Origin of the sequence: Maricaulis salignorans (assembly GCF_900103475.1) — a bacterium.
In the GTDB taxonomy this organism is placed as follows: domain Bacteria; phylum Pseudomonadota; class Alphaproteobacteria; order Caulobacterales; family Maricaulaceae; genus Maricaulis; species Maricaulis salignorans.
In genome coordinates this window covers 1-55537 of the sequence record NZ_FNHG01000009.1, presented here as the reverse complement: position 1 = coordinate 55537, position 55537 = coordinate 1, and the positions used below count along the sequence as shown (strand labels likewise).

The following is a 55537-nucleotide window of genomic DNA, read 5'->3' as shown; positions in this document are numbered from 1 at the left end:
GATCAGGGTGTCGGCGGCGCCGTCGCCGATGCAGTCGGCCGGCGGCTGAAACGCCTGGCAAAAACCGGCCAGACCCTCGTGGTCACCCACAGTCCGCAAGTTGCTGCCCTGGCTGATCATCACTGGAAGATCGTCAAGGAAGATGATGGCAAGAACGGTGTCCGCACCGTCCTGATCCAGCTCGATGGCGATGCCCGCCGCGAGGAGATCGCCCGCATGCTCTCCGGTGCCGAAGTCACCGATGCGGCCCGGGCCCAGGCGGACCAGCTGATGGCGGTCGAGGCCTGAGGGGCTGACTGCAAAGCGGTGTGAGCGCGCGCTCGACCTCGCGGACAAACGCTCCACAATGCGCCCGGAACCGGCTAGATTCGGCCCGATAGCCCAGCACGCGAGCAAATCATGAGCGCTTTGAAAGATGTCGGCATGTTGAGCGAGGCCGAGGCGCGCGCCGAGCATGCGCGGCTGGCCCGCGAAATCAGCCGCCATGACAAGGCCTATTACCAAAATGATGCGCCCAAGGTCTCCGACGCGGTCTATGACGCCCTGCGCCAGCGGCTCGAGGCCATCGAGGCGCGCTTTCCGCAACTGGTTGATCTGTTCAGCCCGACTCAGCGCGTTGGTGCGGCACCCTCGGGCAAGTTTGGCGAGATCACCCATGCGGTGCCGATGCTCTCGCTGGGCAATGCCTTCAATGATGAAGATGTCGCCGATTTCGTCGGCCGCGTGCGCCGTTTTCTCGGCCTCACCGAAGTCGAGCCGGTCGCCATCACCGCCGAGCCCAAGATTGACGGGCTCTCAGCCAGCCTGCGCTATGTAAAGGGCGAGCTGGTCTCCGCCGCGACGCGCGGCGATGGCACGACCGGCGAGGACGTCACCGCCAATATCCGTACCCTCAAGGACATCCCGCAGAGCCTGTCCGGGTCTGATTGGCCCGAAATCGTCGAGGTGCGCGGCGAGGTCTATATGAGCCATGCTGATTTCGCGGCGCTCAACGAGCGCCAGGAAGCGGCCGGCAAGCCCGCCTACAAAAATCCGCGCAATGCGGCTGCCGGTTCCCTGCGTCAGATCGATCCGATGATGACGGCGCAGCGGCCGCTCAAATTCTTCGCCTATGCCTGGGGCGAGCTCAGTGAGCCCCTGGCATCGACCCAGATGGAGGCCGTGCAACGCTTCAGGGGCTTGGGCTTCACCATCAATGAGCTGATGCAGCGCTGTGACAGCGTTGAGGCGATGATCGCCGTCTATCGCGATATCGAGGCCAAACGCGCCAGCCTGGGCTATGATATCGACGGCGTCGTCTACAAGGTCGACCGGCTCGACTGGCAGGCCCGCCTCGGCCAGGTCGCGCGCGCACCGCGCTGGGCCATCGCCCATAAATTCCCCGCCGAACAGGCGACCACGGTGCTTGAGGGTATCGATATCCAGGTTGGCCGCACCGGCTCGCTCACCCCGGTGGCACGGCTGAAACCGGTCACGGTTGGCGGTGTCGTCGTCTCCAATGCGACCCTGCACAATGAGGACGAGATCGCGCGCAAGGATGTCCGCATCGGCGATACCGTCGTGATCCAGCGCGCCGGTGACGTCATCCCCCAGATCGTGCGCGCCGTTGATGCCGATCGGCCCGAGCGCGGTGAGCCCTTCGATTTCCCGCATGAATGCCCGGTCTGCGGCAGCCAGGCCGTGCGCGAGCATGACGAGAAGACCGGCAAGCTTGATGTCGTGCGTCGTTGTACCGGCGGGCTGATCTGCGGCGCCCAGATCAAGGAGCGTCTGCGCCACTTCGTCAGCCGCAAGGCCTTCGATATCGAGGGGCTGGGCGCCAGGCAGATCGAGGCCTTCCACGAAGAGGGCCTGATCACCGAGCCGTCGCATATCTTCACGCTCAGGGCGCGCAATGCGGCCGGCGAGATTGTCCCGCCGATCCAGGAGCGCGAAGGCTGGGGCGAGACCAGCGCCAATAATCTCTTCGCGGCTATAGAGAGCCGCCGCAAGATCGCCCTGTCCCGTCTCCTGAATGCGCTTGGCATCCGGCATGTCGGTGAGAATACCTCGACCCTGCTAGCACGGACCTATGGCAGCTGGGATGCTTTCAGCGCTGCTGCGCAGAACCTGTCCGACGAGACCGTCCGCGCGGAAATGCTCGGTATTGATGGCATCGGGGAAACCGTCGTCGAGGCGCTCGACCAGTACTTCTCCGAGCCGCATAATCGCCATCTGCTCGCCCGCCTGGTCGCGCAGCTCACCATTGAGGATGCCGCGGCCGTCGCCAGTGACAGCCCCGTGGCCGGCAAGACCGTGGTCTTCACCGGCGCGCTCGAACGCATGACCCGCGACGAAGCGAAAGCCAAGGCACAATCGCTCGGCGCCAAGGTGGCGGGAAGCGTCTCGGCCAAGACGGATCTGGTGGTCGCCGGTCCCGGTGCCGGCTCCAAGGCGAAGAAGGCGGCGGAGCTGGGCTTGGAGATGATCAGCGAAGACGAGTGGTTCACCCTGATCGGGGAGGGGTGAGCGATCCTGTCCTTTACCCCCGCCGCTTCGCGCCAGCCCGGCGTTACGCCGCAGCAGCGCGGCGGCGTCGCCGTCGGCGGCGCCACGCCAGGCTTGCGGCAAAGATGATCGTGATGAGGACTATAACGAGGGCACCGGCCAGGATCGTCAGAATCATGTTTTCAGCGATACCCGTGAAGCTCAGGACATCGAGCTCGTGGCTTTGCCAAAACACCCACTCTCCGGCGATCCGGGTGGCGAGAGAACGGTTTCCGCTTTCCAGCACGACAATACCGTCGCCACTTGCCGGATCGTAACGAACGGCGGAATTGATCGCGGGGTCATTGCTGCCGTCATGTCCGGCGATGAAATCCCCCTGGCCGTTTGGTGCGTAGAGAATGGTGCCGAGACCCCAGATTTCGAGTCCGAATTGCGAGGCTTCCGGTTGGCGCATCAGGGCAAGGGTCTGGGGTTGCAGAATGTGGGGCCGGGCCATGCCGCCGGCCGTGTTTGCCAAATTTGACTGGAGGAAACGCACCATATCGGCGGTCGAGCTGTTGAGTGCGGTCGGGGCCAGCCCGGCGAAGCGGTAGCGGATCGCCTCCGTACCATCGACATCGTAGAGGGCCGCCCGATTGCCGTTATCGCTGACCTCATCGATATAGGTCGAGTTCTCCATGCCCAGGGGCTGGAAGACTGTGCGCTGCATATAGGTTTCGAACGGCTCGCCAGTAACGTCCTCGATCAGTAATTGCAGCAGGGAATAGCCACCGCCGGAATATTCGAACTGTGTGCCGGGCTCGAGACCGACGCGGACCCGGCCATCAGCGCCAGGAGAGGCGTCAGAAGCATGTGTCAGCGACTCGGTCAGCGGCTGAATGTCCTGCCCCGGCGCAAACCCGCCATAACCCAGACCGTCAGTCAAACCAGCGGTATGGCTGAGCAGGCGGCGCACTGTGACGCCGTCATTGTCGAACTCGCCTTGGGGCAATTGCCAGCTGTGCAGATAGGATGAGATTGGTGTGTCCAGATCAATGGTCCCGTCCTCGACCAGCGCCATGATGCCGACCGCCGAAATCCATTTGCTCAAGGATGCCACCTGAAAACTGGTGTCGCGGTCAATCGGCGCGCCAACGGAGACATAATATTCTCCGGCGATTTCACCATTTTCCAGCATAGCAAATCCAAGATTGCCATGATGGTCGGTGTCGATCATTTCGGTGGCGGCCTGCAGAAAGCCGCTCACATCGCCCGGCTCGGCGAGGGCGGTGCGGGTCCAGCCATTCACGGTCCCGGTGAAAATGAGTGCAGCCCAGGCCGCAATTGCGGCGAGGGCGGACACAACAAGCAAAAGATAGCTACGCATAGGCACAGTTCCTGTAGAGCCCCGAGCACAGGTGGGATCGGGTCGGTGGATGTTCGTTCTCGCGGTGGTGGTGCGATGTGTGGACGCCACGCCACACAGAGCAAGTGATGCCATTCATGGTCACAAAACCTCGTCCAGATGCCATTGCCCATGCGACCAGGCAAGCACCCGGTCGACGCGCCGCCTTCAGATCTCTGACGCCAACATCGGGCTTCCTGTGACATGACGCGGGAAGGCACCTATCGTTGCAGGCAGCATGGGTTTCACTCCTGATTCTGGCTGGTTGGTGCGCCGCTAATGCCCCTGCCGCCTTGCCAGCGATAGCAAAAAATGACGAACTGCTCGCATGGATGATGAACAACTCATTGCGAAAAAGCTCTTTGAGAGACTCGTTGAGGTTTGCATCGTTCTGCTGGTTGCGATCGGGATTCTCGCCCTGACCGGACAGTCCGTCACCCCGCGCGTCATCGACTCCGCCGAGACAGTTGAGTTCCGCGCGACGGCTCCGCTGGATTCAGATTCTGCTTGGGGAGAGGCCGAAACCCTCGATTTTGCCGATCTGCCAGATCCGCAAACAGATGCCTGGCTGCGGTGGTCGCCGGCCCGAGAGCTCCCGCGTGATCGTCCATTGGCGATCCAGATGGGCGGCCCATTTTCGGCCGATGTCTATTTCAACGGCGTGCTGATCGGTTCGAAAGGTGTCCCGGGATACGCGCCGCACGACGAGCAGGCCGGGCAAATTGACGGCCTGTTTGCGATTCCGTCCGGCTTGATTGGCGATGAGGGCAATCGGGTCATGCTGCACTATTCGAGTCATCACGCGGGGTACCAGCCCGCGATACTCTTCCAGACGCTCTCCATTTTGCCGTATCGCGACGATGCGCGGCGCCCTCTGCGATACTATGGACCCATCATCCTTGTGGCGGGCGCCTTGGCCGGCCTGACCTTGTTGGCGGCTCATCTCTCCCGCGCCCGAAAATACCCGCCGGGCCAATGGTTGATCATAGCATTGACGGGGTTGTTGATCGCGGGTGGCGCAGAAATATCCCGCGCGCTCATCAACTATCCCTATGACTGGCATCAGCCACGACAGGCCATCCAGCTCACAGGTTTCTTTGTCTTTGGCGCCAGCCTGTTGCGCTATGGGCTTTTGCGATGGTCGGCTCCACCGCGATGGCTGCGCCTTGTTTTCTGGGGCGCCGTCCTGTTGGCCGCCACAGGGGTGTTGGCGTCCAGCGGGTACGATGCACGCTCCGCCATAGCCATTGGCCTTTTGGCCGGAGCAGCCGGGCTCTGGTCAGTCTGGACAGGTTTTCGCACGGACCAGTCAGCGGTCTTGCTCGCAATCCCGCTTGTGGCCATCGCGGTCTACAGCCAGGTAGCGCCAGGGGATTTGCTCGACCGGGGCGCCTATTTGCTGGCGACCATCCTGTTTGGTCACGCTCTTCTGCGACATGATTTTGTGCTTGTCCCTCTGCCGGTGGAGGTCGCAAAGCCCAAAACCCTCGCCGTGACGGAAACCGGGCGGACGCGCTTTTTGCCGATCGAGGCGATCCTGTTTTTGAAAGCCGCGGGCAATTATACCGAAATTCACTCTCTCAATAATGCCGTGACCCTGGACGGGCGTGGCCTCAGCCAGGTTTTGAACCATTTGCCCGAAACCTTTCAGCGTGTGCACCGATCCTGGGCGGTCAATCTGGATGTTGTGGACGCGCTCCACACCTATGAGGGCAGCCGTTATGAGCTTAGCCTGACCGTTGGCAGGCAAATTCCGGTCGGACGGAAACATGTCCAGACCTTACGGGCACTGCTGTAGCAGTGCTGTTCGACGGTGAGGGCGGAAATCGAAGCTCATGCTTCGCAGACCCCAACACCCCTTTGACGCAGCAGGCTCAATCCGCCTCGACCAGCCGGTAAACGCCGTCAATGCGTGGCTCACCCACGGCCTCGAGATAGCTCAGCATGATCCCGCTGAGCCGGTCCCAGTCATTGACGCGGCAATAGCCCGCTTCGCCCTCGGTCTGGGTGACGTCGTAATCATCGAGGACGGACTGCGCCAGCTCCGCGCAGGACGGTTGGTGATAGGTGATGATGCCGTTGGGATAGACCCAGGCCAGTCCATAGACCCAGTTGTCGTCATCGGGCTTCATCGCCACATATATCCCGCGCGAGAGTTCGCGCAGGCGGACATTTTCGTGCGGGAAATCCACCACTTCCGAATAATAGCTGACGCCGCGCCGGCGAATCTCACCGCGCCACATCGGCTGGTCGAACGGGGTGCCGTCGGTCAGATAGGGCGTGTGGGTGTAAAACCCGTCAGCGATCGGAAACTCGGCCGCGCGGCGGGTGATCAGCGGCCGTTCCGAATAGAAACAGCCGCTCAGGATCAGTGCCGCAAGGACGATACCAAAGCGCGCCACTAGGGGGTGGCGCCTGCGAGCGGCTCGGTCGCGCTGTACAGCCAGGCTGCGACCTCGCCATCGACCAGCGGAGCGATGCGTTGGCGCACTTCGGCGTGGTAGGCGTCAAGCCATTCAAGCTCGGCCGGGGTCAGTGAGGGGACATCGATCAGCTCGCGATGGATCGGCGCCATGGTCAGGCTTTCAAAGCCGAGCATCGGCCGGTCGCCGCCATCGATCAGTTCGGCCTCGGTGACGACCTGAAGGTTCTCGATCCGGATGCCATAGCCGCCTTCCTTGTAATAGCCCGGCTCATTGGACAGGATCATGCCCGGCTCCAGCGCGACGGCATTGGGCGATTTGGCGATGCGTTGCGGGCCTTCATGCACGCCAAGGAAGGCGCCGACGCCGTGGCCGGTGCCGTGATCATAATCGAAGCCGGCTTCCCACAGGGGCAGGCGGGCCAGGATGTCGAGCTGGGTGCCGGTCGTGCCCTTGGGAAAGCGCACGCGCGACAGGGCGATATGGCCCTTGAGGACGCGGGTGAACTGGGTGCGCATTTCCGCCGTCGGCTGGCCGATCGGCACGGTGCGGGTGATGTCTGTGGTGCCATCGGGATATTGGCCGCCACTATCAACCAGATAGAGCGAACCGGGCACGAGTTTCAGATTGCTCGCCTCGGAGACGCGGTAATGCGCGAAGGCGCCATTGGCCTGGGCACCGGAGATGGTGTCGAAGGACAGATCTCTGAGTTCGGGCAAGGTCTTGCGGATCGATTCCAGCTTGCGTGCGGCGATGATTTCATCGACTTCGCCGGTCTGGGCGATTGTGTCGAGCCAGTGCAGGAATTTGACGATGGCGCCGCCATCTCGGATATGCGCCTGGCGTGAGCCTTCGATCTCGGCGGCGTTCTTGACCGCCTTCGGGCGCATCACCGGATCTTCCAGTTTCTGCACGCGTGCACCGCCGGCACCGAGGCGTTCGAGCACCCAGGCCGAGGCCGTGGCCGGATCGACGCGGACGGTCTTGCCCTCGAGCTCGGACAGGCCGGCCTCGAATTCGCTTTCCGGACGCAGGGCGATCTGGTTTCCCAGATGGCTGCGGGTTTCGTCGGTGATCTTTTCCGGAGCGACGAAAAGGGTGGCGGTGCCGTCCTTGTTGATGATCGCGGAGGAGAGCGGCAGGGGCGAGCGCGAGACATCGCCGCCACGGATATTGAACAGCCAGGCGATCGAGGGCGGCGCCGTGATGACGGCGGCATCCGCGCCGCCGCGCTCGACGGCAATGCCGATGCGCTGGCGTTTGGAGCTATGGTCTTCGCCCGCAAATTCAATCGGTTGAGGGTTGATCTGCGCCATTGGCGCCGCCGGACGGTCGGTCCAGGCCAGATCGATCGGATTGGTCTCGACCGCGACCAGTTCGACCTTGGCCCGCATCGCGGCGGTCTGGAGCAAGTCGAGGGCGGCCGGGCTGTGCAGACGGGCATCATAGCCGATCTTCTCGCCGGGCTTGCCGTATTCCTCGATCCAGCCATACATGCCCTGATTGACCAGGTCGCAATAATCGAAGATTTCCGGCGCGGCCTGGTGCTTGACCTGGGCGGTATAGCGTCCGTCGACGAAAATCGCGGCGCGGTCGCTCATCACAATGGCGGCGCCAGCGGAACCGGAGAAGCCGGCGATCCACAGCAAACGCTCATTACAATCAGGCAGATACTCATTATCATACTCATCCTCATGCGGGACGAGAAAGCCATCGAGGCCGAGCTTTTCCAGCTCTGCGCGCAGCTTGGGGACATTGTCGCGGCCAAAGTGAAAGCCGCCTTTTACGTCGAAAGTCTGGGAGATCATTTGGGTCATGGCGGGAAGTTATGCCCCTGCGGGCCGGGTTTCAATGCCTGTCGGCTCCTGCATGCATTTGCGCAGGCCGGACCTGCAGCAAAGGGCCTCCACACCCGGAGCAAAGCATTGCAAAGGCAGGGCGAACCCCGATTGCGGCCACACCGCACAGACGAAAGATTTCGACATGTACTCGATGGATGAATTCCTGCACCTCAATGGCTCGGACAGTTTCACCCGGACCCTGGATCGCTCGCGCGAACGCGCCGGCGTGCGGCTGCGCGGCGGTGGTCATGACGTCAACAGCTTCCTGTCGGCCTGTGGTCTGAAAGCCAGGCGCAAATAGCCTGTCGGCCTGCTGCCAATATGGCGCAAGCCTACCGCTTGCTTGCTACCAGACACTCCCAGCCCTCAAGCGGCGGCTGGCGGTGGACGTCGAGCCCGGCCGATTCATAGGCGGCGCGCACCCAGGCTTCCTGTTCGGTCAACAGACCGGACAGGATGACCCGTCCGCCCGGCGCCAGGGCGTTGGCAATGCCCGGCGCGAGATCGACCAGCGGGCCGGCGAGAATATTGGCGAAGATCAGCTCGAATTCGCGGCCCGCCAGCTTGCCATGATCGAGCCCTTCGGCGACGAAGCAATCAATTCCCGGCGTACCATTCTTGGTGCAATTCTCGGCGCTCTCCTCGACCGCTTCCGGATCGATGTCCGAGGCCATCACTTCGGCGTCGGGCAGGACCTTGGCGGCGGCGATCGCCAGCGCGGCCGTGCCGCAGCCCAGATCAAACACGGTGTTCGGCTCAAAGCCGGCATTGAGCATGTCGTCAAAGGCGATCAGGCAGCCGCGCGTGGTGCCGTGATGACCGGTGCCGAAAGCCGGTCCGGCCTCGATCTCGATCCCGATCTGCCCGGCCGTGATGGCGTCGCGATCATGCGCGCCGTACAGGACGAACCGCCCGGCATCGACCGGCTTCAACCCTTCCAGCGAGATCCGCACCCAGTCCTCATCGGGCATCGCCTCGACGCTGATCGCGATATCACCGGTCAGGCCTGAAGCCTCCCGGAAGGCCGCCTCATCGGGGCGTGCTTCAAACAGGACATCCATCCGCGCTGCCGCGCCGTCCTCGAACAACAGCCAGGACAGGGCAATCGGTGGATAGACCTCGTCCAGCCGCTCGACGGCATCGGCCAGCGGTTTGAAATCGGCAAAAGCGGTGAGGCGCCAGATCGTGCTCATGCGGTTATTCCCTGATGGTTCAGGGGTGGTTTGGACGTTTGTTGAGCGCCTTTCAACTGACTTGTCATCTAGCCCGCGGCGATGCGCCCCGGGGCATTGCGGACGATCCTTCGGGAGGTCTGCATTGATGTGTCGGTGAATGTGTCCCGGGGGACCGTCCACAACCCGGCGAAGCCCGGCCCTTTGGGGGGCAATTAAGGGCGGCCTGATCAAGACCAGCCCGGCGCCACCCGTCCGCCCTTTCCTGTGCACCGGTCGGGGCGGAATGTGGGGGTATTATGGGCGCCGCTCTCGGGGGTGGGGATAAGGGGAGGGGAAAGGCGTTGTTGTGGCATGGGATTTTGAGAAGTCGGGCGGGGATAGGCGTCTTGGAGGGCCGCTCCTACACCCCCAAAAAACATCTACCCCTCATCCGTCAGGGATGCCAAGGGTTTGGTTTTTGGAAAAAAATAGAGCCCCCCTTACGGCAGCTCCCGCACAAAGCTCTCCACCACCTTCTTCACCCCGGCCTTGTCGAACGCCACGGTGAGTTTCGAGCCGTCAGCCGTCTTGATGCGTCCATAGCCGAACTTGTCATGGAATACCCGGTCGCCGGTTTTCCATTTGCCGCTGCCGCCGCCGACGGGGCCGCTTTCGATCAGATTGGCCTTGGCGTCGATGGTGAGCGGGGTTGTGCGGCGGTTTTCCTGGGCTGAGGCCTGGTAGCGTTTCCAGCCGGGGCTGGAATAGCTCGATGCCATCGGGTCGGCGGTCTGGCGGACATTTTCGAAACCGGGGCCGCCGCCTTCATAATAGCCGGTCTCGGAGCGCGCCTCGACATGGTCGTGGGGGAGTTCATCGATGAATCTGGACGGCAGGACGGATTGCCAGCGGCCATAGATCATGCGGTTGGCGGTGAAGGTGATGGTGGCGCGTTCGCGGGCGCGCGTGATGCCGACATAGGCGAGGCGGCGTTCTTCCTCGAGGGATTTGGTGCCGCCTTCATCGAGTGAGCGCTGCGAGGGGAAGACCGTTTCTTCCCAGCCGGGCAGGAAGACGTGGGGGAATTCCAGACCCTTGGCGCCGTGCAGCGTCATCAGGGAGACCTCGTCTTCGCTGACGGCACGGTCAGCATCGGTGACCAGGGCGACATGTTCGAGATAGGCTTCCAGCGTGTCCCATTCGGCCATGGAGCTGACGAGCTCCTTGAGGTTTTCCAGCCGGCCGGCGGCCTGGGGCGTCTTGTCCTCGCGCCACATGGCGGTATAGCCGCTTTCATCGAGGATGATTTCGGCCATCTCGTTGAGCGGGCTGGTTTCGGAGAGGTCGCGCCAGCGCGCCAGATCGCGCAGAAAGACCTGAAGGCTGGTGCGCGCCTTGCCGCGGATCTCGTCGGTGCCGACCATGATGCGGGTCGCCTCGGTCATCGGCACGCCCATTTCGCGCGCCAGCATGGCGATCTTCTGGACGCTGGTCTCGCCAATGCCGCGCTTGGGCGTGTTGACGATACGCTCGAAGGCGAGATCATCCTCCGGTGAGCGCACCAGACGCAGATAGGCATGGGCATCGCGCACTTCGGCGCGTTCGAAGAAGCGCGGGCCGCCGATCACCTTATAGGGCAGGCCGAGCATGATGAAGCGTTCTTCAAAGGCGCGCATCTGCCAGGAGGCGCGTACCAGTATGGCAATATCGGCATAGGAACGGCCGGCGGAGACCCAGTTCTCGCATTCCTCGGCGACAAAGCGCGCTTCCGCCTCGCCATCCCACAGGCCGCGAACCTGGACTTTCTCGCCGCCCTCCTCATCGGTCCACAGCGTCTTGCCGAGCCGGTCGCGATTGGCGGAGATCAGGCCGGAGGCGGCGCCCAGAATATGTTCGGTCGAGCGGTAATTGCGCTCCAGCCGCACCACGGTGGCGCCGGGGAAATCCTTGTCGAAGCGCAGGATATTGTCGACCTCGGCCCCGCGCCAGCCATAGATGGACTGGTCGTCATCGCCGACGCAGCACAGATTTCCGGTGCCTTTCGCCAGCAGGCGCAGCCACATATATTGGGCGACATTGGTATCCTGATACTCATCGACCAGCAGATAGCGGAATTTGCGGTGATACTCGGCCAGCACGTCCGGATTGTCTTTCAGGATGTGGAGCGTGTGCAGCAGGAGATCGCCGAAATCGCAGCAATTGAGCACTTTCAGGCGCGCCTGATACATCGCGTAGAGATCTTTGCCACGGCCTTCGGCGAAGGCGTATTTGTCTTCCTCGCCGAGCTGTTCGGGCATCAGGCCGCGATTCTTCCAGCCATCAATCACCGAGGCGAGATGGCGCGGTGTCCAGCGCTTTTCATCAATGCCCTCGGCCTGGATGATCTGTTTCATCAGGCGCAGCTGGTCATCGGTATCGATAATGGTGAAGGCGGATTTCAGCCCCACCAGTTCGGCATGGCGGCGCAGGATCTGGGCCGAGACCGAGTGGAAGGTTCCCATCCACGGCACGCCCTCAACGGCTTCGCCGATAATCTTGCCGACCCGTTCCTTCATCTCGCGTGCCGCCTTGTTGGTGAAGGTGACAGCGAGGATTTCCCAGGGGCGCGCACGGCCGGTGGCGAGGATGTGGGCGAGGCGGGTGGTCAGCACGCGCGTCTTGCCGGTGCCGGCACCGGCGAGCACCAGCACGGCACCATCAAGCGCCTCGACAGCCTGGCGCTGCTCGGCATTGAGCCCTTCAAGATAAGGCGAGGGCGGCGCCGGGCGCGCCATGTCGGAAATCGAGAGCGAAGTCATGCCAGCCTGCGAATAACGAGTCGTTCAATCCGCTAGTCTGGACCGAAAAACGCGCAATCCCAAGCCGGTGATGTGCAATTGTTCGTTTTTTGTTCGCATCCGGCGCAGGGCCCATTCATACGGCGGGCCGGTGCGGGCCTAATTGGTCGTGGGGGCGTCCATTGCCGTCTGCACGGTGGCGAGGAAGGCGAGGAAATCATCGGTGATTTCGCCATTCGAGCGCCGGATATTTTCAGCATAGCCGGTCAGGCGGGCCATGAAATTCTGGCGGGACAGGGTGAGCTGGGCATTGCCGGTCGCCTGCATGTCGCCATCCTCGATGCGGCTGTCGCACCAGGACATCAGATCATTCACCAGCCACAGCACTTCAGGGCCATCGGTCATGCCATCGCGCGCTGCATGCAGATCATCGATGATCTCCTGCAATTCCTGTGTCGGGCATGGAGCGGGATTGCGGGGCGTGTGCGGGACCAGTGTCAGGCGGGGCATGGTGGGATTCTCGTAATTGGAACAATGAATAGCGGCCCGCTTATTCGCGATTTTCCCGGTTAACCCTACTCATACAATATGAAACTGCGTGCAGGGTCTTGTGGCGCAACTAGTCGAAGAGGGCGTCGACACCGGCCTGGACATTCTCGTCGTCGAAATCATCCACGCTCTCGACCTGGCCGTGAATGGCGCCGGATGCCGCGGCGATCAGCGGCTTGATACACTCGGTCGCGAGCCCGGCCACCGCGTGGCAGGCGCTGGCATCGGCTTCGCCGCGCAGCATATCCTGGGCCCGTTCGACCTCGGCCTCGATCTGCAAGACCACGGTAACCAGATCCGCCCGCACATGGCGCGGTGCCGCCCGGTAGGCCAGCACGGCGAGCTCCTTGTCCTTGAAGCCGGAATTGGTGAAGTGTTCGGTATAGTCGGCCGGGGCCCAGTCGAGCACGTCTTCGGCGCAATCAGGCATGTCGGGGAGCATTTCCATCAACATCATCACTTCATTGAAGTGATTGAGATAGTCGGTCGCCAGTCCGGTCACCGGATTGATATTCGCGGCACGCAGGGCCTCGGGGCTCAAAACACCCTCTCCCAGAAGCGGGGTTGGCCCCGTCATGTCGTGCTGCTCTGCGGTCATGTGTCACACATATAAGCCGACATTCTTTCCAGACGGATAATCGCCGCGCGGGAAATGAAGTGTGGTGCGATCAGCGATGTTCCTCTTCGCTGATTTCCGCCAGCCGCCGGGCATAGGCGGCCTGGGCATCGGCCTTGGTGACCCAGCCGACGACCGATTGATCATCGGAGCGGCTGCGGACCGGGGCGCCGTCAATCTGTTCGGCGTCGAGCAGGCCCATGGCGCGGCTCAGCGTGTCATCCTCATACAGGCAGACGCCGGTGGCCAGCTCGGCCTTGCCCCATTCATCGAGCGCAATCATGAAGTCGCGCACCCGCACCGTTTGCAGGACCAGCCGGCTCGAACCGCCGGAGATATCATAGCCATGGCGCATGACCTGGCGCTGGAAGAGCGAACCGCCCAGCGCTGACTGGGTCAGGATCGTGGCCAGCGAGACCGAGACCAGCACGGCGACCGAGGCTTCATAGCTGGAGGTCAGTTCGAACACGATCAGCGTGGTGGAGAGCGGCGCGCCGAGCACAGCTCCGGCGACCGCCCCCATGCCGATCACGGCGAAGAAGCCGGCCCCGGCCGTGGCATCGCCGAACAGGGTGACCATCACCAGCCCAAAGGCCGAGCCGAGCATGGCGCCCAGATAGATCGAGGGTGAAAACACGCCGCCGGCAAAGCGGAAGGAGAGGGTGATGGTGGTGGCGATCACCTTGAGGGCGATAAAGAGCAGCAGGAATTGCAGCGGATAGGCGACATTCAGCGCATTGGATGTCGCCTCATAGCCGACGCCGAGGATTTCCGGGGCGATCAGCGCGATCAGGCCGACCAGCAGACCGCCGGGGATGGGCAGCATCCAGTGCGGGAAGCCGATCCGGTCGGCCCAGCCGGTGACGATGACGGGGCCGTGCAGCACGCCGCGATCAAACAGGATGGCGAGGCCCGCCGCGGCAATGCCGAGCACGGCGGCGGCCGGATAATCCCACAGTCCGACCGGGGCGACCGGCAAATGTCCGAACACCGGATCCTCGCCCAGATGCAGGCGCAGGATCAGCGCGCCGACGACGCTGGCGACCGCGACCGGGGCGATCGAGCGCAGCGCGTAATGACCCAGCACGACCTCGAAGGCGAACAGGGCGCCGGCGACCGGGGCGTTGAAACTGGCCGAGACTGCCGCTGCGGCGCCGCAGGCGAGCAGGATGCGGCTGGCGCGGGCGGGCATTTGCAGCCAGGCGGCGAGCGCCGATCCCATTGTGCCGCCCAGATGCACGGCCGGGCCCTCGCGCCCGGCGCTGGCCCCGCCGCCGAGCGAGATCGCCGAGAGCAGGGCCGAATACAGGCCCGATTTCAGATCGACCTTGCCGCCCTTGACGGCGCGCGCCTCGAGTACATCGGCGACCGCCTTGCCGGCCGGTTCGGTGACCAGTCCAAAGCGCATGCCGAGATAATAGAGCGAGGCGATCACGACGCCGGTCGCCAGCGGGATCAGCACCAGGCGCAGATAGGGCAGGGTCGCCGCCTGGCTGGCCAGATTCTCTTCGGTGACGCCAAAGGCGGTCTGTTCGAAAAAGCTGATGCCCAGCCGCAATCCGATCGTCGCATAGCCCGCGATCAGGCCGACGAATATCCCCAGCACCCACAGCACCGGCCCGCGGCCATTGCGAATGGAGCGGACGAGAAATTCCCCGGTGGAGGCTTTGGGCTTCGGATTTGACACCCGGCGATTTGCCGTGCTCCGGCGACCAGGGTCAAGGGCAAGGGGCAAGGCTGTGAGCCGTCCGGCGGTTTTTTCTGGCACAGGCCTGCCATCGCGCCCTAGAGTGACGCGGAAAAGGGAGGCCCCATGCTACACGTTGTTCCTGCAAGCCTGATCGCCAGTCTCGCGCTGGCCATCCCGGCCCACGCCCAATCGGGCGCCGGCCATGACAGCGCCTATGTGCGCGTCTTCGACAATTGCACAAGCTACCAGGCCGAGGATGAGCCGGTCCATTTCTCCGATTGTGCCGGCTATGGCGATTGGACGGTCCATATTGTCGCCGGCGAACATGGTGCGGCGGTGGCCTATTCCCGGCGCGGCAAGGAAACGCAATGGGGCGAGAACCCGCCACGCGTCGCAGTCTTCCAGGATCTCGGCCAGGTGATGGAATGGCGTCTCGACGCGTCCGGCGTGCCCTTCGCGACGATTTATCGCTCGATCTTCACCGGCTTTGAACCCGGCGAGGGCGGGCAGTATCTCACCGTTTCGGCCCTGCGCCCGGACGGGGAAGTCGGCGCCTGCCATGTCGCCTATGTCGAGGCGGCGCAGCAGCCGGGTGCCAATCAGATCGCGCGCGACGTGGCCGATTATCTGGCGCCGGACTGGCAGTGCGGCACCGAGGCACCGATCGTGTTTGATCTCGATTCACAGATGGACGTGCTGACAATCGCTGCCCAGCGCCGGCCCGGGCACTAGTCGTCCGGCAAGCCCTGCGCGCGTTTCAGGGCCCAGACGCGCATCGAGGAGGCCAGCGGTTCCAGGCCGCGGGCTTCGTCGATCCGGGCGATCAGTCCGGCCAGCGACATCCCGTCGGCACGGATAGCCGTGTCGATGACGGCCCAGAATTCCGGCTCCAGCGAGAGCGAGGTGCGGTGGCCGGCGAGGGAGACGGAGCGTTTGATCAGGGGCATGGGCCACAATCTCCCAGGCCGGGCGTGCAGGCAAGCCGGCGATGCGCAGCCGCAACTGCTCGACGCCGGCGCATGGTTACCAATCGGCAGCTTTTCTCGTGCAATCTGACGGCATGCGCAAATGGAGTTCCCCCCTGCCGTTTACGGCGATGAGTGAGCGGCGTGTCCCGAACCGTCCAGGCGTTTACGTCCTGCTGCGGGACGAGACCGATCCCTCCTCCGTGCTCAAGATCGCTTCCTCGCGATCCCTGCGCGGTGCCTTCAGCCAGATCCGGCTCGAGCCGGCGGGCAATTGGCCGGTCCGGCCGACCGGTTTCCTGTATTTCGAGAGCCTGAGCGAATCGGAAGAGGCCACCCGCTTCCTCGCCGAATTCCGCGACCGGCGCGGTCAGCGCCCGATGTATAATTCCGGGTTCTAGTAGCCGGCGGATCGGGGCAGATCATACGCCCGTCCTTCTCCGCGAGGAGAGGGAGGTCACTTAATTCAGCCCTCCGGTGTCTCCAGCTTCTTGCCGTCGAGCTCCCGAGCCGCCTTGGCCGCACGTGCCTTCGCCAGCTCCGTCACCGCCTTGGGCTGCCCGTGCCGCAGCCGGTTGGTTTCGGCCTTCACGGCCTTTTCAGCCCGCGCCTTGCGTTTTCGAGCCTGTTTGAGATTGACCGGTCGGCTCATCGCCTAGTCCTTCGGCCCCAACATATTCTCAGGCTTCACGATGGCGTCGAACTGTTCAGCGGTGACGAAGCCGAGCTTGACGGCTTCCTCGCGCAATGTGGTGCCATTCTTGTGGGCTGTCTTGGCGACGATGGTGGCCTTGTCATAGCCAATGGTGGAATTGAGGGCGGTGACCAGCATCAGCGAGCGGTTCATCAGCAGGGCGATATTGTCCTCGCGCGCGGTGATGCCGACGATGCAGCGTTCCGTGAAGCTTGTCGCGGCATCGGCCAGCAGGCGGATCGACTGCAACACGTTGAAGATAATCACCGGCTTGTAGACATTGAGTTCGAAATGGCCCTGGCTGCCGGCCATCGAGACCGTCGTATTATTGCCCATCACCTGGGTGCAGACCATGGTCAGCGCCTCGCACTGGGTCGGATTGACCTTGCCCGGCATGATCGAGGAGCCCGGCTCATTCTCAGGCAGGGCGAGCTCGCCGAGACCGGACCGCGGGCCCGAGCCGAGCAGGCGGATATCATTGGCGATCTTGAACAGGGAGACGGCGACGGAATTGAGCGTGCCATGGGCCTCGACCAGACCATCCTTGGTCGCCAGCGCCTCAAACTTGTTCGGTGCGGTGATGAAGGGGATTTTGGTCAGCGCCGCGGCTTCCTCGGCGAAGGCTTCGGCAAAGCCGATCCTGGTGTTCAGCCCGGTCCCGACAGCGGTGCCGCCCTGGGCCAGTTCGCATAAGGCCGGCAGGGCCGATTCGACGCGGCGAATCGAATTGGCGACCATCGCCGTATAGCCGGAGAATTCCTGGCCCAGCGTCAGCGGTGTTGCATCCTGCAAATGGGTGCGGCCGATCTTGATGATGGATTTGAAGGCCTGCGACTTGTCGTTGAGCGCATTATGCAGCGTCTGCAGTGCCGGGATCAGGCGGTGCGTAATCTCTTCGGCGGCTGCGATATGCATCGCGGTCGGGAAAGTGTCGTTGGAGGATTGCGAGCGATTGACGTGATCATTGGGGTGGACCGGATCCTTCGATCCGACCTCGCCGCCCAGGATCTGGATCGCGCGGTTGGAGACAACCTCATTGGTATTCATGTTCGACTGGGTGCCCGAACCGGTCTGCCAGACGGAGAGCGGGAAGTGATCGTCGAGCTTGCCTTCGGCGACTTCCAGCGCTGCCTGGGCGATGGCGTCGGCCAGATTGGCGTCCAGATTGTCGAGGCGATGATTGGCGCGCGCCGCGCTGTATTTGACGACGCCCAGCGCGCGGATCAGCGGTTTCGGCATCGTCTCGGTGCCGATCGGGAAATTGATCAGGGAGCGGGCGGTCTGTGCCCCCCAGAGCTTTTCACTGGGAACTTCGAGTGGGCCAAAGCTGTCGGTTTCGGTGCGGGTCTCGCGCATGAGGGGAAGCTCCTTGCAGCGCGCCTGGCGCCGGACGAAGATGGTGAAGAACAGGTCGGACGTGTATCACTCACAGATGACGGATCAAGATGATGATGCGCATCGCCGCGGGGGCACAGCATTCGGTCAGCTTGGTAGCAGGGGCGATATTTCGCAAAATGTCGGGTGACGAACTCAATATGCGCGTCGACGCGCTGACCAGTCAGACGCGCCGTTTCCGGTCGCTGATCGGTGAATTCCTGCGTCTGGAATTCAAGCGCGACCGCTTGCCGGGCCGTGTCTATGAAGTCTGTATCCGTATCGAGCGTCCAGGCACCAGCGCCGACCCGGATGTCGATCATGTCGCCCGATCGGTGTTTGATGCGCTGACCGGCGTGCTGTTTCACGATAACAGCCCCGTCAATGCCCTGTCGGTGACCCGGCATGACGGCGAACAGGCGCGGGTCAGTATCGTGGCGCGGCCAATCAGCGCGCCGCCGGTTATCGCCCCGCCACTCGCCGTGCGGCGGCAGCGCGTTCTCGAAGACGCCTGAGGCTGAATATCCGCAGCTAGGCCTTGTCGCGCAATGCGCGGGGCCGCCGGACCTGGCAGGTCGCCGTACCCTTGGCGGCGATAATGCCGTCCCCGGTCCAGATCGTGCCTTCCATGAAAGCGACATTGCGCCCGACCCGTAATGCCTGGCCGCGCGCCTTGCACCGGGCCAGCGGCAGCGGTGCGAGAAAACTGGTCTTCATTTCCAGCGTCGGCACGCCAACCGTGAAACCCTGTTCGACCAGAACCGCGAGGGACATCACCTCGTCGAGCATGGCGCACATCATGCCGCCCTGGACGCCGCCGCGCAAATTGGAGACCTGGGGTGAGGGGTTGAATTCGGCTTCGAGCCAACCTTCTTCAATCGAGAAATCGAGCAGGCGAAAACCCAGCAGGGTCGCGGCATGCTCCAGATTGGTCATCGTCGTGAGACGGGCGCGAATCTGCTCCGCATTGAGCCGGTGGACCGGGCCATCGCTCAGATCAGGGGCAACCGGTCGCTGGCCCGACATCACTTCTTGCGGAAACTGTCGAGGCTGACGACCTGGCCGGCCTCGCCCTCGGCGGGCGCGCCCCGGGAGGCGGGTTTCGAGCCGGGCCCGCTATCGGCGGCCGGATCATCGCCGGTGACAGCCTGGTCGAATTGCAGGTGAAAGCCGACGCTGGGATCGTGGAAACGTGACACGGCCGAATAGGGCATTTTGATATATTTCGGTACGCCGCCAAATTTCAGCGTCACTTCGAAACCGATATCGGTCACTTCGAGGTCCCAGAATTGATGCTCCAGGACAATGGTCATCTCGTCGGGATATTTCTCGAGCAGGGACGGGTCGATATCGACACCGGGCGCGCGCGTGCGGAAGGTGATGTAGAAATGGTGTGGGCCGGGCAGGCCTTGCGGCATGGCCGCTCTGAGCAGAGCCTGACGGACAACGCCGCGCAGCGCCTCTTGCGCCATCAAGTCGTAGCGCATCAGATCCTTGGCCATGAACATCCCCGTTTTTCCCTTGCCTCAAGGGTAACTCACGCCGTGAGCAGGTCAACGCATTCTGGTCGTTTCACTGCACAAGAAGGCGCCCCGGTTGAGCCGGGCTCAGGATTTGCCCGCAATGCGGGAAAACGCGGCAGGCCGGTTCAGCGCGCGCCCAGCCAGATCAGGCCGATCGAGACCATGGTCATTCCGGCACCATATCCGGCCATCAGAACCGGCAATCGCAGCGCCGTGCCCAGCCAGCTCGATCCGTAAAAGCCACGCTCCTGCAGCGCCGCAAAAATCTGGGTGGCGATGCCGATGACGGCCAGCGCCACAAGGCTTGGTATACGGGTGCCGCCGAGATTGATGACGAGGATGGTCAGCATCACCCCCGGGACCATGCTGGCATTCCAGTAGAGCGAATAGACGACATGTTCGATCATCCGGCGCCGCGGGTGCAGCGCCATGTTCAACAGGGCAAAGGCGGCGACCATGAACAGGAAGGCCTGGCTGGCGATCGCCCCGGCGCGCGCCTCATAGGCGCCCGGATGGCGGATGGCTTCGAGGACAACCGGGACAATCCAGTCGGCATCCTGGGCGCGCAGGGCGGCGCGGAAGCAGGCTTCGCCCTCCAGATCGAGTCCGCGGCCTTCCGGCGCGCTGCCGCGCTGGAACAGGGTGACATCAATGCTGGTATCGCGGGCGAAGGCGAGACTGCCATCGGCGGCAAATTCGTCGGGGCCGGGCATCACGCCGCAGCTGAAGCGCGGGCCGCTGCCCGCCTCGCGGGCTCTCGCTTCCCGGTCCGCCCAGGCCTGCTGCCTGGCCTCGATATCGCTGGCGCTCTGGCTGCGGATCGTGGCGGCATCGGGGGTGAAGGCAATCGAGACCGGGCGTGTGCCGGCTGCAGCAGTCACGGCGAAGAAGACCAGCGTCATGATCAGATAGATGCGTACGGGCGGCGAAAACTGCATGCGCTTGCCGTCGACATAGTCGCGCGCAACCTTGCCGGGGCGTGTGTAGAGGCCGCGCAGCGTTGTCAGGAAGCGGCCATCCCAGGCCAGGGCGCCATCGAGAAAGTCTGTAGCCAGCGACAGGATGGGACGGCGTAAATCGGCTTCCGACTGGCCACAGCTGGCGCAATAGGGCCCTTCCAGCGGGGCGCTGCAATTGGCGCAGACGGTGTCTCGGGGATCGGCTGGCGGCTGGGTCGAGGTCATTGAGGCTCCTGCGCCGCGCGGGCAAGCCCTATCTAGCGCGTCACAGGGGGCGTGCGTCAAGCTCGGGCCGGTCGCGTGGAGCGGGCCCGCCGGTCATTCATGCGCTCAGATGGCAGGATAAAGTGGAGGCTTCTGTTGCCAGGTGCCTCCGGACCCCGCCTGAGCGTGCGAACACCCAGGAGTTAATGCGAAGTTATACGCGCTGACTAGGCAGCGAGACGAACTTCTTCAGCAAAGTTGTCATTGGCAACTTTAAGAATGAGCCTGTATCGGGCCTCACCCGGGCAAAAGCATTCCCCTTTACCCATCCGTCAATCCTGTTTCGGCCCCATAATCGCTTGCCAATACAAGCTGAAGGTAATGGTGGAGCCGCCGGGTACTGCCCCCGGGTCCGGTCTGGTTATTACGAGCGCGTTTATCGCCATAGTCAGCAAGCTGACAAGGCCAATATAGGGTATGGCGCACGATGTTTAAAGGGCGGCTGGCTGTTTGCGTGGCAGGGATGATCGGGACAGGGTGTTGCAGCCCCGGTGTCTGAACGGAATCGCACCGGATCAAGCGCACGGAATGGGATATTTGCGGGCGACCGTGTGTGCCCCCGGCGGCTGATGGATACGTGCCGGCCAGCGATACACCCAATCGGACACACTCACGCAAACTCGCGCTCCCAGTTGGGTCCATTGGGCCGGCTGATGCAAACATCGCCCTGGAGCCCCGCAGCGTGAGGGTTCGTGATTGCCGTCATCTCGTCATAGACTTTTCGGCTCTGCAAATCGGGGCACACGCAATTATTTCGGTCCTAATGCGTTAACTTGATTGCTTGTTTTAGTTTCAGCCCCACCCGCAGCGGGCGCATCCCTCCCTGGAGCCCTCTCCGCGCCGGGTGCCAGATAGCTGCGGCATTCGGCTTTTGGCCAGGTGAGGCGGGACAAACACCCGTTTCGGTGAAGCAGGCGCATGTCCCGCTCTTCTTCCCGCGCACTTTTCCCCACGCAAAACGGGACACGCACCGGCGAAGCCGGTCCGTGTCCCGGGGCGTGGGTCCTGTCAGGATAGTCCTGCCCTGTCCCTCCGGACCTGGCGGCCTGGCTACATGCAGAACACATTGAGCTTATTGCCGTCCGGATCCCTGAAATAACCGGCATAGAAGCCGCTATCGCCGCGTGGGCCGGCTGGGCCTTCATCCTTGGCGCCCAACTCGATAGCGAGGGCATAGACCTTGTCGACCTGGGCCGGGTTTTCGGCCTGGAAGGCGGCCATGACGCCATTGCCGACCGTGGCGGGCTTGCCGTCAAAGGGTTGGGTCAGGCCGATGCCGGCGCCGCCGCCAGGCTTTCCCCAGGCGATGAATGTGTCGAAATCCATCATCCGGCCGACGCCGAATTCGGCGCAGATCTTGTCGTAAAACGCCGCGGCGCGTTGCAAGTCATTGGTTCCCAAAGTGACATAGCCCAGCATCGTATTTCTCCCTCAGAGATTTATGTGTTCCGTATATGTTCCAATTTGGTGAAATTAACAGCGGACGCGCTCATGGCAAGCGGAATCTCTGCGCCTGCCGATCACCAGGCCGGCTGCACGGCGGCACGAAACGTGTGGATCATTCTGACGGCAAACCTGCAAGCGGGGCGAATCGGATGTAGAGTGCGCGATCACGAGACGCAGTGGAGATCGCGATGGCAGACATGGCCGTTCTGGAGCCCGGTAGCGAAACCGGACGCATGGCTGCGACCGGTTCGGCGGCGGAGGCGGCCTATCTCGATCTGCTGCGCGATATTCTCGAACACGGGACGCAGCAGGATGATCGCACCGGAGTTGGCACGCGCTCGGTGTTCGGCCGGCAGATCCGCTGCGACCTGTCCGAAGGCTTCCCGCTGCTGACGACCAAGAAGGTGCATTTCAAGTCGATCGCGATCGAATTGCTCTGGTTCCTGCGCGGCGAGACCAATGTTCGCTGGCTGCAGGAGCGTGGCGTCAAGATCTGGGATGAATGGGCCGATGCCGATGGCGAGCTCGGCCCGGTCTATGGCAAGCAGTGGCGCCGCTGGGCCGGCCCGGACGGCACCGAGATCGACCAGCTCTCCAACCTGCTCGAACAGATCAAGAGCAATCCGGCCTCGCGCCGCCTGATCGTGTCAGGCTGGAACCCGGTCGATGTGCCCTCCATGGCGCTGCCACCCTGCCACACGCTGTATCAATTCAATGTCGCCGACGGAAAACTGAGCTGCCAGCTCTATCAGCGCTCGGCCGACATGTTCCTCGGCGTGCCCTTCAATATCGCGTCCTACGCGCTTTTGACGACCATGGTCGCCAAGGTGTGCGGTCTGGAGCCGGGCGAATACATCCACACATTTGGCGACGCCCATATCTATTCCAACCATATGGACCAGGTCGCCGAACAATTGTCGCGCCAGCCGCGCAAACTGCCGCGCCTGCGCCTCAATCCCGATGCCAATGACCTGTTCGGCTTCGAGTATGAGGACATCATGCTGGAAGATTATGATCCCCATCCCGGCATCAAGGCGCCGGTCGCGGTATGAGCGAGGCGAGCCCATCCTGCCTCAACGCCCTGGGGGCCCGCATCGCGCAGGTGTCCGATATCTACGCCGAGCGCTATCAGATTGACCGTTCCGGCGACTGGTATCTGCTCAAACTGCAGGAAGAGCTCGGCGAGCTGACCCAGGCCTATCTCACCACCACCGGCCGCAGCCGCAAGCCGGCCGATGAGGGCGCGCGCGAAAATCTGGCGCGTGAAATGGCCGATGCGCTGGGGATGCTGTTGTTGATGGCCCGCGATGAGGGCATCGATCTCGATGCCGCCGTGCAGGAGAAATGGCTCAGCTGGCTGGAGCGCGAGGACGCATCATGAGCGCGGACGAACCGGCCATCGGCCTGCCAGCGATCTGCCTCATCGTGGCGCGTGGCCGCAATGGCGTGATCGGTACGCAAGGTGATCTGCCCTGGCGGCTGAGCTCCGATCTCAAGCATTTCAAGGCCGTCACCAGCGGCAAGCCGATCGTCATGGGCCGCAAGACCTGGGACAGCCTGCCAAGGCGGCCCTTGCCCGGGCGATTGAATATCGTGGTCAGCCGGCAGGCCGGTTTCACCGCCGAGGGCGGCGAAGTGGCGGGCGATCTCGATACGGCATTGGTGATTGCGATCACGCAGGCGCAGGCCGATTCGGTCGGCGAGGTGTTCGTGATTGGCGGCGCCCAGATCTATGCCGCAGCGCTGGGGCATGCCCACCGGCTCTATATCACCGAGGTCGAGGCCGACCCGGCCGGCGATGCCGTTTTCCCGACCCTCGAGGCCGGGCAATGGTCGGAGATCTCCCGCGAGGTCCACGAGGCCGGGCCCGGCGATGAGCACAATTTCGTTTGCCGCGTGCTGGAACGGGTCTGATCCCGGAGGGCGGGATTGGCAGCCTGCATGTCCCCCCCGATTAACCTTGAACCTTTGCGCGCAAACGTTCATCTATTGAAGCAATGTATCGAGAGGAATGAAGCATCCATGCCCTGGAACGATAATACCGGTGGTAGCGGCGGCGGCGGAGGCCCTTGGGGTTCCGGCGGCGGCAATAACGGAAACGGACAAAATCCCTGGGGCCGCAAGCCCGAGGGTGGCGGTGGTGGCGGCCAGGAGCCGCCCGATCTCGACGAGGTTGTGCGCCAGTTGCAGCGCAGCTTCCGGGGCATGTTCGGTGGCGGCGGTAAATCCGGCGGCAAGGATGGCGGCAAGAGCGGCGGTGTTTTCGGCGTCGTTCTCGTGCTGGCGATCCTGATCGGTGTCTGGTTCGCCCTGCCGGGCAGTGGCTGGTATCAGGTCGGACCCAACCAGAATGGTGTCGTGCTGCGCTTCGGCGAATATGATCGCACCACCCGGCCGGGTCTGCATGTCAAATTCCCGACACCAATCGAGACCGTCTTCCTGCCCGAGGTGACCACGACCAACACCTTGACCATCGGCGCGGGTCCTGAGGGCCAGATGCTGACGCGCGACCAGAATATCGTTGATATCGAATTCGCTGTGCAATGGCGCGTCAATTACGGCTATCCGGATGGTGTCCGCGATTTCCTGTTCAATGTGCGTAGTCCCGAGAACACGGTTCGCGCCGTGGCCGAAAGTGCCATGCGCGAAGTCATCGGCACCTCTGATCTGCAATACATCATCACCGAAGGCCGTGGCGAGGTTTCGCGCCGGACCAAGGAGTTGCTGCAGGCGACACTGAACGAATACACGGCGGGGATCGAGGTCCTCGAAGTCAATCTGCGGACGGCCCAGCCGCCGGCCAGCGTGATCGACGCCTTCCGCGATGTGGATGTCGCCGAGCAGGATGCCGAGCGCCTGCGTCTGGAAGCCACCTCCTATTCCAACCGGGTCATCCCGGAGGCACGCGGTGATGCGGCCCGTCTTACCCAGGCGGCCCAAGGTTATCGCGACTCGGTGATTGCCGAAGCACAGGGCCAGGCTGATCGCTTCCTCTCTATCTATGAGGAATATGCCCAGGCGCCGGAAGTGACGCGTCACCGCATGTACCTGGAAACCATGGAGGGCGTGTTGCGCGATTCCGATCTGACCATTCTCGATAGTCAGTCCGGCGCCGTGCCTTATCTCCCGCTTGACCAGCTTGGTCAGAACCGCACTCGCAGTCAGGGGAATAACCAATGATCCGCACCCTCGGAATAATCCTCCTGTTCGGCGTCGTCTTCGTCGGGCTGCAAAGCGTCTACACGGTGAATGAACTCCAGCAGGCCCTGATCCTGCGGGTTGGCGAGCCGGTCGATGCTGTCAATGAGGTCGGCGATGAAGATCCCGGCCTGCACTTCAAGCTGCCCTTCATCATGGATGTGCTGATGTTCGACAAGCGCAACCTGGAATTCGACATGCAGCCTGAGGAAATCCAGGCGTCGGACCAGGTCCGTCTCGTTGTTGACGCTTTCCTGCGATACCGCATCGTCAATCCGCTGCGTTTCTATCAGACGGTCGGTGATGAGCGCGGGGCCCAGTCTCGCCTGCGCTCGATCATGGATGACAGCCTGCGCGGTGTGATCGCCTCGATCCCGTCCCAGGAAGTCGTCTCCGGCCAGCGTGCCGAACTGATGGACCGCGTCCAGACGGCCGTGGAAGACCAGGTGGCCCGTCAGGATCTCGGGATCGAAGTGATCGATGTCCGCATCCTTCGCGCCGACCTGCCGCAACAGATCGCCGAACGCGTCTTCCAGCGCATGCGCTCGGAGCGTGAACAGCGCGCCGCGCAAATCCGCGCTGTCGGTGCCCAGGAAGCCCAGGAAATCCAGGCTGATGCCGATCGTCAGGGCCTGATTATCCGGGCTGAGGCGCGCGCGGAGTCGGAACGGACCCGCGGTGAGGGCGATGCCCAGCGGGCTGCTATCTATGCGGCTGCCTACGGTCGTGATCCCGAATTCTACGCCTTCTATCGCTCGATGATCGCGTATCAGGAAGCGATCGGCGCCGGCACGCCCATCGTGGTCGCACCGGACTCGGAGTTCTTCGACTATTTCCGGAGCGAGACGGGCAGGAACTAGGCTGTGTTGACGGCATTGCTTGTCGGTGTGGGCGTCGCTCTGGCGCTTGAGGGAGCTGCCTATGCCCTGGCTCCCGAGGCGATGAAGCGATTTCTGACCCAGATCATGGATATGCCGGGCGACCAGCTGCGCATTGCGGGGCTGGTCGCCCTGGTATCCGGGGTGGCGCTGGTGGCCTTTCTCGGCCCCTGATCCCGCGCATTTCCATCCTGACCGAGGCGTGACGGCTTTGTCATCGCAATGACAATCGCGTCACAGCGGTTGCGGCACAGGGCCGCGAAGCGCTATCAATCAATGTCTAGAGACTGGTATTTCTTTTTCGGATCGGTTGAGTTCATGCGTCGTCTGTTTGCCCTCGTCTTGCTGTTTGTCCTGCCCGCGACCGCCCTGGCGCATCCGGGATCGGGCGGCTTTGCCGATCTGGCCGAGGGGCTCTCCCCGGCCGTCGTCAATATCGCGGCGGCGCAGCGGCTCAATGCCGGCGAAGGTTTGCCGTCCTTCCCCGAGGGCTCGCCGCTCGAGCGTTTCAATGAAATCTTCGGCGACGCTCCGCGTATCGCCAATTCGCTGGGCTCCGGCTTCATCGTCGATGCGACCGGTCTGGTCGTGACCAATAATCATGTCATTGACGGGGCCGACGACGTCGAGGTCGCCTTGCCCGATGGCCGCGTCTTCCCGGCCGAGGTGATCGGTATCGATCCGGTGACGGATCTCGCTGTCTTGCGGATGATGAATGTTCATGAGGCGCTGCCACATGTCAGCTTCGGCGACAGTGACCGCGCGCGCGTCGGCGACTGGGTGATCGCGATCGGCAATCCGTTCGGGCTGGGCGGCACCTTGACCGCCGGCGTTGTCTCGGCGCGTGGCCGTGAAGCCGGCGGACGCTATGATGATTACATCCAGACCGATGTCGCCATCAATACCGGCAATTCCGGCGGCCCGCTTTTCAATATGGATGGAGATGTCATCGGCGTGAACACGCTGATCCTGTCGCCGACTGGCGCCAGTGTCGGCATTTCGCTCTCCATCCCGTCCAATATCGCAACCCGCGTCGTGGCCCAGCTCATCGAGTTTGGCGAAACCCGTCGCGGCTGGCTCGGCGTCAGCGTCCAGCCGGTGACGCCGGAACTGGCCGAGAGCTTCGAGCTCGACTCACCGTATGGCGCGATCATTTCGCGCGTCGAGCCGGGCGGCCCGGCGGCAGCCGCTGATCTGCGCACCGGTGATCTGGTCGTCAGCTTTGATGGCCGCCGCGTCCGCGACAGCCGCAGCTTTCCGCGCCTTGTGGCCGAGACCGAAATCGGTCTGGTCGCCGAGATCGGCATTATCCGCCGGGATCGGCCGATGACCTTGCGAGTGACCGTTGGTGAACTGGCAAGCGCGGCGGGGCAGGCGGCGCCGGCGACCGCCAATTCGCCCGTCATCACCCCCGATCAGGGCCAGGGCAATAGCGTGCGTGGCATGACGCTGGCAGCGCTCGACGCCGCCTCGCGCCGCCGCTTCCGGGTCCACCCGGATGCGACCGGCGTGCTGGTCACCGAAGTCGCGGCGAGCAGCGATGCTGCGGGCAAGGTGCGTCCGGGCGATGTCATCGAAGAAGTCGAGTTCACGCGGGTCAGCTCGATCGAGGATATCCGCCGTATTGTTGACGGTATTCCGACCGGCCCGGTACGCTTCCAGCTCAATCGCGGCGGGCAATACGTGCTGCAATCCATCCGGCCGTGACGCGCTGCCTGCTGATTGCGGGACCGACGGCGGCGGGCAAGACCGCCCTGGCCCTGGCGGCGGCCGAGGCGCTGGATGGCGAGATCATCAATGCCGACTCCATGCAGATCTATGCCGGTCTGCCGCTGATTACCGCGCAGCCCGAGGCGGCCGATTTCGCGCGCGCACCGCATCATCTCTTTGGCAATGTTGACCCGGGCGAACGCTGGTCGGTCGGGCATTGGACCGAGGCCGCGCTGGCCCTGATCCGCGCAATCCGCTCACGCGGCCGCACGCCGATCCTGGTCGGCGGCACCGGTCTCTACTTTCTGGCCCTGACCAAGGGCCTGGCCCCGGTGCCCGAGATTGATCCCGATACCCGCCGCCAGGTGGCAGAGCTGATCGCCGCCTCGGGGCCGGACGGTCTGCGGCGCGAAGCCGAGCGGCTGGACCCGGTTGCTGCGGCGCGTATCAAGCCGGCCGATCTGCAGCGGCTGGGCCGGATTGTCGAAGTCGGCTATGCGACCGGCGAACCCCTGACAGCTTTCCATGCCGAAACCCGGCCCCTGCTGGCCGCGGCGGACTGGCGCGGCATCGCCATCGAACCCGAGCGCCAGGCCCTGTATGACCGGATCGACCGGCGTTTCGAGCTGATGCTGGAGGCAGGGGCGCTCGACGAGGCGCGCGCCTTCGCCCGCCTGGAACTGGATCCGCTTCTGCCGGCCAGCAAGGCGTTGGGCCTGCCGCCCCTGCTGGCGCATTTGCGCGGCGAGATCGAGCTCGACGCGGCGGTGAGTCTGGCGCAGCGGGATTCGCGCCGTTACGCCAAGCGCCAATTGACTTGGCTGCGCAATCAACAGGCAGACTGGCCCCGCATCCACGCACTCGACGCCGCAGCGGCGCGGGACGAGCTGGCGGCCATTCTTGCGGGTTGATCGCCCGGGAAACTGGCGCTCTCTGTCTCGCCAGACAGGGTGCGGACGCCTAGGGTGCAGGTGAATGGCGCGCTGTGCTGGACTTGGGGGGCGAGCCTGCGTCCTATCCGCTGATGGCCGAGGAGGATGATTCTGCCCATGACACCGGACACCACTGAGCCGCTCTACACGCGCGATATCGATCCTGGCCCGATCACCAGCCGCCGGGTGGCGCTGGTCGGTTATGGCAATCACGGGCGCTCGCACGCGCTCTGCCTGCGCGATAGTGGCGTGTCGCAGATCCGGATCGCCCTGCGCGCCGGCTCCGCCTCGCGGGCCAAGGCCGAGGCGGACGGGTTTGAGGTCGTCACCGTCGCCGAGGCCGCCGCCTGGGCTGATGTCATCGCCCTGCTGGCTGCCGATGAGGCCCATCGCCAGATCTGGACGCAGGACATCCTGCCTCATCGCAAGCCCGGCCAGGCGCTGATCGTCTGCCATGGTTTCTCGGTGCATTACGGGATGATCGAGGCGCCGGCCGATGCCGATATCATTCTCGCCGCGGCCAAGGGGCCTGGCGGCGCAGTGCGGCAGGAATTCCTCAAGGGTCGCGGTCTGATCGGCTTCTGGGCCGTTCACCAGGATGCCAGCGGCCAGGCGCGCGCGCTCGCACTGGCCTATCTCGCTGCGATCGGGTCGGGCAATGTCGGGATATTCCCGACCACATTCCGCGAGGAAACCGTCTCGGACCTGTTCGGCGAACAGGTCGTGCTGGTGGGCGGAATGGTCGCGCTGGCCAAGGCAAGTTTCACGCGGCTGACCGCGGCCGGGGTCAGTGAGCGCATGGCCTATATCGATTGCGTGCATGAGTTGAAATACCTCGCCGACCTGATCCAGGAGCGCGGTATCGCCGGCATGTATGAAGCGATTTCCGACACCGCTGAATTCGGTGCCCGCGAGATTGAGGACGCAATTGCCGGGCCCGAACTGCTCACGGTGTTCGACGGTGCGATGGAGGCTATCGAGTCCGGCAGCTTCGCGCGCAAATGGGTCGAGCGCTATGAATCGGGCGACCGTCTGCAGGCCGAACGGGCGCGTGATCGCGCCTTGCCGATCGAGGCGGCCGGCGCCGAATTGCGCTCAAGGCTTGGCACCGCCACGAAATAGACAATAAATCTGTTCATCTCTGTCGGGTACAGGGACAGATAACCAATGCTGGGGACAAAGATGGCATTCAATCCGGTCAAGGAGCGCCGCTACGGCGAACCGAAAGAAGTCGTGGCGCGTGTGTTCGAGGAAGTCGGGGGCATTCCCGAGGTGATGAACCTGCTCGAGCTCAGCCGGACCCGCGTCTATGCGCTCGCCGATCCTGATTCCAGCAATGAGATTTCCTATGCCCGTATCGCGCGGCTGACCGAATCCGGCGCCACCGCAGCGGCCCAGCATCTCGCGGCGCTGGCCGGCGGGATCTTCGTGCCGGTCGACAAGGCTGCCGACGCCAACTGGCTCTCGCTGGCCGGTGATGCCAGCCGCGGCAATGCGCGCAATATCGCAGCCCTGATGGATTCCCTGGGTGAGACCGAACGCTCTCCGGGCGTTGTCGACCAGCAGGAAGCGCGCGAAATTCTCAAATTGCTGGACGAGCAGCTGGGTGTCCTGGCCTTGCAGCGCGCCAAGCTGACAGCGATCGCTGCGGGCGAGGTGCCGGACGAAACGGGCCAGGCTGACGGATGATCTGCGTTGCAGGCACGCGGATCCGTGTTTAGTTAGCTCGCATCTTGCCCTTGGGTACCGGAGAGAATGAACGCTCTGATTCAATTCATGTTGCGCCTTGATGCGCGGGCCGCGCGCGCGATCGGCGTTTCCATCGCCCTGTTCGCGGGCGTTGCGGCCGTGTTCGTCATCGGGCGGTTTGTGCTCGATATCGGGCCGGGCGCGATTGATGAATGGTTCGATTCTGCAGCCAGCCGCTGGTATGCGCTGCCGCTCACCATTCTCGTCTTCATTGCCCTGTCCTTTCTCGGGGCACCGCAATTTGGCCTGATGGCGGCCGCCATCGTCGCCTTCGGCCCGCAGACCGGTTTCATTTACGCCTGGATCGCGACCCTGGCGGCGGCAACGGTCAACTATTTCCTGGGACGCTGGTTCGGGGCGGGTCTGCTGGCCCGGTTCGGCGGTGACTGGGCCAACCGGATTTCCGACTTCATCGGCCGCAATGGCCTGTTGGCGAGCATGATCGTGCGCTGGGTTCCATCGGGCCCCTTCATCGTCGTCAATATGGGCTTTGGCATCGCGCGCACGCCCTATTGGGCCTTCGGTCTGGGCACGCTGCTCGGAACCGGCCCGAAGCTCCTGGTTGTTGCCCTGGCAGGGCAAAGCATCCTGGCCATGATGAGCGAGGGCCAGTTATTGCTGGGCCTGACCCTGGCACTCGCCGTGGCGGGCTGGATCGGCATGATGCTCGTCGCCCGCCGCTGGTTGCGGCGAAACCGGCCGGTCGAAGGAGCCGAGCCGCCGGCGAAACATGAGGCAGAGCCTTAGCCCTTCAAGCGAGGCAGTATGCGTTTGCACTTGCGTACCCCTTGCAATATGGCGCGGGTCATCGCACAACAAAAAAAGCTTTCCCGCGGCATTGCCGCCACACCCCTCGAAACCAGCGCGCTCAATGTTCAACTATCTTTTCGGCTTACTTTCTGCAGATATCGCCATCGATCTTGGTACTGCCAACACGCTCGTCTACGTCAAGGGACGCGGTGTCGTGCTCAATGAGCCGTCGGTGGTCGCCTACAAGGTCGAGAAAGGGCGTAAATACGTCCAGGCGGTCGGGGCGGAAGCCAAGCTGATGCTGGGCAAGACGCCGGGCAATGTCGAAGCGATCCGGCCGATGCGCGATGGCGTCATCGCCGATTTCGACGTCGCCGAGGAAATGATCAAGCATTTCATCCAGAAAGTGCACAATCGCCGCTCCATGGTCAGTCCGCAGGTCGTGATCTGCGTGCCCTCTGGCGCAACCGCCGTTGAACGCCGCGCGATCCATGAATCCGCACTCGGCGCCGGTGCCCGCAAAGTCTATCTGATCGACGAGCCCATGGCCGCTGCGGTCGGCGCCGGTCTGCCGATCGATGAGCCCACCGGCTCGATGATTGTCGATATCGGTGGCGGTACGACGGAAGTCGCCGTGATGTCGCTGTCGGGGATTGTCTATTCGCGCTCGGTCCGCGTGGGCGGCGACAAGATGGATGAATCCATCATCAATTACATCCGCCGTTCGGCCAATCTCCTGATTGGTGAAACCAGCGCTGAGCGGATCAAGAAGGAAATCGGCTCGGCCATGCCGCCGGTCAAGGGCGAAGGCCTGACCCTGGATATCAAGGGTCGCGACCTGATGAATGGCGTGCCGCGCGAAATCTCGATCACCGAGGCGATGATTGCCGATGCGCTCTCCGAGCCGGTCGAGCAGATCGTCGAAGCCGTGAAACAGGCGCTCGAGGCGACACCGCCCGAATTGGCTGCAGACATCGTCGACAAGGGCATTGTGCTCACCGGCGGCGGCGCATTGCTGCGCAATCTCGATACCGAGCTGCGCGAACGGACCGGTCTGCCGGTCTGTCTCGCCGATGACCCACTGTCCTGCGTTGTGCTGGGCTGTGGCAAAGCGGTTGAAGATCTTAAGCTTTGGCGCCCCATTCTGTCTGAAGCGGTCTAATCTGCCGGTTCACGCAAGGGCAGGAGTGAGTCGTGGCGTCTCGTCGTTCAGGACGGCATGAAGGTGAGGGAGGGGTTCGATTTTCTCGAACCCTGTTTATCGCCCTGCTTGTCCTCTCCGGTGCCCTGATCGCATTTGATCGTCCTGAAACGCGCTCGTCCGGCTTTGCCAGCTTCCGCGCAGGCTTCACCGACATCGCTGCGCCGGTTTTGGAACTGGCAGCCCAGCCGGTCCGCGGGCTGAAGGGTATTGGCCCCTATTTCCGGCGCCAGGGCGCCCTGGCCGACGAAAACGCCGAGCTGCGACAGCAATTGGTTGAAGCGCGCTATTGGGAAGATCTCGCCTATCGTCAACGCGACCGGATCGAGGTCTATGAAGCGGCGCTCGACATCAACACGCCTGCGACACAGGAACGGATCGGCGCCTGGACAGTGGCAGACCCGGAGGGGCCCTTCGTTCGCGCCCGCCTGATCGGTCGCGGCCGCGATGCCGGGATTGATGATGGCTATCCGGTGATCAATCTGTACGGCCTGGTCGGACGCGTCTTCGAGAGCGGCCGCCGCTCGGCCCGTATTCTCCTGCTGACCGATCTCAACAGCCGCATCCCGGTGATGGCCGACCGCTCCAATGCGCGCGCCATCCTGATCGGTGACAATACAGCCTACCCGCGGCTGGACTATGTCGGCCGCGATGCCGATATCCAGCCCGGTGACCGCATCGTCAGTTCCGGTGATGACGGTATCCTGCCGCGCGGCCTGCCGGTCGGCGAAGCCGTCGAGGCCCGCGATGGCAGCTGGCGCGTCCGCCTCTATTCCGACCAGGCTCCGGTCGATTTCGTCTGGGTCTGGCCGTATCAGCGCATCGAGCCGCCGGTCGACGAGCCGGAGGCCGCCGAGGTCGAGGCCGCCCTGGATGCACCGGGCCCTGATGCTGAAGGCAGTGCCGCCGCGATACCGGACAGCGAAGCCCTGCCGGAGGGAGACGAGCAATGAGAAAATCCTCTGAACGCCAGACACCCTATTGGGCCGCCGCCGCCTGTGCCCTGTCAGTCTTCCTCGCACTGGTCGTCCAGGCCGCGCCAACGCAATTGGTCGATGGCGTCAACATCATGCCGACCTGGCCGCTGATCGCCATTTTCCTGTGGGCGGGATTGCGGCCCTACTTCATGCCGCCAATTCTCGTCTTCTCGATCGGGCTTTTCCAGGACCTGTTGACCGGGGCGCCGATGGGCGTGTGGGCATTGGCCTATCTGGTCTCGATCTCGGCCCTGCGGTTCCGCGGCGAGGACGGCATGCCGCGCGATCTCCCGCCAATCCTGGCGCGCTTTGCGGGCACGCTGGTGCTGGCCCATGCGATCGCCTACGCCGCCGGCAGTCTGGCGCTGGGCCAGCTGGCCGATCTTCGCCCCTTGATGATCGAAGCAACGGCGACCATGCTGATGTTCCCGCTGATCGCCCATTTCGCGCTGCGCCGCCGGCGCAGCAGCCGGACCGGCTTTATCGGAGGATGATCGCGAAACCCGATGCGCGCTGATCGCCAGGAACAGGATATGAAATTCACCCGCCGCGCCCTGCTGATGGCGGGTGGCGGGGCCCTGGCCTTTACCGGGCTGAGCGCACGGCTGTATTCATTGCAGGTGCTCGAGGGTGAGCGATACCGTCTCCTGTCGGAAGACAATCAGTTCAATTTCCGGCTCGTGCCGCCATCGCGCGGACGTATTCTCGACCGCTTTGGCGCTCTGCTCGCGGATAATCGCGATAGTTTCCGCGTCCTCATTGTACCCGAGCAGGCCGGCGATATCGCTGCCGCACTCGACCGCCTCGCGCGCTTCATGCCCTTGAGTGATTATGAGCGTGAACGCGTCTTGCGCGCCGCCAGCCGCGGTCAGCGCTTCAATGCCATCACCGTGGCCGAGGACCTCGACTGGCAGACCTTCTCGGCCATCAACCTCAACGCTCCGGAGCTGGCAGGCATGGCGCCGGATGTCGGCGAGGTGCGATCCTATCCCTATGCTGCGGCCTTCGCGCATGTGGTCGGCTATGTGCAAACGCCCAATGAAGATGATCTCGCCAACGAGTCGCGCGAGGCCGAGCGGCTGCTGCGCCATCCCGGCTTCAAGGTTGGCAAGACCGGCGTCGAGGTTGCCCGCGAGCAGGATTTGCGCGGGTCCGCCGGAGCCCTGAAAATCGAGGTCAATTCGGTGGGCCGTGTGATCCGCGAACTGCCCGAACAATCCAACGCCCCGCAGCAGGGCCAGGATGTCGTCATGACGCTGGATGCCGATATTCAGCAATACGCCTATGAGCGGCTCGGCCAGGACAGTGCCGCCGCGGTGGTGATCGACGTCAATAGTGGCGAATTGATCGCCCTGGTTTCAGCGCCCAGCTTCGATCCCAATCTCTTTGTGGGCGGGATCTCGAGCGCTGATTTCTCGGGGCTGCGCGATAATGACCACCGGCCGCTCTTCCAGAAATCGATCCAGGGCACCTATCCGCCCGGTTCGACCTTCAAGGCTGTCTCGGCGGCGGCGGCGATCGAGCACAATGTCTTCCGGCCCAATGAGACCGTGCACTGTTCCGGCTCGGTGCGGCTGGGCGAACGCGAATTCCATTGCTGGCGCCGTCAGGGTCACGGTGCCGTCAATCTGCGCACGGCGGTGAAGACGTCGTGCGACATCTTCTTCTACGAAGCGGCGCAACGTCTCGGCATCGAGCGGCTGCACGCCATGGGGCAACGTTTCGGGATCGGCCAGCCCTTCGATATCGGCATTGCCGGGGTTGCCCGAGGCATCATGCCGGACCCGCTCTGGAAACGCGCCCAGCGCAATCAGGGCTGGTCGACGGGCGATAGCTACAACACCGTGATCGGGCAGGGCGCCATGCTGGCCTCACCGCTGCAGCTGGCGGTGATGACGGCGCGTGTCGCCTCTGGCCGGGCGGTCGAGCCGACGCTGTATCGCAATGCCATGGCGCCGCCGGCCCCGCATATGGGCCTGCGTGATGAATCGCTGGTGCGTGTGCGCGATGCCCTGCGCGCGGCGGCCGAGGAGCCAGGTGGCACGTCCTTCGGGCTTGGCGGTCTTGGCATTGACGGCGTTGAAATGGCCGGCAAGACCGGAACGGCTCAGGTCTATTCGATCACCGCGGCAGAGCGCGAATCCGGTGTGCGCACCCAGCTCGACCTGCCCTGGCGGCTGCGCGATCACGGTCTGTTTGTCTGCTACGCGCCGGCCGATAATCCCAAATATGCGGTTGTCGTCGTGGTCGAACATGGCGGCGGTTCCAGTGCGGCGACACGCCCTGCGCGCGACATCCTGCGCCGGGTTGTGGCCCGCGACCCGTCGAGCCGGCCGGGGGTTTTTGCTAATTTCGGTAATATTGCGCGGAGCGGTCTCTGATGGCGGTCTTCCGCGAAAGCGTGCCTCGCGATCTGCCGGGCAAGATGATGGAACTCAACTGGTCGCTGGTTCTCCTGCTCGTTCTGGTCGGAGCGGCCGGTGTGGGCATGTTGTATTCGGTTGGAGACGGGTCATGGGAGCCCTGGGCGGTGCAGCATGCAATCCGTTTCGCGGTTGGCTTCGTCGCCATGCTGGTCATCGCCATGTTCCCGCCCCGCTTCTGGATGGGCGTGGCCTATCCGGTCTACACCGTCGCGCTGATCCTGCTGATCGGCGCGGAATTGTTCGGTGCCACGGTCAATGGTTCGCAGCGCTGGCTCGATATTGGCCCGATCCGCCTGCAGCCCTCGGAACTCATGAAAATCGCCCTGGTCTTCGCACTGGCGCGTTTCTATCACGACCTGCCAACCGAGCGCGTCTCCCGGCTCGGCGGCCTGCTGGTGCCGGCAGCCCTGATCGGCGTGCCGGCCATGCTGATCCTGAAACAGCCTGATCTGGGTACGACCCTGCTTCTGGTCGCGACCGGCGGCGCGGTGGTCTTCCTTGCGGGCCTGAGCTGGAAAGTCATCCTGCCCGGCGCCGTTGCCGGCCTCGCTGGTGGCATAGGCTTCTTCAGCTATGGTCTGGAAGACTATCAACGCCAGCGCATCATGACGATGTTCAACCCGGATTCCGATCCCCTCGGTGCCGGCTACCAAATCCTGCAGTCCAAGATCGCCCTGGGGTCGGGTGGTTTCACCGGCAAGGGTTTCATGGAAGGCACGCAGTCACAGCTCGACTATCTGCCCGAAAAACAGACCGACTTTATCTTCACCATCCTCGGCGAGGAATTCGGGTTCGTCGGCGGTCTGGTCATCCTGACGGTCTATGCCCTGATCCTGGCCAATACGGTCGCCATCGCCACCAGCTGCAAATCGACCTTCCTGCGCCTGACGACAATGGGCGTTGCCACCACATTCGGGCTCTATGTCTTCATCAATGTCGGCATGGTGATGGGGGTTCTGCCGGTCGTTGGTGTGCCGCTGCCGATGATTTCCTATGGCGGCACCGTGATGCTGGCGGTGCTCGCCGGCTTCGGACTCATCCTCGGCGCGCATATTCACCGCAATGCCGAGCCGCCGCGCGGTGTTGGCCTGTTCGGCTGATCGGCTGTTCGCCGCAATCTCGTGCTTGACCCGGCAGGAGGGTTGGGGAAATGTGCGCTCCAATTAATAACCGTCCAGGCGCATAGACCGCCGGACATGAGGGGAGAGTTTCATGGCAGCAGCGCTCGCGAGCACGCACGCCCACTGGTCGTCGCGTTTTGCATTCATCATGGCCGCCGTCGGCTCGGCCGTCGGTCTCGGCAATCTCTGGCGCTTCCCGTTCATGACGGGCCAGAATGGTGGTTCGGCCTTCGTGCTGATCTATATCGGTTGCGTCTTGCTGTTTGCCCTCCCGGTCCTGATGGCCGAACTGGCGATCGGGCGTCACGCGCAACAATCCGCGATCACCTCGACCCGCAAGATGGCGATCGAGGCCGGCAAGTCCGGCAAATGGTCGATCGTCGGCTGGGTGTGTACCGCTGCCGGTTTCCTCGTTCTGACGACCTATAGCGTCATTGCGGGCCAGGTCATGGCGTTCTCGGCGGCCGGCTTTGCGGGCGGCTTCGCCCAGCCTGATGGCGCCACGATGTTTTACGGCACGGACGGCGTCAAAATGCTCTGGCATTTCGGCTTCATGGTCCTGACCATTCTGGTTGTCTCGCGGGGCCTCAAGGGCGGGATTGAACGCGTTGCCACAATCTTGATGCCGCTCTTCTTCCTCGTGCTGATTGGGCTGACGGTCTATTCCTTGATCAATGGTGCGGCTGGCGCTGCCCTGACCTATCTGTTTGCGCCCGATTTCAGCGCGGTGACGGGCCAGACCTTTATCGCCGCACTCGGCCAGGCCTTTTTCTCGGTCAGCGTCGCCTCGGCCATCATGATCACCTACGGCTCCTATCTGCCGCGCGACTCCAATATCGGTTCCTCGTCAGTCCTGATTGTTTCGGCCGATACACTGGTCGCGCTGATCGCCGGCCTGATGATTTTCCCGATCGTCTTCATGGTCGGGATGGACCCGGCTGCCGGGCTCGGCCTCATCTTCACCGCCCTGCCGCAGGTCTTCTCGACCATGCCGGCCGGTAATTTCATCGGTGGCGCCTTCTTTGCCCTGGCCTTCATTGCCGCCCTGACCTCGTCCATCTCCCTGCTTGAGGCGACCGTTGCCTTCGTCGAGGAGAATGCGAGCTTCGGTCGTTCGATGACGGCCTGGCTGCTGGGTGGTTTCGCCTTCATGATCGGTGCAGGGGCTGTGTATTCGGAAGCTTTCGCCGGCGGTTTCGTCGACGTGCTCTCCGGTCAGATCCTGCTGCCGCTTGGCGGCTTCCTGGTCGCAGTCTTCGCCGGTTGGGTGATCCCGAAGAGCCTGATGCGGACTGAATTGAGCCACGCTTCACCGGGCCTGTTCGCCTTCTTCCACTTTGCGGTGCGCTATATCGTACCGGTGGCCATCGGCTCCATTCTGGTGCTCGGCCTGGATGATCGCTTCAATGCTGGCCGCCTCGGCGCCATGGTTGGCCTGGGCTAACCGGTCCCGCGTTGCGGGTAACAGCATGCAACAGGAAGGCCCCGCCGGCGCAGATCGCAGGCGGGGCTTTTTTTGTTCAGGGTCAGGGCTTTGTTCAGGGTCAGGGTCGGGGCCGTGCGCAGGCCGGCGGGCCGGTGGCTAGCTGAATTGATCGGCGAAGGCATCGGTGGCGCGGACCAGCCCGTCGACGATTCCCGGCTCGCCGGCGGCATGTCCGGCATCGTGAATGATGCGCAGCCGCGCGCGCGGCCATTCGCGGGCCAGACTCCAGGCCGTCTGTGGCGGGGTCACCACGTCATAGCGCCCCTGGACGATGATGCCCGGCAGGTGTTTGAAGCGCGGGGCGCTGTCGATCAGGGCGCCATCATGTTCCAGAAAGCCCTTGTGGAAGAAGTAGTGCGTCTCCATCCGGGCCAGGGCATCGGCGCGCATCGGATCGGCCAGCGGGGCATCGGGCTGGCCAGCCAGGCTGATCAGCGCGCTCTCCCAACGGGCCCAGGCAAGCGCGTCCGGGCGCCGCCGTACGATGTCCGGCTCTTGCATGCGCTCATAATAGGCTTTGAGCACATCCCCGGATTCCGCCGCGCTCAGCGAACCGGTCAGACGCTCCCAGCTGTCCGGGAACAGCATGTTGGCGCCGCTCCGGTAGAACCAGTCGAGTTCGACCTGGCGGCAGGTAAAGACCCCGCGCAGGATCAGGCCGAGACACTGGCTGGCATGTTCGCGGGCATAGGCCAGCGCGAGCGTTGCCCCCCAGGAGCCGCCGAAAACGACCCATTTGTCGATCCCGAGCGCAGCGCGAATGCGTTCCATATCGCCGACAAGGTGGGCGGTCGTATTGGCGTTCAGGGCGCCATGCGGTGTCGAGCGGCCGCAGCCGCGTTGATCGAACAGGATGATGCGATACCGCTCGGGATCGAAAAAGCGACGCAATGCCGGAGAGATACCGCCGCCGGGGCCGCCATGCAGGGCAATGACGGGCAATCCGTCGGGCCGGCCGCAATCCTCGATATAGAGCTCATGCCCGTCCCCGACCGACAGGCGCGACGCCTTGCTGGGCCGGATCGGCGGGTAGAGCGGGCGGCGTGTATAGGCGGTGTCCATCGCGTCCATCTATCGTTAGCGCATCAGCAATATAATATTGCGTAGCTTATCAGAGCTACTCACTATATCCTCTAGCGAATTGGGGCAGGCTTTCGTGTTGGGAAATATCGTTTGATGCGTGGATACCAGGGTGTTCTTGCGGCGATCTGCGCCTGCGGCTTGATCACGGCCTGTGCCAGCGACCCAATTTCACTTGTTGGATCCGGCGTGTCGGACACCGAGCTGCGCTCGAACCCGGCACAGGCCCGCTTGCTCAATGCCGCGCAGACACTCCAGACCAGCTATCGTGACAACGCCTGGGTCCGCACGGACGGAGCCATGCAGACGGCGCGTGGCTGGATGGACCGGCTGACCGGCCAGGCCGGCAACGAGGCCGAGCCTGTTGCACAGCCAGGACAGGCCTATATCGAATTGCGCCAGCTGCTGACTTTGAATGCCGCTGACGCCGCCGAGCTTGTCGTCACAGACGTCACGCTCGCCACAGCCCAGGCCCGCCAGGTTGACCAGGCGGCGCGTGCCATCATCATCCAGCCGGCCGGCTTTACCCGTTCAACCCTGACCCGTGATCTGGGCGAGGTCGAAACCGCGATCAGCCTGACACGCGAGGCGGTTACGACGTTCGACGCGGTTGTCGTTGTAATGTCTGACCGGTTTGACGAGGATCAGCGCGCGCGCGTGAATATCGAACGCGACCAGCTGGCCTTTCTGTCGGAAAGCCTGCGCGACCGTGCTGACGCGCTGGCGCGTTTGCGCCGCGAAATCCGCGATGTGCAGCCCTTTTCCTGATGCTTGATCCGGCCACCGTCAAAGGCTTCCTCGACCCGGTCGAGGGTGAGGCACTGGCCGCGCTTGCGCGCGAAGCCGGCCGTCTCGGTCCGGTGCTTGAAATCGGCTCCTATTGCGGCAAGTCGGCACTTTATCTCGGCCCGGCGGCGCGTGAGGCTGGCAGCGTGCTCTACACGCTCGACCATCATCGCGGCTCCGAAGAACACCAGGCCGGCGAGGAGTATCACGATCCCGAACTCTTCAATGCCGAGCTGGGCGCTGTCGAAACATTGCCAGCCCTGCGCGAGACCTTGTTTCGCGGTGGGCTCGAGGATTGTGTGATTCCGGTCGTCGGACGCTCAGCCATTGTCGCGGCGCACTGGACCACACCGCTTGGCATGGTCTTCATCGATGGCGGGCATTCCATGGACGCAGCCCTGGCCGATTATGAGGGCTGGACCGGCCGGATTGTCGCCGGCGGCATTCTGGCCATCCATGATGTTTTCCCGGATCCGGCCGATGGCGGGCGTCCGCCCTATGAGATCTGGAAACTGGCGGTCGCGTCGGGTCTTTACGACACCGTCAATCGCGTCGGGACGCTGGAAGTCCTGCGGCGCCGCGCTTGAGCGCGAATTCCGGCACGGAATTCCTGATCAATAGCGTCGAGCCCTTGCTCAAACCCTGAATCGCGTCGGCAGCCAGAACCATGGCCCCTGCGGTCCAGGACGGGCGTTCATAGGGCCAGATGACCCCTTCCTCGAACTGCCATCCCATCCAGTAGCCGCCATCCTTGGCCGCCAGTGGCGCGAGGTCTGCGAGCAGGGATGTCGCCTGGCTTGTCTTGCCGACCGCCATACAGGCCAGCGCCAGCTCGGCGGTCTCGGCGGCCGTCACCCAGGGTTCGTCGGCGACGCAGCGGCAACCCAGTCCCGGCTCGACAAAATCGGTCCAGCGGGCATAGAGGCGTGCGCGCCCGGTCTCGATCGGCAGGACTCCGGCTAGGACGGGGTAGTACCAGTCCATCGCATAGCGGCGGCGATCAATCCCGGTGCGGTCGAAGCGGGCATCATTCTCGCGCAAGGCGGCGCCAAGCCGCTGGCGGGCGGCCATCCACTCGCGATCATCATGGCCGAGCAGGCGTGCGATCTGGATCGCGCATTCCAGCGCCTTGTAGAGGCTGGCATTGCCGGCGCGCAGGGAATCCAGCGCTTCCATCGTCTCGCCCGCATCGGGGGCGCGCCAGACGATATCGCCATGGCGTGTCTGATGGCTCAGGACCCAGTTGATCGCCCGGCGCAATTGCGGCCAATAGCGTGACAGATCTGCCGGCGTGTCGAGCGCCAGTATGGAGCGCAGCAGGGTGACGGCGGCATAGCCGGAGAAATTCGTGTCGCGAGCGGTTTCCGGTGTGCCGGGCACCAGGCGGCGATTGGCGTCATCGAGCGGCACGGAGGCCCCGAGATCGCCGCGCCAGCCACCATCTTCGTCCTGGCGTTCGAACAGCGCATCCAGCGCCTTGCGGGCGGCGGCGCCGCGGCCGGCAATGGCCAGGGCCATCACGCTCTCGCCGTGATTCCAGGCGTCCCAGATGCCCGCCTCGACCCAGGGTATGGAGCCGTCCGGGCGTTGCAGTCGCTCGATATGGTTGGCGCAGGCAGCAATATCGATCTGTCTGGGCATCAGCCGACCTTCCGGAAATACATCACGACGGACTTGCCCATGACCGGTGCCAGAAGCCATTCCAGTGACTGTGTCAGCCAGGGTTTCTCCATCAGATCCCATTCAAGGAATTTGCGATAGAGTCGCACCGAGGCACTGGTTTCACGCTGCTCCCACAGCGCGCATTGCAGCCACCAATAGGGGCTGTGCAGTCCGTGTGCCCAATGCCGTTTGAAGCAGGTGAAGCCCTGTTTGCGGACCTGGTCGCGCAGGGCCTTGGTCTTGAAGATGCGGACATGGCCGCCGGGCGTATTGTGATAGGCGGTCGAGAGTTTCCAGCAGATCGCCTCGGGCCAGTAGCGCGGCACCGAGGCGGCGAAAATCCCGTCGGGCTTCAGGATGCGCGCGATCTCGGCCAGCACAGCGTCGGGATCGGGGACATGCTCAAGCACTTCCGAACACAAGACCCGGTCGAAACTATTGTCCGGGAATGGCAAACGCCCGGCATCGCCGGCGCTGAGCACGGCGCTGCGCAAGGGGGAGTGCGGTTCCGGTGGCGGCAGCTGGAAGAAGCCGTCGAAGGCCGCCTTCACCTCGCCATGGGAGAGATCGACGCCGACCACATCCAGCGGGATCTCGTTCCAGTAGAGGGCGTGCAGATGCCGGCCGCGGCCGCAGCCGAGATCGAGCACACGCATGCCGGGCTCCAGCGCCATGTCTTCCAGTCGCATCGTCAACATCAGGCGTTCGGGCTCCGCTCGGCGAGGGCTTCGGCATAGAGCCGGGAGGCGGCCAGGGCGTGACGTGACCAGTTGAATTCCTCGCGGGCCCGGATCGCCGCACGGGCGCCCAGGCGTTGCGCCTCCTCCGGATTGTCGAGCAGGCGGGCGAGGTCATTGGCGAGGCTGGCGGCATCGCCGGCGGTGGAGATCAGGCCGGCATCGCCAACCACTTCCGGCAGGGCGCCGCCATTGCTCGCCGCAACCGCGGCACCGCAAGCCATCGCCTCGGCAGCCGGAAAGCCGAAGCCCTCAAAGCGCGCCGGGCAGGCGACGATATGGGCGCGGCGATAAAGCTGGGCGATGGCTTCACGGGTCAGGCCGGAGCTTGTCGTGACGCGGTTGCTGAGCCCGTGGGCGGCGAGCGCCTGTTTGGCCGGGCCGTCGCGCAGTGTGCCGATAATGTGCAGCCGGGCCAGCGGGCGAGCTGCGGCGACGCGCGCAAGGGCGTCGATCAACACGTCCAGCCCCTTGATCGGGGCATCGGCGCTGGCGGTCGTGACGATCAGTCCCGGCTCGGGTTTCGCCGCTGCGTCGGGATGGAAGATATCATGGTCGATGCCGTTGAAGGCGACGCGGACGCGGTCAGTATCAATGCCGTAATGGTCCGCATGGCTGTCGCTGGCGGCCTGGGACACGGCGAGCAGACGCGGTAATTGCCGCGCCGTGCGCGCCTGCATGCCGATGAAATGATACCAGCGGCGCGTCAGGGCGCGCTCCCACCATTTGCCACCGGCAGCGAGGGCGTATTCGCGGTCGATGGCGATCGGATGGTGCACGGTGGTGATGACCGGCACGCGGCGATTGATGCGCAGGAAGGGCGTCGCCAGGGTCTGGTTGTCATGGATGACGTCGAACCGGTCACCTTCCCGGGCCAGGAAGCGCTCGAGGCGGCGGGAGAAGGCGTAGAGCTCGCCGAAGGCGCCGCTATTATGGGAAAGCCATTCCGACAGGTCGGCCCAGGAGGTCAGGTGCCGCAAGCGCAAGGCCATGAAGGCATTATCCTCGGCGAACAGGTCGAGCGAGGGCAGTTTGATCAATTCGATCCCATCATCAAGTTCGGGGTAGGGCGGGCCGGACGCGACCGATACGTTATGCCCCAGATCGCGCAGACTGCGCGTTAATTCACGGATATAGACGCCCTGTCCACCGACATGCGGGTTGGAGCGATAGCCGGTGACCAGAACCCGCAACGGTCGGATCCGGTCTTCGCGAACACTGGCTTCCGCATAATCCTGTACTGCGGTATCCGCATCCATGAATGATCATTCCTCGGCTTCTTGTCGGCGGCGAACCTATAGCGGTGAACACTGTTCGCCAAGCGCATCATGCCTATGCAGGAACAGTGGCACGGGTTATGGGCATCGCGCATTAGAGGATTGAAATGATCAGATCGCCCGGATTCCGTTTTGCCACCTATTACGGGGCGTTCTACCTCACCCTGGGGGCTTTCCTGCCGTATTTCCCTAAATGGCTGGAAGGGCGCGATCTGAGTGCGGAGTGGATTGGCTGGATTGTCGCCGCCGGCCTGGCGGGCCGCACACTGGTTTCGCCGCTCGGTGCACGCTGGGCTGACAATGCGCGGCGCAATCGCGACCCGATTCTCCTGTTTGCCCTGGCGGCTACCCTTGTGTTTGCTGTTCACTACCCGGTGCACTCGCCCTGGATACTGGTAATCCTGTCCTTCCTCTCCGGTGCGGTACTCTTTGGTCAGATCCCGGTAATTGACGCCTTCGCCCTGCGCCAGGCGCGCGACGGGCTGTTCGTTTTCGGTCCGGTCCGGGCGATCGGATCGGTGATGTTCATCATCAGCAATTTCGCCGCCGGTGCGCTGATCGACTGGCGCGGCAGCGAGACAATCCTGTTCTGCATCGTGGCCGGCTCGGTCGCGATTTCCGTCGCGGCGGCGCGTCTGCCGGCGGGGGAGCGGATACCGCATCCGCCAGCCGAGGAAGCCGAATTCTCAGCGCTGCGCCGCTTGGTGGCCGGCCCCTTCGGGCTGGCGCTGGCGGCTTCGGCCCTGATCCAGGGCGGACATGGCTTCTATTACGCCTTTTCGGCGGTCGCCTGGTCGGCGCAAGGCTATTCCGATGTGATCATCGGGGCGTTGTGGGCGAGCGGCGTGGCGGTGGAGATCGTGTTTCTGTGGCTGTCCGGCCGCGGCTGGCTCGGACGGCTCAGCCCGGCGGCCCTGCTGATCCTGGGCGGTGCCGGCTCCATTCTGCGCTGGGGACTGACGGCATTGGCGCCGCCGCTCTGGGCCTTGTTCGCGCTGCAATGCCTGCACGCCTTGAGCTTTGCGGCGACCTATCTCGGCTTTCTGCGTTATGCGGCGACCGCCGTGCCCGACCGTTTCGCGGCGACCGGCCAGGCGATCAATTCGGCACTGTCCGGCGGGGTGGTGATGGCCATCGCTTCGGCGGTCTCGGGATATTTCTTCGCGCGGCTGGGAACCACCGGCTTTGCGATCATGATTTTGCCTGCCGCCGCCGGCCTGGCTGTCGCATTACTGCTTCACCGCAATTCTGTACTCCCTCGGACCGCCGATATCGACTAGGGTGCCAGATATGAGGGGAAATCCAGCGAGTTCTCAGACCAGTGCTGCGGTCGTTTTGCGCGAAGATGCGGGCAAGACGATTATCGAGGCGCATGGCGACTGGACGGTTGATACGATCGGCCGGGTCGATGACGCGATCCGCAAGGTGGAAACCAGTATCGAGCCCGACAAGATCGTCCTCGATCTGGGTCACCTTGGACGTGTCGACACGTCCGGTGCCTATCTGCTCGGGCGCGCGACACGCCGCTGCGGTGTCCCCGACGGTGATTTCCATTTTCTCGGCAGCCACCCCACGGCGCGCCGGCTGATCGAGGAGGTTCGGCGCCGGACCCAGGTCTGCCCGCCCGATGCGCCCCGCGGCCTCGGCTTTGACGGTGCCCTGGCCCGGATCGGTGCCGGGCTGGAGGCGGCGGCCCGCGAGGCGATCGAGACGATCGGGTTTTTTGGACAAACGCTGACGACGGGGTTGCACACCCTGGTGCGGCCATCGCGTTTCCGCCTGACGGCGACGGTGTGGGCCATGGAAGAAGTCGGCGTCAATGCGATGCCGATCATCGCCGTGCTCTCCTTCTTCATCGGTGCAGTGGTGGCCTATATGGGCGCCAATCTTCTGGCCGATCTGGGCTTTGCGATCTTCAGTGTCGAGCTGATCGGCATTTCCGTGCTGCGCGAATTCGGGGTTCTGATCACCGCAATCATGCTGGCCGGGCGCTCGGATTCCGCCTTCACCGCCTCGATCGGCGCGATGAAGATGCAGCAGGAAATCGACGCCATGCGGGTACTCGGACTCAACCCGTTCGAGGTCCTGGTCCTGCCCCGCGTGGTCGCCTGTGTGCTGATGGCGCCGCTGCTGACCTTCGCGGCCATGATCACCGGTATTTTCGGCGGCATGCTCGTGGCCTGGACCGCCCAGGACATTTCGCCGGCGGTTTTCGTGGCGCGGATTCATTCGGAGCTCGACTGGAGCCATTTCTGGGTGGGGATGTCGAAGGCGCCCGTATTCGGCCTGGTGGTGGCGATTGTCGGTTGCCGGCAGGGCATGAAGGTCGGGGGCGATGTTGAATCCCTCGGGCGGCGGGTTACCGCGTCGGTGGTGCAGTCGATCTTCATCGTCATCGTTATCGAAGCGCTGTTCGCGATGATGTATCTGGAGTTGGGCATATGAGCGCCGACATCCTGATTTCCATCCGAGGCCTGCGGACCGCCTTTGGTCGCCATGTCGTGCACGACAATCTCGATCTCGATATCCGGCGCGGCGAGATTCTCGGGCTGGTGGGCGGTTCCGGCACAGGCAAGACCGTGCTGATGAACGCCATTCTCGGACTTCAGAACTATGCCGCGGGCGATATCCTGTTCAATGGCCGACACTTCTCCGAACTGAGTGCGGCCGAACGGCGCAAGGTCGATAGCCGCTGGGGCGTTCTGTTCCAGAACGGCGCCCTGTTTACCTCATTGACCGTGCTCGAAAATGTGATGGCGCCGCTGCGTGAGCATGTCGATATGTCCATCCCCCTGATGGAAGAGATTGCCGGCATGAAGCTTGGCCTGGCCGGGCTCGACTCCAGCGTATTCGACCGCTTTCCGTCAGAGCTATCGGGCGGGATGCGCAAGCGCGTCGCCCTGGCGCGGGCGCTGGCACTCGACCCCGATATCCTGTTCCTCGACGAACCCACAGCCGGTCTCGATCCGATCGGTGCCGCGGCCTTTGATGCGCTTATCCTGGAGTTGTCGCGGGCGCTGGATCTGACCGTGTTGATGATCACGCATGATCTCGACAGCCTCTATGCCATCTGTGACCGAATTGCCGTCCTGGCGGATAAACGTGTCGCAGCAGTTGCGCCCCTGGAGGCGTTGATGCGAAACCCTCATCCGTGGATCCAGGAATATTTCCACGGTCCGCGCGGCCGCACTGCGACCGCCGGAAAGGAGAATTAGACGATGGAAACCAAGGCACATCATGTTCTGGTCGGTTTGTTCGCGCTGATCTTGATCGCCGGCGGCGGTGTTTTCGCGGTCTGGCTCGGCAAGGTCTCCTTCGATGAGGATTATGCGTTCTACGATGTCGTATTCGAGGGACCGGTGCGCGGTCTGCGCGAGTCTGCCGAAGTGCGCTTTAACGGCATCCAGGTCGGCGAAGTCACCTCGCTCGGGCTGGACGGCCAGAGCCGCGTCATCGCGCGGGTCCGTGTGCTGGCGCAGACACCGGTTCGCGTCGATTCCTTTGCCCAGCTCGAGCCGCAGGGCCTGACCGGTCTGTCTTATATCCTGATTTCCGGTGGCGCCCCGGATGCCCAGCGTCTGCTGAGCCCGGCCAGCCGGCAGCCGCCGCGTATCTTCGCGCGGCGCGCCCAGCTTGAGGGACTCGTCGAAGGCTCCGAGGATGTGCTCGACGCGGCACAGCTGACCCTGTTCCGCCTGTCTGAACTCCTCAGCGACCAGAATGTCGAGGAGTTTTCCGCGACGCTGCAGAATCTGCGTGAAATCACGGACCGGGTGAATGCCGAACAGGTCCTGGTCGAGGAAATGCGCGCCGCCATCGGTCGTATCGACACGGCGGCTTCGGACATCTCCGACGCGGCCGTCACATTGCAGCAATTCGGTGTAACCGCCGATGCCTTCCTGACCAATGAGATGGCGACCGCCGTCAATGAGACCACGGCTGCGGCAATCGCCGTCAACCGGGCCGCGACCGACACGACCGGGCTGATCGAGGCGATCCAGCCCGCCCTGGAATCCTTTGCCCAGGACGGTCTGGAAGACATGACCCGGGCGGCTGGCGAGCTGAACCGGCTGGTTGAATCGATGGAGCGCAGTGCGTCGGACTTTGAAAACAATCCCGGCGGCTTCATCGCCGGTTCGCCCCGTCAAACGGTAGAGGTGCCGCAATGAAACCCGTCATTTCGATCAAGCTGGCTGTGATGGCGCTGAGCGCCTTGTCTCTCTCCGCCTGCGTGTCCCTGCTACCGGAATCCACCCCGTCATCGGTCTACCGATTGTCGTCGCCCGAGGCGCGGACATGGACGGGTGAGGACTGGACCGTGGTCGAGGTGGTGGCGCCACAAGCGCCGCGCGGCCTCGCCGGTGACGAGATCGCCATCCAGATGGCCGATGGTCGCATCGCCTATATGGCTGCCGCCCGCTGGATCGCGCCGACACCCCGCATCATGCAGACTCTGATCGTCGACACCTTCAATGGCAGCGAGTCCCATCTTGCGCCAACCCTGCCGGAGGATGGTGTGCGCGCGGCCTATGAATTGCGGCTCGATCTGCGTGAATTCGAGGCGGTCTATGATCGCGGCGATTCCAATGCACCGCTCGTCCGCGTGCGGCTGGCGACGCGGTTGATCGCAAGCCGCGGCCGGCAGATCGTGGGCTCGAGTGTTTTCATTGGCGAGGCGCGGGCCTCAAGCAATCGTGTCGGGGCGATCGTCGCAGCTTTCGATCAGGCCGCGACGCAGGTGAGCCAGGAATTGGCTGACTGGACCGCGGTGCAGACCGCCCGGTGAATTGACGTGCCCGTGAATTGACATGCCCGTGAGCTGACATGCCCGTGACTTGCGCCGGAGGCACAACGGGCCGGCCCCGGTTGCGCACCGGTTCCGGCCGTTTCACCGAATGATGGCAGGCTAGCTGTCGCCCTTGTCACGCTTGGCCGGGCGTTTGGCTGCAGCCGTATCGCCGTCAGCGCTGTCGGCCTCGCCTTCGGCCGGCATGCTCGAGAGCAAATCCTTCCAGCGCCAGCCCGGCTCACCGGTTTGACGTGCGCCACGTTCCGGGAAACCGACACTGTTCTCGGCGCCGCGGGGTGCGGCCCGGCGCGGCTGTGGCCCGGTCAGCGGTGTATGCATCTCGTCACTGACTTCGGCGCTCTCGGCTTTCGCGTCTTCGCTGTCCGCGGACTTGCGTTTGCGGCCGAGCAGCGGGTCTGGCAGTTCATTCGTACCGAGATCCGGTACGCGGCGGCCACCGGCCACCGAGCCCATGCGCAACATGAAGTCGCTGAGCAATTCGTAATTCTGCCGGATGCGTGCCTGGAATGCGGCGTCAATTTCCTGGGATTCCTCGGCGGCAACCATGGCGGCCGCATTCAGCCCCTCCAGGCCGCGGCGCAGGGCGTCGGCGGCCTCCTGGGCGCGTTCGCGGGCCATGACGGGCAGCTCGGCAAGCCGGTCGGTCATCGAGTCGATATGACGTTCGACGGTCTGGGTCTCGACGCGGGCCGATGCCAGCACGGCCTCAAGCCGCCGGCGGACGGACTCGGCCGCTTCGTCGGCCACTTGTGACGCGCGTGCGGTGAGCTTGTCGGCCTCGGCCAGGCGTTGCTGGAAGGCATCGTCGGAGCGCTGGGCGGCATTGAAAGCGATCTCGTTGGAGTGTTCGACTTTCTGCGTCACCGCATCGGCCTGGGCCTCGATCGCTTCGATGGCGGCCTGGGAGATTGATTTCGCTTCCTGGGCGGAGGCGATCAGGCGCGCCAGGGCGGCTTCATGCTCGCGTGCCGCATACTCGGATTCCGACCGGACACGGCCGGCCAGGCTGTGGGCCCGCTCGAGCGCTTCATCGACAGATTTCTTGAAGGCCGCCGCGCCATCGGTCGAGGCGGAGGTCAGGGCGTCGGCCCCGTCGCGCGCCGTGGTCGCCATCACATCGAGTTCGGCACGATGGAAATCGAGGGCGGCCGCGATCTTCTCCTGCTCCTTGCGCAAGGCTTCGCCGGCCTCGCTCAGGCGGCCGCGATGTTTGACATAGGCGGCGTCGAGATTGTCGGTTCTTTCCTTGAGCGTGTCGGCGAGCTCGTGCAGATGCGCGGTGCGTTCCGACAGTTTCGTGGCTGCGATATTGCTGCGCTCGGTGACGGAATCGCCGGCGTCCTGCAGGCTCTCGACGCTGGCGAGGATGCGGCGCCCGCTATCGCTGGCCTGGTTGGCGGCCAGCTCGGCTGCCGCGGCGACCATTTTGGACTGGTCGGAAATGGCAGCGGCAATCAGGGCGGCCTTGTCATCGAAGGATTCAGAGACCTCGCCGAGACGCAGCCGCTCCTTGCGCAGCCCCTTGAGCAATTCCTCGGTGCGGTCACGCGCATCGGTCGCCGAGAGTTCAAGCGATTCCGCGTGATGACTGATGACTTCTTCCATCGCCGCCAGACGGGCGAGAGCGCTCTCAAGCGCGGAATTGATGCGATCGACTTCGCCGGTCACGGCCTGGGACAGGGACTGGACCTCGTGGCGCGCATACTGGGCCGGCTCGGACAGGCGGCGGATGGCGCGCTCGACGCGTCGCGTATTATGGGCATTGCGGACCACTTCGCGCGCCATCAGCCCGCTCATGATGAAGAGCAAGGCCGGGGCGATCGCGAAAACCGCCAGCCCGGTCAATTGTCCGAAACCGTATTGGCCGAGACGTTCGAGCGACTGGACCCCGAGGGCGCCCCAGATGAAGGCGGTGGCGCCGCCGACCCACAGCAGGGCGAAACTATTGGCTAGCCAGATGAGCCAGGCCCCACCGGGGCGTTCCTCCGTCTGGCCCGGCTGGTGTGGTTCAGCCTGTGGCGATTCGGACACCGGGACCTGGGACCCTGCCGCCGACACAGTCTGGTCGGTGGCGGATTCAGCCAGGTCGATTTCGGCGAGGTGGATTGATTTATCTAGCGTTTTCTCGGTCATATTGCGCTCGATCGGGCCGTGGAGCAGGGGTGCTCCCGGACGGGGTCTGCGGACAGAAGGGCTCAATTGAGCCATTGTGACAGATGATAGGCACAGAAGCGCGCCGCCGACACAGATAATCTATGCAATATGGGAGTTTGCCTGTCGGAACGGGTTGCCTGAACCGGCCAGCTAGCTGTCGTACCGGTCGGACGGCGTCACGAAGACCGGTGTCGAACCGTAAATCTTGACCTCGGCCCCGGCGATGCAATCCCGGCTCGAAACCTGTGTGCCACCATGTGCGTTCAAGGCACCGCCAGGGTTCCAGGCGATCACCTGCCGGTATTCGGTTGGCTCCGGAGTGTGGCAGGCTGAAGGCGGGGAATAGGTGATGCCCAGGACGGACAAGCCCGTCACGGCAAACCATTCAATCAGGGAGACCAGAATCTGGATCATGACGTTTTCGCACCCCAAGGCGTATCCGCATGCGTGATTGAGTTATGAAATTTATTGAGACTCGATACAATTCCCGAAACATGCTGCGGGGGTGAAACTTTCGTAAGAATATGGCGGAAACCGGGCGAATTCGCCTCAAGGGAGCAAAAATGCCGGATTATGCGCCATCGCAACGTCATGACGTCCTCGATGAAATGCGGGGTTTTGCCGTGCTGGCGATGTTTGCGGTCAATATCCAGCTCTTCGCCCTGGTCTGGATCGCCGCCGATATTCCCGGCCTGCAGGGTGATTTCGACAGCTGGGGCGATCGCGCGGTCTGGCTCGTAATCCAGACCCTGGTCTCGCAGTCGGGCACGGCGCTTTTCATCGCACTGTTCGGCGCTGCGCTGGTCTTGAGCGTGGGGGCCGCGCGCCAGAACCCGACCCGGCAATGGCCGCGCTTGAGCTGGTTGCTCCTGCTCGGACTGCTGCATGCCCATTTATTCTGGTATGGCGATATTCTGGTGCCGCTCGCCCTGGTCGCGATGATCGTCGTGGCCGCCAATGGCATGACGGTGCGCGGTCTGTGGGGGCTGGGGCTTGGCCTGATCGGATTTACCGGGCTGATGCTGCTGGCCGGCAGTGCGATCGGTGCGCTGATCGGCGACAGCATCACCGCGGCCGGTGCGATGGGGTTCAATCCCGAGGCGATTGCCGACATTGAAGCGCTCTACCGGACCGGCTTCCTGGCGCGGCTCGGCTATAATATGAGCATCGCCCTGCAATCGGAGATGATGCAGATCGTCTTCATGAGCGGTCGCATCGCCGGCTGTCTTCTGCTCGGCATGGCCGGGCTGCGAAGCGGTTTCCTGACCGGGACCTGGTCGGCTCGTCAATATGGCTGGATTGCCGCGATCGCCCTGGTGCTCGGTGTGGCGGTGTGCCTGGCCGGGGCCGTGAATGCCATGGCCTCCGGCTTCTCTCCCGCGGCCGTGCTGCAAAACCGTGTCGCCCAGTATTTCGGCAGCCTGGCGCTGGCCCTGGGCTATGCGGCTGCCTTCATGCTGGCGGCGAAACTGGATCTGGCACGCGCGGCGCGTGCGGCACTGGCAGCGGTCGGGCGCATGCCGATCAGCAATTACGTCCTGCAAACCCTTCTGATGACCCTGCTCTTTGTCGGCTTTCCGGGCCTGGGACAATTTGGTCAGATTGATCGTACGGGGCTCGCGCTGATCCTGGTCTCGGTCTGGGTGGCTCAGATCTTCGGCTCGATCTTCTGGCTGCAACGCTATTCCTACGGCCCCGTCGAATGGGTGTGGCGTTCACTCACCGCCGGGCGGCCACAGGCGTGGCTGCGCTGATCTCTATTCGGCGTCGGGCTGGTTTTCCGGGGTGGCGCGCTGGACGGCGGGCAGGGCGAGGCAGGCGGCTTCAGCCGCCATCAGCGTCGGAAAGGCCGACAGATCGACCTCCCAGCGCCGGGCATTGACCAGTTGCGGCAGGAGATAGACCTCCGCCAGGCCGGGGGCGTCACCGTGCAGGAAGGGCGTTGAGCGTGGGTGGACTGCGACGAGGGTCTCCAGCGCGGCCAGCCCGTCGCGGGTCCAGCGATGGGCCCAGGCCTTCATCCCCGCCGGGCCCTGACCGAGATCATCGCCGACGGCCTTGAGAATGCGCAAATTCTGCACCGGGTGGGTGTCGCAGCCAATAATCGCGGCCCAGGCGCGCACGCGGCACCGTTCCAGCGGATCGGATGGCAGCAGGGCGGGCTGCGGCCAGCGCTCCTCGATCCATTCCAGAATGGCCGGCGACTGCATCAGCATCGCATCGCCGTATTTAAGGACGGGAACCAGTCCCTGGGGCTGCATGGCCAGCCAGGCATCGCTCTTCTGCTCGCCGGTTTTCAGATTGATCGCGACCTGGTCGTATTCAATACCCTTGAGATTGAGCGCAATGCGAAGCCGGTAGGCGGCGCCGGAGCGCCAATAGCCGTAGAGGACAGGTTTCATGGCGATCTCCGTGCCGGGGTGGCGTCAGCTGATGGTGAATTCCAGCGGCGGCAGGCCGGCAATCTCGGCCTTGACCTGGTCATCGCGCTGCAAGGGGCCGACGCCGGCGGGCGTGCCGGTGAACACCAGGTCGCCGGGCTTGAGCGTGAAATAGCGCGCCAGTTCCGACAGGACGCGGCGCGGTGGCAGGATCATCTCCGACAGATCGCCGGACTGGCGGCGCACGCCATTGACCTTGAGCGATATGGCGCCGCGCTCGGGCACGGGGCCGAAACGCAACAGGCCAACCGGTGCGGAATTCTCGAACGACTTGCCGATTTCCCACGGACCGCCCTTGGCTTTCATCGCGCCCTGCAGATCGCGCCGGGTCAGATCAACTCCGACCGCGCAGCCCATGATCGCGCCGCCATCGCCGAGGGCGAGGACCAGCTCGACCTCATGGTGCAGGTCCGAACTGGCTTGCGGGTAAGGCACTCGCGACGCGGTGGTGACCGCATCGCTCGGCTTCATGAAGAAGATCGCCTCGGCGGCGGCCCCCATTTCCTTGGCATGGTCGGCATAATTGCGGCCGATGCAGAAAATGCGGCGGACGGGGAAGCGGCGCGCATCGTCTTCGATGGGCAGGCTCGGCAGGTCGGGAGTCGGGATGATATCGGTCATGATGCTGGGATAGCGCGACAAACGGGTCGTCGTCGAGCGAGTTTTGGCTTGCCGCTGCAACCCGTTTGCGGCACCAGACCGGATATGGACGAAGCCAAACGAAACAGCACGCCGGGCATGCCGGCCCTGCGGCTGGGCGACTATCTGCCCTACCGCCTGGCGATCGCCTCCAACCAGGTCTCCTCAATGGTGGCGCGCGCCTATCAGAGCCGGTTCGGGATCACGATCTGGGAATGGCGCGTGATCGCCATTCTCGGCGAGGGCCACCCCGTGACGGCGCAGGGCCTGTGCGATGTGACGGCGATGGACAAGGTTTCGGTCAGCCGCGCCGTGCGGTCGCTGGCCGATCGCGGTGTGATCGAGCGCTCGAGCAACCGGGCGGACCGGCGCTCACATCTGCTGGCACTGACGCCGGCGGGACGGGCTATCTATGCGGAAATTGCGCCGGTCGCGCTGGAAGCCGAAGCTGCGCTTCTCGCGGGGCTCACGCCGGACGAAGTCGCGCTGCTCTCGACCCTGCTCGACCGGCTGCGCGATCGCGCCCGCGATCTCAGGGGCGGTTAGGGCGCGGCGACCCGTGTCCGCTCGCCCAGCTGGGTAACGATGCGGCCCGAGGCGAACATGGCCAGCACGGTCGCGGCGGCGAAAATATAGACGCCGGGCAGCGTGGATGCGGCGAAGACGAGATTGTCGCGCACGCTGAAAATTACCAAGGCCAGGACCAGCACATCGGCCATCGACCATTTGCCCAGCATCTCGAGAAAACGTAGCTGGCCGGCACCGGTGCCGGGCGCGCGGGAAAATTGCAGCCGCCACATCCAGAGGAGTTTGAAGCCTGGAAACACCACCGAAAAGCCTAACACGATAGTGGCGAGCAGGAATTCACCATCATGCAACAGGGCCCAACCGAAGCCCAGAATCGAGTGTTCACCCGTCCACAGTCCGAACTGTGTGGTCCGCAGGGCTGGCAGGGTGAGGCCCAGAGGCAAGAGGCATGAGCTTAACACCAGCAGGGCGGTCGTCGTCTGCCCGGCGCCCTGATCGGCCAATGCTCGCGGCTTCGTCATGATCTCGCCTTCCCCCGGGGTCGCCAATGCTGAAGTCCAATACAGGCAAAAGGACGGCAGGTCTGACAACAGACCGAACCGGCGCCGACGCAATCCCGGCAGGTAATAACGTATGATCCGGAATAAGTCTGTGGTTAACGCCCGGAAACTACACGCTCTCCCGACACGCACTCTCCCCCCGGGTGCGATCGTAAAAGGGCAGGGTTCCACAATGCAGAAATTTCTACTGACAATCCTCGCGGGCGCGCTCCTGACGGCGCCCGTCGCGGCTGAAACCACACAGCGTGATCTTGAAGTCATCGGTCGCGCCCTGGGCTTCGTCGATGGT

57 protein-coding genes and 1 other RNA gene (1 of these 58 cut by a window edge) are annotated in these 55537 nt (G+C 63.7%); 33 read left to right on the top strand and 25 right to left on the bottom strand.

Annotated features, from left to right (window positions below; genetic code table 11):
• On the top strand, positions 1-288 hold the end of the coding sequence (gene recN, locus BLT42_RS08635) for a DNA repair protein RecN (protein WP_091769777.1). 1410 nt of this gene lie to the left of the window's left edge; the window shows 288 of its 1698 coding nt (coding positions 1411-1698); its start codon lies beyond the left edge, outside the window; its stop codon occupies positions 286-288.
• A gap of 111 nt (positions 289-399) precedes the next feature.
• Positions 400-2508: an NAD-dependent DNA ligase LigA gene (gene ligA / locus BLT42_RS08630; protein ID WP_091769775.1), complete on the top strand. Its 2109-nt coding sequence runs from the start codon at positions 400-402 to the stop codon at positions 2506-2508.
• 43 nt (positions 2509-2551) lie between these two features.
• Here ligA and BLT42_RS08625 read toward each other — a convergent pair whose 3' ends face one another.
• Positions 2552-3853, bottom strand: coding sequence for a serine hydrolase domain-containing protein (locus BLT42_RS08625; protein WP_233342402.1), 1302 nt, complete (start codon positions 3851-3853; stop codon positions 2552-2554).
• Positions 3854-4199: 346 nt separating this feature from the next.
• Here BLT42_RS08625 and BLT42_RS08620 point away from each other — a divergent pair, with 346 nt between their 5' ends.
• Complete coding sequence (locus tag BLT42_RS08620; RefSeq protein ID WP_091769773.1) at positions 4200-5669, top strand: LytTR family DNA-binding domain-containing protein; 1470 nt, start codon at positions 4200-4202, stop codon at positions 5667-5669.
• Between the two features lie 76 nt (positions 5670-5745).
• Here the strand turns inward: BLT42_RS08620 and BLT42_RS08615 are convergent, their stop codons facing one another.
• Both BLT42_RS08615 and BLT42_RS08610 read right to left on the bottom strand, forming a co-directional pair.
• The gene (locus BLT42_RS08615; RefSeq protein ID WP_091769772.1) at positions 5746-6273 is read right to left on the bottom strand and encodes a hypothetical protein; all 528 of its coding nucleotides are present in this window, start codon (positions 6271-6273) and stop codon (positions 5746-5748) included.
• A complete protein-coding gene (locus BLT42_RS08610) occupies positions 6273-8111 on the bottom strand; it encodes an aminopeptidase P family protein (protein WP_091769770.1) in 1839 nt (612 codons plus the stop codon). The genes BLT42_RS08615 and BLT42_RS08610 overlap by 1 nt, the downstream gene beginning before the upstream one ends.
• A 166-nt stretch (positions 8112-8277) precedes the next feature.
• Between BLT42_RS08610 and BLT42_RS15135 the strand changes: the two genes are divergently transcribed.
• Entirely contained in the window at positions 8278-8436 is a 159-nt protein-coding gene (locus tag BLT42_RS15135; protein WP_176780303.1) for a hypothetical protein, read from the top strand.
• A gap of 31 nt (positions 8437-8467) precedes the next feature.
• Here BLT42_RS15135 and BLT42_RS08605 read toward each other — a convergent pair whose 3' ends face one another.
• From BLT42_RS08605 to BLT42_RS08585, 5 genes are all read right to left on the bottom strand, one after another.
• A complete protein-coding gene (locus BLT42_RS08605) occupies positions 8468-9328 on the bottom strand; it encodes a 50S ribosomal protein L11 methyltransferase (RefSeq protein WP_091769768.1) in 861 nt (286 codons plus the stop codon).
• Positions 9329-9789: 461 nt separating this feature from the next.
• Positions 9790-12087: an ATP-dependent helicase gene (locus BLT42_RS08600; protein ID WP_091769766.1), complete on the bottom strand. Its 2298-nt coding sequence runs from the start codon at positions 12085-12087 to the stop codon at positions 9790-9792.
• A gap of 138 nt (positions 12088-12225) precedes the next feature.
• The gene (locus BLT42_RS08595; protein WP_091769764.1) at positions 12226-12576 is read right to left on the bottom strand and encodes a hypothetical protein; all 351 of its coding nucleotides are present in this window, start codon (positions 12574-12576) and stop codon (positions 12226-12228) included.
• A 109-nt stretch (positions 12577-12685) separates the two neighbouring features.
• The gene (locus BLT42_RS08590) at positions 12686-13213 is read right to left on the bottom strand and encodes a hypothetical protein (protein WP_233342401.1); all 528 of its coding nucleotides are present in this window, start codon (positions 13211-13213) and stop codon (positions 12686-12688) included.
• Positions 13214-13283: 70 nt separating this feature from the next.
• Positions 13284-14918 carry a chloride channel protein gene (locus BLT42_RS08585; RefSeq protein ID WP_233342400.1) on the bottom strand — a complete coding sequence of 545 codons (1635 nt, stop codon included), beginning with the start codon at positions 14916-14918 and terminating at the stop codon, positions 13284-13286.
• Between the two features lie 126 nt (positions 14919-15044).
• Between BLT42_RS08585 and BLT42_RS08580 the strand changes: the two genes are divergently transcribed.
• The gene (locus BLT42_RS08580; RefSeq protein ID WP_091769762.1) at positions 15045-15653 is read left to right on the top strand and encodes a hypothetical protein; all 609 of its coding nucleotides are present in this window, start codon (positions 15045-15047) and stop codon (positions 15651-15653) included.
• On the opposite strand, the gene BLT42_RS08575 is transcribed toward BLT42_RS08580, so the two are convergent.
• Positions 15650-15868: a ribbon-helix-helix domain-containing protein gene (locus BLT42_RS08575; RefSeq protein WP_091769760.1), complete on the bottom strand. Its 219-nt coding sequence runs from the start codon at positions 15866-15868 to the stop codon at positions 15650-15652. The two genes, BLT42_RS08580 and BLT42_RS08575, sit on opposite strands and share 4 nt — an antisense overlap.
• 41 nt (positions 15869-15909) lie before the next feature.
• Here BLT42_RS08575 and BLT42_RS08570 point away from each other — a divergent pair, with 41 nt between their 5' ends.
• On the top strand, positions 15910-16287 hold the full coding sequence (locus BLT42_RS08570; RefSeq protein ID WP_091769758.1) for a hypothetical protein: 378 nt from the start codon (positions 15910-15912) through the stop codon (positions 16285-16287).
• A 65-nt stretch (positions 16288-16352) separates the two neighbouring features.
• Here BLT42_RS08570 and BLT42_RS08565 read toward each other — a convergent pair whose 3' ends face one another.
• Entirely contained in the window at positions 16353-16538 is a 186-nt protein-coding gene (locus tag BLT42_RS08565; RefSeq protein WP_091769756.1) for a DUF4169 family protein, read from the bottom strand.
• A 3-nt stretch (positions 16539-16541) separates the two neighbouring features.
• A complete protein-coding gene (fumC, locus tag BLT42_RS08560) occupies positions 16542-17936 on the bottom strand; it encodes a class II fumarate hydratase (protein ID WP_091769754.1) in 1395 nt (464 codons plus the stop codon).
• 158 nt (positions 17937-18094) lie between these two features.
• Here fumC and BLT42_RS08555 point away from each other — a divergent pair, with 158 nt between their 5' ends.
• Complete coding sequence (locus BLT42_RS08555; protein ID WP_143024092.1) at positions 18095-18469, top strand: RusA family crossover junction endodeoxyribonuclease; 375 nt, start codon at positions 18095-18097, stop codon at positions 18467-18469.
• A 16-nt stretch (positions 18470-18485) separates the two neighbouring features.
• On the opposite strand, the gene BLT42_RS08550 is transcribed toward BLT42_RS08555, so the two are convergent.
• The 5 genes from BLT42_RS08550 to BLT42_RS08530 all read right to left on the bottom strand — a co-directional run bounded on the left by BLT42_RS08550 (position 18486) and on the right by BLT42_RS08530 (position 22119).
• Positions 18486-18980 carry a PaaI family thioesterase gene (locus tag BLT42_RS08550; RefSeq protein WP_091769752.1) on the bottom strand — a complete coding sequence of 165 codons (495 nt, stop codon included), beginning with the start codon at positions 18978-18980 and terminating at the stop codon, positions 18486-18488.
• On the bottom strand, positions 18980-19456 hold the full coding sequence (locus BLT42_RS08545; protein WP_091769881.1) for an SspB family protein: 477 nt from the start codon (positions 19454-19456) through the stop codon (positions 18980-18982). The genes BLT42_RS08550 and BLT42_RS08545 overlap by 1 nt, the downstream gene beginning before the upstream one ends.
• Positions 19457-19602: 146 nt before the next feature.
• The gene (locus tag BLT42_RS08540) at positions 19603-20661 is read right to left on the bottom strand and encodes a DUF3667 domain-containing protein (protein WP_091769750.1); all 1059 of its coding nucleotides are present in this window, start codon (positions 20659-20661) and stop codon (positions 19603-19605) included.
• 121 nt (positions 20662-20782) lie between these two features.
• Positions 20783-21140: a transfer-messenger RNA gene (gene ssrA, locus BLT42_RS08535) on the bottom strand.
• A gap of 610 nt (positions 21141-21750) precedes the next feature.
• Complete coding sequence (locus tag BLT42_RS08530; RefSeq protein WP_091769749.1) at positions 21751-22119, bottom strand: VOC family protein; 369 nt, start codon at positions 22117-22119, stop codon at positions 21751-21753.
• A 260-nt stretch (positions 22120-22379) separates the two neighbouring features.
• Between BLT42_RS08530 and BLT42_RS08525 the strand changes: the two genes are divergently transcribed.
• The 17 genes from BLT42_RS08525 to BLT42_RS08445 all read left to right on the top strand — a co-directional run bounded on the left by BLT42_RS08525 (position 22380) and on the right by BLT42_RS08445 (position 38532).
• Positions 22380-23198, top strand: coding sequence for a thymidylate synthase (locus tag BLT42_RS08525; RefSeq protein WP_199287694.1), 819 nt, complete (start codon positions 22380-22382; stop codon positions 23196-23198).
• Entirely contained in the window at positions 23195-23527 is a 333-nt protein-coding gene (locus BLT42_RS08520; RefSeq protein WP_091769746.1) for a pyrophosphohydrolase domain-containing protein, read from the top strand. The genes BLT42_RS08525 and BLT42_RS08520 overlap by 4 nt, the downstream gene beginning before the upstream one ends.
• Entirely contained in the window at positions 23524-24060 is a 537-nt protein-coding gene (locus BLT42_RS08515; protein WP_233342399.1) for a dihydrofolate reductase, read from the top strand. The genes BLT42_RS08520 and BLT42_RS08515 overlap by 4 nt, the downstream gene beginning before the upstream one ends.
• Positions 24061-24168: 108 nt before the next feature.
• Complete coding sequence (hflK, locus tag BLT42_RS08510; protein ID WP_091769744.1) at positions 24169-25326, top strand: FtsH protease activity modulator HflK; 1158 nt, start codon at positions 24169-24171, stop codon at positions 25324-25326.
• The gene (gene hflC / locus BLT42_RS08505) at positions 25323-26204 is read left to right on the top strand and encodes a protease modulator HflC (RefSeq protein ID WP_091769742.1); all 882 of its coding nucleotides are present in this window, start codon (positions 25323-25325) and stop codon (positions 26202-26204) included. Before hflK ends, hflC begins: the two co-directional genes overlap by 4 nt.
• A 3-nt stretch (positions 26205-26207) precedes the next feature.
• Positions 26208-26396, top strand: a complete 189-nt coding sequence (locus tag BLT42_RS08500; protein ID WP_233342398.1) for a DUF2065 domain-containing protein — start codon at positions 26208-26210, stop codon at positions 26394-26396.
• Positions 26397-26540: 144 nt separating this feature from the next.
• A complete protein-coding gene (locus tag BLT42_RS08495; RefSeq protein ID WP_091769739.1) occupies positions 26541-27929 on the top strand; it encodes a Do family serine endopeptidase in 1389 nt (462 codons plus the stop codon).
• Positions 27926-28843 carry a tRNA (adenosine(37)-N6)-dimethylallyltransferase MiaA gene (gene miaA / locus BLT42_RS08490; protein WP_091769736.1) on the top strand — a complete coding sequence of 306 codons (918 nt, stop codon included), beginning with the start codon at positions 27926-27928 and terminating at the stop codon, positions 28841-28843. Before BLT42_RS08495 ends, miaA begins: the two co-directional genes overlap by 4 nt.
• A gap of 138 nt (positions 28844-28981) precedes the next feature.
• A complete protein-coding gene (ilvC, locus tag BLT42_RS08485) occupies positions 28982-29986 on the top strand; it encodes a ketol-acid reductoisomerase (protein ID WP_091769875.1) in 1005 nt (334 codons plus the stop codon).
• Positions 29987-30046: 60 nt separating this feature from the next.
• A complete protein-coding gene (locus tag BLT42_RS08480; protein ID WP_091769734.1) occupies positions 30047-30553 on the top strand; it encodes a hypothetical protein in 507 nt (168 codons plus the stop codon).
• Between the two features lie 66 nt (positions 30554-30619).
• Entirely contained in the window at positions 30620-31360 is a 741-nt protein-coding gene (locus BLT42_RS08475) for a TVP38/TMEM64 family protein (RefSeq protein WP_091769732.1), read from the top strand.
• Between the two features lie 124 nt (positions 31361-31484).
• Positions 31485-32525: a rod shape-determining protein gene (locus BLT42_RS08470; protein WP_091769730.1), complete on the top strand. Its 1041-nt coding sequence runs from the start codon at positions 31485-31487 to the stop codon at positions 32523-32525.
• A gap of 32 nt (positions 32526-32557) precedes the next feature.
• Positions 32558-33517: a rod shape-determining protein MreC gene (gene mreC / locus BLT42_RS08465; RefSeq protein WP_091769728.1), complete on the top strand. Its 960-nt coding sequence runs from the start codon at positions 32558-32560 to the stop codon at positions 33515-33517.
• Positions 33514-34035 (top strand): rod shape-determining protein MreD, encoded by a 522-nt coding sequence (gene mreD / locus BLT42_RS08460; RefSeq protein ID WP_091769726.1) that lies wholly within the window; start codon positions 33514-33516, stop codon positions 34033-34035. Before mreC ends, mreD begins: the two co-directional genes overlap by 4 nt.
• A gap of 39 nt (positions 34036-34074) precedes the next feature.
• Positions 34075-35922 carry a penicillin-binding protein 2 gene (mrdA, locus tag BLT42_RS08455; RefSeq protein ID WP_233342397.1) on the top strand — a complete coding sequence of 616 codons (1848 nt, stop codon included), beginning with the start codon at positions 34075-34077 and terminating at the stop codon, positions 35920-35922.
• The gene (gene rodA / locus BLT42_RS08450) at positions 35922-37067 is read left to right on the top strand and encodes a rod shape-determining protein RodA (RefSeq protein ID WP_091769723.1); all 1146 of its coding nucleotides are present in this window, start codon (positions 35922-35924) and stop codon (positions 37065-37067) included. Before mrdA ends, rodA begins: the two co-directional genes overlap by 1 nt.
• Positions 37068-37179: 112 nt before the next feature.
• Positions 37180-38532 carry a sodium-dependent transporter gene (locus tag BLT42_RS08445; RefSeq protein ID WP_091769721.1) on the top strand — a complete coding sequence of 451 codons (1353 nt, stop codon included), beginning with the start codon at positions 37180-37182 and terminating at the stop codon, positions 38530-38532.
• A gap of 138 nt (positions 38533-38670) precedes the next feature.
• Here the strand turns inward: BLT42_RS08445 and pip are convergent, their stop codons facing one another.
• Entirely contained in the window at positions 38671-39636 is a 966-nt protein-coding gene (gene pip, locus BLT42_RS08440; protein ID WP_091769873.1) for a prolyl aminopeptidase, read from the bottom strand.
• A gap of 207 nt (positions 39637-39843) precedes the next feature.
• Between pip and BLT42_RS08435 the strand changes: the two genes are divergently transcribed.
• A complete protein-coding gene (locus BLT42_RS08435) occupies positions 39844-40422 on the top strand; it encodes a hypothetical protein (RefSeq protein WP_143024091.1) in 579 nt (192 codons plus the stop codon).
• Entirely contained in the window at positions 40422-41027 is a 606-nt protein-coding gene (locus BLT42_RS08430) for a class I SAM-dependent methyltransferase (RefSeq protein ID WP_091769717.1), read from the top strand. Before BLT42_RS08435 ends, BLT42_RS08430 begins: the two co-directional genes overlap by 1 nt.
• Here the strand turns inward: BLT42_RS08430 and BLT42_RS08425 are convergent.
• Genes BLT42_RS08425 through BLT42_RS08415 form a run of 3 tightly spaced genes read right to left on the bottom strand, consistent with a single transcriptional unit; the run spans position 40984 to position 44098 of the window.
• Positions 40984-42081 (bottom strand): glucosidase family protein, encoded by a 1098-nt coding sequence (locus BLT42_RS08425; RefSeq protein WP_091769715.1) that lies wholly within the window; start codon positions 42079-42081, stop codon positions 40984-40986. The genes BLT42_RS08430 and BLT42_RS08425 overlap by 44 nt on opposite strands.
• Entirely contained in the window at positions 42081-42800 is a 720-nt protein-coding gene (locus BLT42_RS08420) for a class I SAM-dependent methyltransferase (RefSeq protein WP_091769713.1), read from the bottom strand. Before BLT42_RS08420 ends, BLT42_RS08425 begins: the two co-directional genes overlap by 1 nt.
• Positions 42800-44098, bottom strand: coding sequence for a glycosyltransferase family 4 protein (locus BLT42_RS08415; RefSeq protein WP_091769711.1), 1299 nt, complete (start codon positions 44096-44098; stop codon positions 42800-42802). The genes BLT42_RS08420 and BLT42_RS08415 overlap by 1 nt, the downstream gene beginning before the upstream one ends.
• Positions 44099-44223: 125 nt before the next feature.
• Between BLT42_RS08415 and BLT42_RS08410 the strand changes: the two genes are divergently transcribed.
• Genes BLT42_RS08410 through BLT42_RS08390 form a run of 5 tightly spaced genes read left to right on the top strand, consistent with a single transcriptional unit; the run spans position 44224 to position 48902 of the window.
• Positions 44224-45396: an MFS transporter gene (locus BLT42_RS08410; RefSeq protein WP_091769709.1), complete on the top strand. Its 1173-nt coding sequence runs from the start codon at positions 44224-44226 to the stop codon at positions 45394-45396.
• Between the two features lie 10 nt (positions 45397-45406).
• A complete protein-coding gene (locus BLT42_RS08405; protein WP_091769707.1) occupies positions 45407-46561 on the top strand; it encodes an ABC transporter permease in 1155 nt (384 codons plus the stop codon).
• Positions 46558-47331, top strand: a complete 774-nt coding sequence (locus BLT42_RS08400) for an ABC transporter ATP-binding protein (RefSeq protein ID WP_091769705.1) — start codon at positions 46558-46560, stop codon at positions 47329-47331. Before BLT42_RS08405 ends, BLT42_RS08400 begins: the two co-directional genes overlap by 4 nt.
• Before the next feature lie 3 nt (positions 47332-47334).
• On the top strand, positions 47335-48285 hold the full coding sequence (locus BLT42_RS08395; RefSeq protein ID WP_091769703.1) for an MlaD family protein: 951 nt from the start codon (positions 47335-47337) through the stop codon (positions 48283-48285).
• On the top strand, positions 48282-48902 hold the full coding sequence (locus BLT42_RS08390) for an ABC-type transport auxiliary lipoprotein family protein (RefSeq protein ID WP_091769701.1): 621 nt from the start codon (positions 48282-48284) through the stop codon (positions 48900-48902). The genes BLT42_RS08395 and BLT42_RS08390 overlap by 4 nt, the downstream gene beginning before the upstream one ends.
• 120 nt (positions 48903-49022) lie before the next feature.
• Here BLT42_RS08390 and BLT42_RS08385 read toward each other — a convergent pair whose 3' ends face one another.
• Together BLT42_RS08385 and BLT42_RS08380 are read right to left on the bottom strand one after the other, a co-directional pair.
• The gene (locus tag BLT42_RS08385) at positions 49023-51059 is read right to left on the bottom strand and encodes a coiled-coil domain-containing protein (protein WP_091769699.1); all 2037 of its coding nucleotides are present in this window, start codon (positions 51057-51059) and stop codon (positions 49023-49025) included.
• Positions 51060-51230: 171 nt separating this feature from the next.
• Complete coding sequence (locus BLT42_RS08380; RefSeq protein WP_091769698.1) at positions 51231-51494, bottom strand: hypothetical protein; 264 nt, start codon at positions 51492-51494, stop codon at positions 51231-51233.
• Positions 51495-51643: 149 nt separating this feature from the next.
• On the opposite strand from BLT42_RS08380, the gene BLT42_RS08375 reads away from it, so the two are divergent.
• Positions 51644-52834 (top strand): DUF418 domain-containing protein, encoded by a 1191-nt coding sequence (locus BLT42_RS08375; protein ID WP_176780302.1) that lies wholly within the window; start codon positions 51644-51646, stop codon positions 52832-52834.
• Between the two features lie 3 nt (positions 52835-52837).
• Here BLT42_RS08375 and maiA read toward each other — a convergent pair whose 3' ends face one another.
• Positions 52838-53482, bottom strand: coding sequence for a maleylacetoacetate isomerase (maiA, locus tag BLT42_RS08370; RefSeq protein WP_091769694.1), 645 nt, complete (start codon positions 53480-53482; stop codon positions 52838-52840).
• A gap of 24 nt (positions 53483-53506) precedes the next feature.
• Positions 53507-54142, bottom strand: a complete 636-nt coding sequence (locus tag BLT42_RS08365) for a fumarylacetoacetate hydrolase family protein (RefSeq protein ID WP_091769871.1) — start codon at positions 54140-54142, stop codon at positions 53507-53509.
• 84 nt (positions 54143-54226) lie between these two features.
• Between BLT42_RS08365 and BLT42_RS08360 the strand changes: the two genes are divergently transcribed.
• Positions 54227-54706, top strand: a complete 480-nt coding sequence (locus tag BLT42_RS08360) for a MarR family winged helix-turn-helix transcriptional regulator (RefSeq protein WP_233342395.1) — start codon at positions 54227-54229, stop codon at positions 54704-54706.
• Here the strand turns inward: BLT42_RS08360 and BLT42_RS15130 are convergent.
• The gene (locus BLT42_RS15130) at positions 54703-55209 is read right to left on the bottom strand and encodes a paraquat-inducible protein A (RefSeq protein ID WP_176780301.1); all 507 of its coding nucleotides are present in this window, start codon (positions 55207-55209) and stop codon (positions 54703-54705) included. The two genes, BLT42_RS08360 and BLT42_RS15130, sit on opposite strands and share 4 nt — an antisense overlap.
• Between the last annotated feature and the right edge of the window lie 328 nt (positions 55210-55537).

Excerpts from the sequence above, each read along its gene's own strand:
- ilvC (WP_091769875.1), top strand. The coding sequence starts at position 28,982 with ATGACACCGGACACCACTGAGCCGCTCTACACGCGCGATATCGATCCT.
- maiA (WP_091769694.1), bottom strand. The coding sequence starts at position 53,482 with ATGAAACCTGTCCTCTACGGCTATTGGCGCTCCGGCGCCGCCTACCGG.
- hflK (WP_091769744.1), top strand. The coding sequence starts at position 24,169 with ATGCCCTGGAACGATAATACCGGTGGTAGCGGCGGCGGCGGAGGCCCT.
- BLT42_RS08555 (WP_143024092.1), top strand. The coding sequence starts at position 18,095 with ATGTCGGGTGACGAACTCAATATGCGCGTCGACGCGCTGACCAGTCAG.
- BLT42_RS08575 (WP_091769760.1), bottom strand. The coding sequence starts at position 15,868 with ATGCCCCTGATCAAACGCTCCGTCTCCCTCGCCGGCCACCGCACCTCG.
- BLT42_RS08570 (WP_091769758.1), top strand. The coding sequence starts at position 15,910 with ATGCGCAGCCGCAACTGCTCGACGCCGGCGCATGGTTACCAATCGGCA.
- BLT42_RS08595 (WP_091769764.1), bottom strand. The coding sequence starts at position 12,576 with ATGCCCCGCCTGACACTGGTCCCGCACACGCCCCGCAATCCCGCTCCA.
- BLT42_RS08400 (WP_091769705.1), top strand. The coding sequence starts at position 46,558 with ATGAGCGCCGACATCCTGATTTCCATCCGAGGCCTGCGGACCGCCTTT.
- BLT42_RS08495 (WP_091769739.1), top strand. The coding sequence starts at position 26,541 with ATGCGTCGTCTGTTTGCCCTCGTCTTGCTGTTTGTCCTGCCCGCGACC.
- BLT42_RS08610 (WP_091769770.1), bottom strand. The coding sequence starts at position 8,111 with ATGACCCAAATGATCTCCCAGACTTTCGACGTAAAAGGCGGCTTTCAC.
- BLT42_RS08545 (WP_091769881.1), bottom strand. The coding sequence starts at position 19,456 with ATGGCCAAGGATCTGATGCGCTACGACTTGATGGCGCAAGAGGCGCTG.
- BLT42_RS08530 (WP_091769749.1), bottom strand. The coding sequence starts at position 22,119 with ATGCTGGGCTATGTCACTTTGGGAACCAATGACTTGCAACGCGCCGCG.
- rodA (WP_091769723.1), top strand. The coding sequence starts at position 35,922 with ATGGCGGTCTTCCGCGAAAGCGTGCCTCGCGATCTGCCGGGCAAGATG.
- BLT42_RS08395 (WP_091769703.1), top strand. The coding sequence starts at position 47,335 with ATGGAAACCAAGGCACATCATGTTCTGGTCGGTTTGTTCGCGCTGATC.
- BLT42_RS08360 (WP_233342395.1), top strand. The coding sequence starts at position 54,227 with ATGGACGAAGCCAAACGAAACAGCACGCCGGGCATGCCGGCCCTGCGG.
- BLT42_RS08475 (WP_091769732.1), top strand. The coding sequence starts at position 30,620 with ATGAACGCTCTGATTCAATTCATGTTGCGCCTTGATGCGCGGGCCGCG.
- BLT42_RS08430 (WP_091769717.1), top strand. The coding sequence starts at position 40,422 with ATGCTTGATCCGGCCACCGTCAAAGGCTTCCTCGACCCGGTCGAGGGT.
- BLT42_RS08540 (WP_091769750.1), bottom strand. The coding sequence starts at position 20,661 with ATGACCTCGACCCAGCCGCCAGCCGATCCCCGAGACACCGTCTGCGCC.
- BLT42_RS08365 (WP_091769871.1), bottom strand. The coding sequence starts at position 54,142 with ATGACCGATATCATCCCGACTCCCGACCTGCCGAGCCTGCCCATCGAA.
- BLT42_RS08470 (WP_091769730.1), top strand. The coding sequence starts at position 31,485 with ATGTTCAACTATCTTTTCGGCTTACTTTCTGCAGATATCGCCATCGAT.
- BLT42_RS08520 (WP_091769746.1), top strand. The coding sequence starts at position 23,195 with ATGAGCGAGGCGAGCCCATCCTGCCTCAACGCCCTGGGGGCCCGCATC.
- BLT42_RS08390 (WP_091769701.1), top strand. The coding sequence starts at position 48,282 with ATGAAACCCGTCATTTCGATCAAGCTGGCTGTGATGGCGCTGAGCGCC.
- BLT42_RS08590 (WP_233342401.1), bottom strand. The coding sequence starts at position 13,213 with ATGACCGCAGAGCAGCACGACATGACGGGGCCAACCCCGCTTCTGGGA.
- fumC (WP_091769754.1), bottom strand. The coding sequence starts at position 17,936 with ATGCGCGAGACCCGCACCGAAACCGACAGCTTTGGCCCACTCGAAGTT.
- BLT42_RS08550 (WP_091769752.1), bottom strand. The coding sequence starts at position 18,980 with ATGTCGGGCCAGCGACCGGTTGCCCCTGATCTGAGCGATGGCCCGGTC.
- hflC (WP_091769742.1), top strand. The coding sequence starts at position 25,323 with ATGATCCGCACCCTCGGAATAATCCTCCTGTTCGGCGTCGTCTTCGTC.
- pip (WP_091769873.1), bottom strand. The coding sequence starts at position 39,636 with ATGGACACCGCCTATACACGCCGCCCGCTCTACCCGCCGATCCGGCCC.
- BLT42_RS08565 (WP_091769756.1), bottom strand. The coding sequence starts at position 16,538 with ATGAGCCGACCGGTCAATCTCAAACAGGCTCGAAAACGCAAGGCGCGG.
- BLT42_RS08580 (WP_091769762.1), top strand. The coding sequence starts at position 15,045 with ATGCTACACGTTGTTCCTGCAAGCCTGATCGCCAGTCTCGCGCTGGCC.
- mreD (WP_091769726.1), top strand. The coding sequence starts at position 33,514 with ATGAGAAAATCCTCTGAACGCCAGACACCCTATTGGGCCGCCGCCGCC.
- BLT42_RS08410 (WP_091769709.1), top strand. The coding sequence starts at position 44,224 with ATGATCAGATCGCCCGGATTCCGTTTTGCCACCTATTACGGGGCGTTC.
- BLT42_RS08525 (WP_199287694.1), top strand. The coding sequence starts at position 22,380 with ATGGCTGCGACCGGTTCGGCGGCGGAGGCGGCCTATCTCGATCTGCTG.
- BLT42_RS08375 (WP_176780302.1), top strand. The coding sequence starts at position 51,644 with ATGCCGGATTATGCGCCATCGCAACGTCATGACGTCCTCGATGAAATG.
- BLT42_RS08515 (WP_233342399.1), top strand. The coding sequence starts at position 23,524 with ATGAGCGCGGACGAACCGGCCATCGGCCTGCCAGCGATCTGCCTCATC.
- BLT42_RS08605 (WP_091769768.1), bottom strand. The coding sequence starts at position 9,328 with ATGAGCACGATCTGGCGCCTCACCGCTTTTGCCGATTTCAAACCGCTG.
- BLT42_RS08420 (WP_091769713.1), bottom strand. The coding sequence starts at position 42,800 with ATGTTGACGATGCGACTGGAAGACATGGCGCTGGAGCCCGGCATGCGT.
- BLT42_RS08425 (WP_091769715.1), bottom strand. The coding sequence starts at position 42,081 with ATGCCCAGACAGATCGATATTGCTGCCTGCGCCAACCATATCGAGCGA.
- BLT42_RS15130 (WP_176780301.1), bottom strand. The coding sequence starts at position 55,209 with ATGACGAAGCCGCGAGCATTGGCCGATCAGGGCGCCGGGCAGACGACG.
- BLT42_RS08480 (WP_091769734.1), top strand. The coding sequence starts at position 30,047 with ATGGCATTCAATCCGGTCAAGGAGCGCCGCTACGGCGAACCGAAAGAA.
- BLT42_RS08625 (WP_233342402.1), bottom strand. The coding sequence starts at position 3,853 with ATGCGTAGCTATCTTTTGCTTGTTGTGTCCGCCCTCGCCGCAATTGCG.
- BLT42_RS08600 (WP_091769766.1), bottom strand. The coding sequence starts at position 12,087 with ATGACTTCGCTCTCGATTTCCGACATGGCGCGCCCGGCGCCGCCCTCG.
- BLT42_RS08380 (WP_091769698.1), bottom strand. The coding sequence starts at position 51,494 with ATGATCCAGATTCTGGTCTCCCTGATTGAATGGTTTGCCGTGACGGGC.
- mrdA (WP_233342397.1), top strand. The coding sequence starts at position 34,075 with ATGAAATTCACCCGCCGCGCCCTGCTGATGGCGGGTGGCGGGGCCCTG.
- BLT42_RS08415 (WP_091769711.1), bottom strand. The coding sequence starts at position 44,098 with ATGGATGCGGATACCGCAGTACAGGATTATGCGGAAGCCAGTGTTCGC.
- BLT42_RS08385 (WP_091769699.1), bottom strand. The coding sequence starts at position 51,059 with ATGACCGAGAAAACGCTAGATAAATCAATCCACCTCGCCGAAATCGAC.
- ligA (WP_091769775.1), top strand. The coding sequence starts at position 400 with ATGAGCGCTTTGAAAGATGTCGGCATGTTGAGCGAGGCCGAGGCGCGC.
- BLT42_RS08445 (WP_091769721.1), top strand. The coding sequence starts at position 37,180 with ATGGCAGCAGCGCTCGCGAGCACGCACGCCCACTGGTCGTCGCGTTTT.
- BLT42_RS08405 (WP_091769707.1), top strand. The coding sequence starts at position 45,407 with ATGAGGGGAAATCCAGCGAGTTCTCAGACCAGTGCTGCGGTCGTTTTG.
- BLT42_RS08620 (WP_091769773.1), top strand. The coding sequence starts at position 4,200 with ATGGATGATGAACAACTCATTGCGAAAAAGCTCTTTGAGAGACTCGTT.
- BLT42_RS15135 (WP_176780303.1), top strand. The coding sequence starts at position 8,278 with ATGTACTCGATGGATGAATTCCTGCACCTCAATGGCTCGGACAGTTTC.